Origin of the sequence: Pararoseomonas sp. SCSIO 73927, from assembly GCF_037040815.1 — a bacterium.
GTDB lineage: Bacteria > Pseudomonadota > Alphaproteobacteria > Acetobacterales > Acetobacteraceae > Roseomonas.
Genome location: NZ_CP146232.1, coordinates 5,232,098 through 5,288,656, shown reverse-complemented (window position 1 = coordinate 5,288,656; position 56,559 = coordinate 5,232,098). Strand labels below are relative to the sequence as shown.

Here is a 56,559-nt window from a genome sequence, read left to right as displayed (position 1 = left end):
CCTCGGCCGCTTCAAGCACGAGGGCTGCACCCACGCGATCGCCCCGGACGGCCGCGTGGTGATCTACATGGGCGACGATGAGCGCTTCGACTACGTCTACAAGTTCGTCACCGCCCGCCCCTGGAACCGCGACGACCCGGGCGCCAACCGCGACCTGCTGGATGACGGCACGCTGATGGTCGCCCGCTTCCACGACGACGGCACGCTGGACTGGCTTCCCCTGGTCCACGGCGAGGGCCCGCTGACCGAGGCGAACGGCTTCCGGGGCCAGGGCGACGTCCTGATCGAGGCCCGCCGCGCCGCCGACCTGCTCGGCGCGACGCCCATGGACCGGCCGGAGGACGTGGAGGCCAACCCCGTCAACGGCCGCGTCTACGTGATGCTGACGAACAACGGCACCCGCCGCCCGGATCGCCTGGACGCCACCAACCCGCGCGCGGCCAACGTGCACGGCCACGCGCTGGAGATCATCCCGCCGGGGCGCGACCACGCGGCCCGCACGGCGCGGTGGGAGGTGTTCCTGATGGCCGGCCAGCCCGGGAAGGATCCCGGCACCGCCTATCATCGCGCGGTCGGGCCGGATTCCGGCTGGCTCTCCTGCCCGGACAACTGCGCCTTCGACAGCAAGGGCCGCATCTGGATCGCGACCGACGGCGCCCCCCACTCGGCCAAGGTGTCGGACGGGCTCTACGCCGCCGACACGGAGGGGGAGGGCCGCGCCCTCACCCGCCGCTTCTACGCGGCCCCCCAGGGCGCGGAGGTCTGCGGCCCGCTGATCGGGCCGGAGGACCGCACGGTGTTCCTCGCCATCCAGCACCCCGGCGAGGACCCCGGCAGCACCTTCGAGAACCCCTCCACCCGCTGGCCGGACTTCCGGCCGGACATGCCGCCGCGGCCCTCCGTCATCGCCATCGTGAAGAAGGACGGGGGCGTGGTCGGGAGCTGACCACGCCCCCCGGGCTTAGCCCGCCGCGGGAATGCGGGCGACGACCTTGATCTCGAAGTCGAAGCCCGCGAGCCAGGTCACGCCCACCGACGTCCAGGTCGGGTAGGGCGGCGCCCCGAAGATCTCGTCCTTCACGGCCAGCCAGGTCGCGAACTGCTTCTCCGGGTCCGTGTGGAAGGTGATCACGTCGACCACGTCGTCGAAGCCCGCGCCGGCGGCCCTCAGCACCTCGCTCAGCCGCTCGAAGGCGAGCCGGACCTGCTTCTCGTAGTCCGGCTCCGGGGATCCGTCCTCCCGGCTGCCGACCTGGCCGGAGACGAAGAGGAGGTCGCCGGACCGGACAGCCGCCGAGTAGCGGTACTTCTCGTAGAGCGCCTGCTGGCCGGGCGGGACGATCACGTCGCGCTTGTTCATCGGGTCTCTCCTGCTCTGGGAGGCCGGGGACTCAGCGCCGGCCACCGGGACAATCCATATACGCCCCGTATGCCGGCATCTCGGGACATACGGGGTGTATGTCAACCCGTGCACGCGACGCATGCGAGATGCGGGGGTGATTCTGGACAGTGGTCGGCGCGCGGTGGTGATGGAGGAGACCCGGGCCAAGCTCGTCCCGGCGGCGCGGAAAGCCTGCGCCGAGAAGGGCTACGCGGCCGCCATTCTGAACGAGCTGACCGCGGGGGCGGGCCTGACGCGGGGCGCGCTCTACCACAACCCCGGCGACAGGAAGGGCCTGCTGCGGGAGGGCTGAGGGCCCCTCAGCCCTCCCGCAGCCCGTCCGCCACCAGCATCGCCCCCGCCACCGCCAGGGCGATCGCCAGCCCCGGCCACAGCGCCGCCATCGGCGCGCTGAACACCAGGTCCTGCGCGTTCGCCAGCATGTTCCCCCAGGAGGCCGCCGGCGGCTGGATGCCCAGCCCGAGGAAGGAGAGCGTGCTCTCCGCCAGGATCGCTCCCGCCACCGCCAGCGATCCCGCCACCGCCAGCGGCGCCGCCAGCGCGGGCACCACGTGCCGCCGCAGCAGCCGCCCTTCGCCAACGCCCAGCGCCCGCGCCGCCCGCACATGGTCCCGCGCCAGCACGGAGATGGCGGCCGCGCGCGTCAGCCGCGCCACCCCCACCCAGCCGAACAGCGCGAGGATGGCCACGATCCGCACCACGTCCGCCGAGGCGTCCCCGCGCGGCAGGCCGATGGCGGAGGGGTCCAGCGCCGCCAGCAGCACCAGCAGCGGCAGCGCGGGCAGCGCGAGGAGCCCGTCCGCCACCCGCATCACCACCGCGTCCACCCATCCCCCGCGCCACGCCGCGAGCAGCCCCGCCGCCAGCCCGATCACCGTGGAGGCAACCGCCGCCGCCGCCCCGACGGCAAGCGAAACGCGCGCCCCCAGCAGCAGCCGCACCAGGATGTCCCGCCCCAGCTCGTCCGTGCCCAGCGGGTGCGCGGGCGATGGCGGCGCCTGCCGCGCCAGGATGTCCGGCACCTCCGGGTCCACGCCCAGCCACGCCGCCACCCACGGCGCCGCAACCGCCGCGATCACCAGCAGCAGCAGGATCGCCGCCCCCGCGCGCAGCCGCGTCATGCCGCCAGCCTCGGGTCCAGCGCGCGCTGCGCGAGGTCGGCGGCCAGGGTCGCCAGCATCGTCACCCCCGCCACAAGCAGCAGCGCGAGGAGCGCAAGGTTCTGGTCGCTGCCCATCACCGCATCCGTCAGCAGCTTCCCCATGCCGGGCCGCGCGAAGACCGTCTCCGTGATCAGCGCGCCGGAGACGAGCGCCCCCGCATCCAGAGCCAGCACGGAGAGCAGCGGCACGGCAGCGTTCGGCAGCGCGTGGGTGAAGGCGATTCGCGATTCCGGCGCCCCGCGCGCGCGGGCGGCGGTGATCCAGGGCGCGCGCAACACCTCCGCCATCGCCGCCACCGTGTGGCGCGCATAGGCCGCGAGATGCGCGACCGCGAGGGTCGCGACCGGCAGCACCAGGAAGCGCGCCGCCTCGAGCACGCCGCCGCCGCCGGAATCCGGCACCCCGCCCGCCGGCAACCACCCCAGCGCGACGGCGAAGAGGATGATCAGCAGGATCCCCAGCCAGAAGGCCGGCACGGCCTGGGAGACGAGCGCCAGCGCGTCCACCGCCCCCCGCCAGCGCGGCCGCAGCGCCGCCAGCATCCCGGCCGCCACGCCGATCCCCGCCGCCAGCGCCAGCGCCGTTCCCAGCAGCACGAGGCTGCCCCGCAGCGCCGGCCACAGAACCTCCGCCACCGGGCGTGCGAAAAGGCGGGAATAGCCGAACTCCCCGCGCAGCACGCCCGCGGCCCAGGCCCACCATCGCGCCAGAAGCGGCTGGTCCAGCCCGTGCAGCGCCCGCATCCGCGCCACGTCCTCCGGCCCCAGCCGCGGGTCGGCCATCATGGCGAGCGAGATCGGGTCCCCCGGCATGGCGCCGATGGCGAGGTAGGCGAGGAGCGAGAGGATGACGAGCGTCGCCGCGATCTGCGGCACCCGCCATGCGATCACCCGCAGCACGTCAGCGCACCCGCCACTCCGCCACCCAGAGCGAGGAGGGCGACATGTTCCCCGTCGGCCGCACGCCCTCTAGCCAGGTCGGCAGCACGTGCGGCTCCGCCCGGTGCCACAGGGGAAGGGCGGGCAGGTCGCGGTGCGTCATCGCCTGCAGCCGCGCCCACATCGGCCGGCGCCGCTCCGCGTCCAGCTCCTGCGGCAGCGCCTCCAGCAGCGCGTCCATCTCCGGGTTCGCGTAGCCCGGGAAGTTCTGCCCGGACCAGTTCCGCTCCGCGCGCGGGATCTCGTCGGAGTGCAGGGTGGTGCGCGGGACGTTCTCCGGGCTGCTGATCCAGGCGAACAGCACCGCGCCGTTGAAGCCGCGCTTCGACAGGGTCTCCCCGAACAGCACGCGCGGCGGCTGGTTGGCGATGCGCGCCTCCACCCCCGCCGCGCGCCACATGCCCTGGATCACCTGCAGCACCGTCTCGCGCGAGCGGTTCCCCGCCGTGGTCTGCAGATCGACGGAGAGCCGCACCCCCTCCGCGTTGCGCCGGATGCCGTCCGGCCCCGGTCTCCAGCCAGCCTCCTCCAGCAGCGCCCCCGCGCGGGCAGGGTCGAAGGGCCAGGGCGCCAGGGCCTTGTCGATCATCGGGTCGTCCGGGTGGATCGCGGTGGCGGCCACGGGCTGTCGGCCGTCGAAGAGGCTGCCCGCGATCCGCCCGCGGTCGATGGCCATGATCAGCGCCTGCCGCACCCGCGCGTCGGAGAGCGGCGGCTGGTCCATCCGCAGGTCCAGGTGCTCCCAAACCAGCCCCGGCCGGTACTCGAAGCGGAAGCGTCCGCGCGCCCGCCTCTCCAGCGCGATCGCCTGGTCCAGCGAGAGCCCGAGTTCCCCCGAGATCATGTCCAGCTGCCCCGCGAGAAGCTGCGCCTCGAGCGCCGCCGAATTCTCGACCACCCGCACGTTGATGCGCCGGAAGGCGGGCGCCGGCCCCGCCCAGGCCGCGTTGCGCTCCAGCGTCACCCCCGCGCCCGGCTGCACGGCGGCGATGCGATACGGCCCGTTCCACAGACCGGGATTCGCCGTGTCCGTGTCGTAGGCGGTGCGGGACCGGTAGTTGCGCCGGTCCGCCTCCCAGATGGGGCGATCGATATGGGTGGGCAGGGGCTCGAAGCCGCCCGCGCTGCCCGCCTCGAAGTTCACCCGGTCGAAGCGCAGCGTCACCGTGCGCGGATCCGGCGACTGGAACTCGTAGGCGCTGCGGTAGAACTCGGCGCCGCCGAAGCCCGTCTCGAAGGCCCGCCCCGCCTCCCAGGCGAAGCGCATGTCCTCCGCCGTCACCGGGCGCCCGTCGCCCCAGCGCCCATCCTCCCGCAGCCGCCAGGTCACGCGCATCCCCGGCTTGCCGTCCGGCGTCGTCTCCAGCACCACGCCGCCATTCCCGATCGTCGGCACCGCCTCGCAGGCGAAGCAGACGGGCCTCCAGTCCGGCCCGTGCCCCGTCAGCGGCCGCCGCGCGAAGCCCAGGATATAGGACTTCGCCAGCATGCTCTCGATGTTCGGGTGGAAGGTCCCGGTGGCCTGGGCGATGCCGACCGTCAGCGTGTCGCGCGGCTGTGCCACCCCTTGGGCCTGCCCGGTGAGGGGCAGCAGGGAGAGGGGCAGCAGGGAGAGGAGAAGGGCCGCGCCGAGGCGGCGGGGGAGGGCAGCTTGGGGCGTCCGCATCGGCGGATGATGCAGGGCTTCCCCGCCCCGGACTAGCGCCCGCGCCGGAAGGTCCGGTGCTCCTCCTCCACCATGGCCGCCGCGGCCGCCGCCATCCGCCCGAGCCAGCCCCCGCGCTGCGCCCGCAGGTGCCGCCGGATCGCCTCCCGCGCGCCCTCGCCCCCCAGGTGGATCGCGGCCAGCTCCGCCCCCATGGCGCGCAGCATCGGCGCCCCGACCAGAACCTCCCGCCCCATCCGCCTCGCGCCCGTCCTGGCGGAAGGGAAGACCTCTCCCGCCTCGATCTTGCGGTTGTTCGGGGAGAGGCGCCGCACGGCGATGCCGTTGGCCACCCGGTACCAGGGATCCGGCGCGCGGAAGCGCCCTGTCGCGATCTCCATGCAGCGAAGGGCGTGCCCGCCGCCGTGCGCGCGCGCCCAGGCGGAGGGAACCACCCCTTTCGCCTCCCGGATCACCAGATCCCCCGCCCACTCCGCCTCCGCCACCCAGCGGGGGCGGCCGAGGCTGCCCACTCCGGCGCCGCGGTACCAGAAGCGGGACGGCTCGGCCCCCGGCGGCATCGCCGTCCGCAGCGCCGTCTCGTAGCGGGGCCAGAGCTTCGGGCGCCCCCGCTTCGGGCGCGCCTCGAAGGCCTCCCGCTTCTTCCGCAGCCCGTTCCAGAACTCCGCCCGGTGCCCCTCCGGGACCATCACGGTCTCGCGCAGCCCCCGGCGCTCCCGGTCCAGCACCGCCGCGCCGGGCGCCTCCAGCCCCGCGGCGTAGCCGGCCAGGATGTCCCGCGCGATCGCCGCCGCCCCCCGCTCCCCGCCCGCCAGCAGCCCGCTGACGGCCAGGCGCAGCAGGTCCAGCGGGTAGGGCATCGCCGCCGCCTCGTCGTAGTCGTTCACGCCCCAGACCAGCCGGCCGTCCAGGTCGCGCCAGGTGCCGAAATTCTCCAGGTGGACGTCCCCCACCGCCAGCACGGCCGGGGCGGAGCCGAGGTCCGGCGCCACTTCCAGCACCGTCTCCGCCCAGCGCCAGAAGGTGGCGCGCAGGAAGGGGAAGGGATCCCGGCCCGCCATCTTCCGGTGCTTCTCGTCCAGCCCCTCCTGCAGCACCTCCCGCCCCATCTGCGCGCGCAGGTCGTCCTCGTAGCGCGCCACCGATGCCAGGATGTCCATCCTCCGCCCCCTCAGGCCGGCCCGGGGGTGAAGACGGGGGTGAGGACGGGGGTCAGGACGGGTTGGCCTGAGAAGTGCGCCGTCAGGTTCTCGATCACCAGGTCAATCGTCGCCGCCACCGCCTCCGGCGAGCGCCCGGCGACGTGCGGGGTGAGGGTGACGTTCTCCAGCGCCGCCAACCCCTCGGGCAGCACCGGCTCGCCCTCCACCACGTCCAGCGCGGCGCCCGCGATGCGCCCCGCCCGCAGCGCCGCGATCAGCGCCTCCGTGTCCACCACCGTCCCGCGGGCAATATTGATCAGGAACCCCTCCGGCCCCAGCGCGTCCAGCACGGCCGCATCGACCAGGTGCCGTGTGCCTGCCCCGCCTGGCGTCGCGATCACCAGGAAGTCGCACCACGCCGCCAAGGCAACGGGGGTGGGGAAGAAGGCGTGCTCCACCCCTTCCTGCCTCTGCCGCCCGCAATATCCCACCGCCATCCCGAAGCCGCCCGCGCCGCGCCCCGCGATCGCCGCGCCGATCCGGCCGAGACCAAGAATGCCCAGCCGCTTCCCGAACACCGCCGGCCGCGTCAGCCGAGGCCACGCCCCGCGCCGCACGGCCGCGTCCGCCCGCACGATCCCCCGCGCCGCCGCCAGCAGCAGCGCCATCGCGTGGTCCGCCACGGAGCTGTCGTTCGTGCCGGGCCCGTGGGTGACGACGAGGCCGCGCGCCCGGGCCGCCGCGACGTCGATCCGCTCGAATCCCGCCCCCTGGGCGAGGACGATCTCCAGCGCGGGCATCCGCTCCATCTCCGCGGCGGTGAGCCCCGTGGAGCCGTTGGTCAGCACGGCCCGGAACCTCGGGCCATCCTCAGCCACCGCCCGCTCCCGCTCCGCCGCGGCCAGGCGGAGGTCGAATCCTGCCCCGCTCAGCCGCGCCCTCTGCTCCGGCAGCAGCTCGATCAGGACGAGGACGGGGATGGGCATGGCGCGTCGCCTCCGGGCCCGGGTGGCGGGCTCTGGCGGATGATGCGGGGCGCGCGCCGCATCAGCCACCCCCCCCCCCGCGCTCAATCTCCCAGCAGGAAGTCCGCCAGCAACTTCACGTTCAGCACCACGATCAGCGCCGCCGAGGCCCAGCCCAGCGCCAGCTGCCAGCGCGGCGCCGAGAGCACCCCCAGCCGCTTGCGGTCCCCCGCGAAGAGCATCAGCGGGATCACCGCGAAGGGCAGCTGCAGCGAGAGCACGACCTGCGACAGCACGAGCATCCGCGCCGTCCCGCTCTCCCCGTAGATCGCCGTCACGATCACGGCGGGGATGATGGCGATCAGCCGCGTCACCAGCCGCCTCACCACCGGGTTCAGCCGGATGTGCAGGAAGCCCTCCATCACCACCTGCCCCGCCAGCGTGGCCGTGACGGTGGAGTTCAGCCCGCAGGCCAGCAGCGCGACCGCGAACAGGTAGGGCGCCGCGGTGCCGAGGATCGGCGCCAGCAGCTTGTGCGCGTCCTGGATCTCCGCAACCTCCGTATTGCCGCTGGCGTGGAAGGCGGCGGCGGCGAGGATGAGGATGGAGGAGTTGATGAGCAGCGCGAGGCCGAGCGCCACCGTGCTGTCGATCGTGGCGAAGCGGATCGCCTCCCGCTTCCCCGCCTCGTCCCGCCCGATGTCGCGGGACTGGATGACGGCGGTGTGCAGGTACAGGTTGTGCGGCATCACCGTCGCGCCGAGGATGCCGAGCGCGATGTAGAGCTGCGTCTCGTTCGTCACGATCGAGGCGGAGGGCAGGTAGCCCCGGAGCACCGCGCCCCACTCCGGGTCCGCCAGCGCAACCTGCACCACGAAGCACCCGGCGATGAGGGCGATCATCCCCATGATGAAGGCCTCCAGCCAGCGCATCCCCTTGTTCTGCAGCCAGAGGATGAGGAAGGCGTCCAGCGCCGTCAGCAGCACGCCCGCCATCAGCGGGATGCCGAACAGCAGCTGCAGCGCGATGGCCGTGCCGATGAGCTCCGCCAGGTCCGTCGCGCAGATCGCGACCTCGGCCAGGAACCAAAGGGGAAGGCCAACCCAGCGCGGAAAGCGGTCCCGGCAGAGCTGCGCCAGGTCGTGCCCCGTCGCGATCCCGATCCGCGCGCAGAGCGCCTGCAGCAGGATCGCCATCAGCGAGGAGAGCAGCGCGACGGTGAGCAGCGTGTACCCGAAGGCCGATCCGCCCGCGAGCGCGGTGGCCCAGTTGCCGGGGTCCATGTAGCCCACCGCGACGAGGTAGCCCGGCCCGATGAAGGCCATCAGCCGCCGCAGCCAGGACCCGGCATTCGGGACGGCGACGCTGCGGTTCACCTCCGGCAGGCTGCGGCCATCCTCGCTCCGTCCGGCCAGGGGAAGATCGCCTCGTGCCATCAGACCTCTTCTCTCCTGTCATCGGGCACGAATGAACACCTGTTCAGGTCGAGACCTGTCCAGGCATGTCGTTGAATCCCAAGGGCTTGTGGGAATGTGGATGCTCTGCTGCAGGGCCGCAAGCGCGCGGCCGCGCGCTCCTCGCCGGATCGTGCGGGGATCGCACCTGGGCAGCCACGGCCCGCATACCCCACTAGGGGCGCATGAAGAAGCAACGCTCGCCGCTGCCCGGGCTGGTCGCCCTGCCCACCCTGATCCTGGCTGCCCTGGTTCTGCCCGCCCTGGTTCTGCCCGCCCTGCCGGCCGCGGCCCAGACCGCGCCGCCCGCCACCCTGCCCACGCGGGACGTGGCGGTGACCTACCGCGCCCTCGGCGACGGGGCGCCGTCCGACACCTTCGGCATGGCCTGGTCGGTCACGGAAGGAAAGCAGCGGGTGGATCCGCCCGGCGGCATCGGCTGGATGCTGGTGGACCGCAGGGCCGGCACCGCCGTGATGGTGATGGACGGGCAGCGCGCGGTGATGGCCCTGCCGCCGGAGGCCGTGCGGGCGCTGACCCAGGCCGTGCCGGAGGGCGTGCGTTTCGAGCGCCGGGGCACCGCCACGGTCGCCGGCCAGGCCTGCACGGAGTGGGCCGCCACCGGCCCGCAGGGCCAGGGCGTGGCCTGCCTGACGCAGGATGGCGTGACGCTGCGCGCCACCGGTCAGGCCCCGAACGGCGGGCAGGGCGGGATCGAGGCGACGGAGGTGCGCTACGGAGCGCAGGATCCCGCGCGCTTCCGAGTGCCGGAGGGCTACCAGACGATGCAGGGCATGCCGGGCGGCGCCCCGCCGGCGCGCTAGGCCGCGGCAGGAGCGCCGGGGATGCCCGGCCCTTCTCCCTCGCGGCCGGCGACGCCTCAGCCCGCGGTGATCCCCTTGGCCACCGCCTCCTCCGCGCTGCCGATGCCGCCGCGCGCCTTGGACCAGGCCATCGGGTCCTCCAGGAAGCGCCGCACCTCGCGCAGCGCCTCCTCGGAGAAGTAGGGGCGCTCGCGGCACACCTCCAGCACGTCCCACCAGGTGCAGAGGTGGTGCAGGTTCAGGTTCATCGCCTTCATCGTGTCGAAGGCGCCGGGGAAGACGCCGTAGAAGAACACCACGAAGGTGTCGTCGCAGATGGCGCCGGCGTCGCGCAGCGCCTGGGTGAAGCGGATCTTGGAGCCGCCATCGGTGGTCAGGTCCTCCACCAGCACGGTGCGCTTGCCCTCCGGCACGTCGCCCTCGATCTGCGCGTTGCGGCCGAAGCCTTTGGGCTTCTTCCGCACATAGGCCATCGGCGCCATCAGCCGGTCCGCGATCCAGGCGGCGAAGGGGATGCCCGCCGTCTCGCCGCCCACCACGGCCTCGATCGCCTCGTAGCCGATGTGGCGGCCGATCTTCTCCGCGGCCAGGTCGCAGATCACGCGGCGGGCGCGGGGGAAGAAGATGATGCGGCGGCAGTCGATATAGACCGGGCTCTTCCAGCCCGAGGTGAAGGTGTAGGGCTCCTCCGGCCGGAAGTTGACGGCCTTGATCTCCAGGAGGATGCGGGCGGTGGTGAGCGCCGCGTCGCGGTCCCACTCGGAGGCGTGCTGCATGGCCATGTCGAAATCCCCTCTCCCGGCCTGTGCTCTGATGGGCGGCGGCGCGAATCCGCCGATCCCTAGCGGCCCGGCCCGGCCGCGTCCATGCGAAGGGAGGGCAGGGCAGGGGTGAGCGAGGAGGGAAGGGTCTGGGTCCTCGCCGACCCGCGCGCGGGCACGGCCGCGCAGGCGCTGGGTGTCGCGGAGCGGCTGGGGCGGCCCTTCCGGGTCATCCCGCTGGAATGGGGCCCGCTCGCGCGCCTGCCGCTGCCCTGGCCGAGCCTCCTCGGCCTGACCGGCGCCGCGCGGGACGGGCTGCGCCGGGCGGCGCTGGAGGGGCCCTGGTCCGGCGTGCCGTCCTTCACCATTCCCCGCATCGTCCCGGAATGGCCCGCCCTGGTGATCGGCGCCGGCCGCCGCTCCGCTCCCGTTTCCCGCTGGCTGCGCCGGCGGGGCGCGCGGACGGTGCACCTCATGCGGCCGGGAGCGGGGGCGGAGGACTTCGACCTGCTGGTGATCGGCCGCCACGACCGCCCGGACCGCGCCCCCAACGTTCTGCCGATCCTCGGCGCCACCCACCGCATCTCCCCCGCCGTCCTGGCGGTGGCCGGGGAGTCCCGACCGGACCTTGCCGCGCTGCTCCGCCCGCGCGTGGCCGTGCTGCTCGGCGGCGCCGTGCGGGGGGAGGGGATGGACCCCGCCGAGGCGGTCGCGATCATCGACCGGGTGCTTCCCCATGCCGGAAGCGTCCTCGCCACCACCAGCCGCCGCACCGGCCCCGCCGCGGCGGATGCGGTGGCCGCGCGCCTCTTCGGCGTGCCCGGCCTGCTGCACCGCTGGGGCGGAGAGGGGCCGAACCCCTACGCCGCCTTCCTGGCCCTGGCCGACGCGGTGGTCGTGACGGGCGACTCCGTCTCCATGCTGTCGGAGGCGCTGGCGACATCCGCGCCCGTTTTCGTCGCGGGCGCCCCGCCCGGCGCGCCCCGCCACCTCGCCCTGCGCGAGGGCCTCTTCGCCGCCGGGCAGGCCGCGCCGTTCGAGAACTTCCCCCATGCCCCGCCCCGCGCGCCGCTGGACGAGAGCGGGCGCGTGGCGGCCCTCATCCAGGAGCGATTCCTGGACGGCTGATCCCTTCTAGCGCCGCTGCGGCACCAGCGGCCCGGGCGCCTGCTTGCGCCGATACCCCGCCGGCACCCGGAACCGGGCCGGGTCCTGCGCGCCGTAGCGGACGGAGGTCGCCTCCATCCGGTTCTCGCCCCCGCCCGGCAGGGCGGAGACGGACCGCAGCAGCACCCCGTCCGCCGTCACGCAGACCGTCGTCCGGCGCGGCCCGGCCCATAAAGTGCAGGCCTCCCCCGCCACCCGGTCCTCCCTGCCTTTCGTCAGGGCGGCGCCGTCGGGCGGCTCCAGCCGCATCCCGGCCGCCATCTCGCGCGGCATCTCCATGAAGGCGCGCTCGGAATCCACCACCATGGTCGCGCGGGGCGGGTCCCGCTCCACCAGGATCCAGCCCGGCGCCCCCGGCGGCTCCAGGCGCGAGAGGCCGGACGCCGTCCAGGCCACCCGCATCTCCGCCGTCCCAGGCCCGGCGCCGGAGATCCGGTAGGTCACGGCCACGTCGCGGGTGGGGGTGAAGGACGGGCCTCCCGAGCCCGGTGCAGCCCCCGGCGGCGCCCCTGATGCCATTTCCCGACGGGATTCCTGGGCACCGGCTCCGGTGGCCAGAGCGAGGAGGAGCGCGGGAACCAGGGCAATGGCCGCCATCATGCCGGCGCTCCTCGACGATGCGGCGCCGGTCTGCCCGTTCCGCGGCACGCTTCCAAGCCCCGCCCGCGCCGGTCAGTCCAGCCGCACCGAGGGCCGCGCCAGGGACCGCAGCGCCCCCGCCGCCCAGACCAGCGGCGCCCGCCACCCGTGCACCACCAGCTGGAACTGCCGGTACAGCATCGCGTAGCTCAGCCGGGCCAGCCATCCCTCGATAAAGGCCCCCTTCAGCACCCCCAGCCGCCCGAGGCTGCCGAAGGCGTCGTAATCTCCCAGCGAGACGAGGGAGCCGCGCGGCACGTAGTGGAAAGGCGGGATCGGCGCGCCGGAGAGCCGCCCCGGCAGGTGCCGGGCCAGGTGCCGGGCCTGCTGGTGCGCCACCTGGGCCGTGGCGGGCAGGGGCTTGTCCTGCCCCGCCGGCACCAGCGCGGCGCAGTCGCCCAGCGCGAGGATCGCGGGGTCCGTCACGCTCACCATGTCCTCCCCCACCCGGATCCGCCCGGCCCGGTCCAGCTCCAGCCCGTCCAGCTCGCGGGTTACGCCGGGCGCGCGGACGCCGGCGGCCCAGACGCGGATGGAGGCCTCGATCCGCCGCCCGTCCTTCAGCACCACCCCGTGCTCGTCCACCTCGGCCACCGCCGCCCCGGTCAACACCTCCACGCCGAGGTTCCGCAGCACGGCCGTGGCGGAGTTCGAGACCTTCTCCGGCAGCGCGGCGAGGATGCGCGGCGCCATCTCCACCAGCGTCACCCGCAGACGGCCCCGCAGATCCGGCACGCCGTAGCCGGAGGCGAGGTCCAGCGCCTGGTGCAGCTCCGCCGCCAGTTCCGTCCCCGTGGCCCCGCCGCCGACGATGACGATCGAGACCTCGCGCACCGCCGGGTCGTCCAGCGCCCGCACCACCGCGCGGCGCAGATGCACGCGGAAGCCCTCCGCCTGCTCGCGGCTGTCGATGAACACCGCGTGCTGCCGCACCCCCGGCGTGCCGAAATCATCCGCCGTGCTGCCGAGGGCGAGCACCAGCGTGTCGTAGGGCACCTCCGCCGTCACCTCGTCCCGCCCGGCCTCGTCCTGCACCGTACCTAGGGTGATGCGCCGCGCCGCCCGGTCGATCCCGCGCAGGGTGCCTGGGCGGAAGGCCATGCCCAGGCGCGCCGCGTGGTCCAGGTAGGTGATCTCGTCCTGCGCCGTGTCCAGCGTGCCCGCCGCCACCTGGTGCAGCCGCGGCTTCCACACGTGGGAGGAGGCGCGGTCCACCAGCGTCACCGCCAGCCCCGGCACGCCGCGCCGCGCGAGGCGGGTGGCCAGGTCCAGCCCGCCCGCCCCCGCGCCCATCACCACCAGCCGGTGCAGTTCCGCCATCGCCCCATCCTCCCGCCCTGCGCCGCGGGGGTAAGGGGCTTGCCGCCCGGCCGGTTGCGGGGCACCAACCCCTGTCTTCACGCGAGGGGAACGGACATGGCGCGCAAGCACCGCATCGCGGTGGTCCCGGGGGACGGGATCGGGAAGGAAACCACGCCCGAGGGCCTGCGCGTGCTGGACGCCGCCGCCCACCGCTTCGGCTTCGAGCTGGAGCTGACCCATTACGACTGGTCCTGCGAGACCTACGCCAGGACCGGCAAGATGATGCCGGATGACGGGCTGGAGCAGCTGCGGCAGTCCGATGCCGTCTTCCTCGGCGCCGTCGGCTGGCCGGGCGTGCCGGACAACGTCTCCCTCTGGGGCCTGCTGATCCCCATGCGGCGGGACTTCGACCAGTACATCTCGCTGCGCCCCTGCCGGCTGATGCCAGGCGTGCGGAGCCCGCTGGCCGGCCGCGAGCCGAAGGATATCGACTTCGTCGTGGTGCGGGAGAACACGGAGGGCGAGTACTCCTCCTCCGGCGGCCGCATGTTCCGCGGGACGGAGCGCGAGTTCGTGACGCAGGAGAGCGTCTTCACCCGCACGGGCTGCGACCGCGTGATGAAGTACGCCTTCGAGCTGGCGATGAAGCGCCCGCGCAGGAAGCTGACCTCCGCCACCAAGTCCAACGGCATCACCTTCACCATGCCCTTCTGGGATGAGCGCTTCGCCGAGATGGCGAAAGCCTACCCGGATATCGCCACGGACCAATTCCACATCGACATCCTCTGCGCCCACTTCGTGCAGCACCCCGACTGGTTCGACGTGGTGGTGGCCTCCAACCTCTTCGGCGACATCCTGTCGGACCTCGGCCCGGCGGTCGCGGGCTCCATCGGCATCGCGCCCTCCGCCAACATCAACCCGGAGCGGACCCACCCCTCCATGTTCGAGCCGGTTCACGGCTCGGCCCCGGACATCGCGGGGAAGGGGGTGGCCAACCCCATCGCGCAGATCTGGTCCGGCGCCCTGATGCTGGAGCACCTGGGCGAGCACGAGGCGGCGGCGGCGGTGACGGACGCCATCGAGTCCCTCCTCTCCGAGGGCGGCCCGCGCACCCGCGACCTGGGCGGCAACGCCGGCACGCTGGAGGTCGGAAAGGCCCTGGCCGAGGTGGTCGGGCGGGGCTAGCCAGCCCCTTTCCCGGCCGGGACCGGGCGCCGCCTCGCCGCCCGGTTACCACTGCACACTTGAACGCTTGTTCAGCTGTCGGTATAACACCAGCAGGTGTTGCGAGTTATTCTCAACAACATCGCAACACGGGGAACGGGATCGGATCGGATGGGGCACGACTACAGCTACATCGCCCGCAACTGCGAGCGGGCCGTCGTGACGGCCTACCGCGAGCTGCGCGACGTCGGGACGAACGACTACAGCGCCTTCGGTGCCTGCACCTCGCTGTACCGCATCCACCACCCCGAGGCCTCGGTGGCCGAGGCGCGCCGCCTCGTCGCGGAGTGGATCGACCACCACATCGTCCGCGTCGATCCCGGCCCCACCGCGGGCTGCGAGTGCGACTGACCCTGCCGGGCGCGCCTAGGCGCATCTGATGCCCATCGGGGACGGCCCCGGTGCGTAATTCAACCACGCCGGGACGGCCCGGCCCCACTGGAAGGGGCCCTGCCATGGCTTGGTTCTATCTCATCCTCGCCGGACTTCTCGAGATCCTCTGGGCTTACGGGATGAAAGCGTCCCAAGGCTTCACCCGCCCGGTCTGGAGCGCGGTCACCCTCGCCGCCATGGCCGCGAGCGTGGGCCTGTTGGCGCTGGCGATGCGCAGCCTGCCGCTCGGCACCGCCTACGCCATCTGGACGGGAATCGGCGCCCTCGGCGCCTTCATCCTCGGCATCGTCGCGCTGGGCGAGGCGGCCACGCCGATGCGGATCCTCAGCGCCGCCCTCATCCTCGCCGGCCTGATCGGCCTGAAGCTGGCCACGCCCTCCTGAGGCGCATCGAGGGCTCCGGGGCGGAGCCGGGCGGGAAGCGGCCCCCGAACCCTGGCCCGTCCCGCCCGCCTCAGCGGCACTCCTCCTCCCCGAGGAGGACGGGACGGAACCGGGTGCCGGCGAGGTCGAGGTCCGGAACCGGCGGCGGCACGATGCGGGCCTCCACTTCCAGCCCGGCCAGGTTCCTCCCCGGGCAGGTGTAGGGGGCGTCGTAGATCGCCGCCCGCCGCCACGCCGCCCCTTCCGGCCGCATGACCCAGAAGCGGCCGTCGATCGGCCCGACCAGCCAGGTCCCCTCGCCGAGCGGCGGAAAGGCGCGGGCGAGGCACTCGGCATCCACGCATTCCGGCAGCGCCGCCCGCATGGCCTCGCCCAGCCCCGCGGGAAGGGCCGTGCCGGCCGGCACGGCGCGAAGGCGCAGCGACGTCCCGGCGCCGGCGCTCTCGCGCGCGGGCTCCCGGCCGGGAAGGGCGACGCGCCCGGCGAGGCGGGCGATCTCCGGGTCGGGATGGCGCGCCAGCTCCTCCAGCACCCGCCTCCCGTCGCGCCCCAGCCGCTGGAAGCGGTGGAAGTCGAACTCGCCGGGCGCCGCCGCGCCGCGGAGCAGGCGGTCGCGCTGGCTCCGCGCCTCCAGCCGCGCGGGATCGCCGACCGGCAGGTTCAGCGCGGCGAGGACCGGCAGGGCCAGCACCGCCCCGGCGATGTTGGCCGGCTCCAGAAGCCGCATCCCCGGCCGGGCCGCGGCGATGGGGTAGGCCACGGCGTGGACGGCCAGCAGCGCCAGCAGCGCCGCGTTCACCACCCGCCCCTCCGTCAGCCCCTCCCCGGCGACCTGCCGCGCCAGCAGCCAGGCGGCGAGCGCGACGAGAAGGGGCAGGACGAAGGAGGCGAGACGGGCGGATTCGCGTAACAGGGCGGGCGGCGCTCCCCGGCCATCCCCGTGCACGGCGCTGACAAGGGCGACGAGCCCCCCGGCGGCGGCGATCAGCCAGCCCGGCGCGTCGCCGCTCAGCCCGAGCCCTGCCAGCCCCGTGAAGGGCAGGGCGACCAGGAAGGCGCCGGCCAGCCCCGCCAGGACGGGCGTCAGCCAGCCCAGCAGGCCGAGAAGGAGGTTCCGCAGCCCGAGCGTGAGCCGCCACCCCGCATCGGCAAGGTGGATGCCGCCGGCGCCGAGCACGGTGGTGACGGGCAGCACGAAGCCGGACGAGCCGCCCAGGCGGTTCAGCGCCTCGATGCCGATGGCCCCGAACAGCGCCGACCCGATCCAGTAGATGAGCCAGAAGCCCAGCACGAAGGTCCCGGCGAGGGCGAGCTGCAGCCCGGCGCGCCACGACGCCTCGAAGCAGTCGGCGTAGCGCGGCCACGGGCGGCGCCCGGCATCGGCCGCCGCCACCAGCGCCTGCCCGATGAAGAGGATGGCGATCAGGCTGAGCAGCAGGTGGTTGCTCGCCGGCGTCATCGTCAGGTCGCCGTGCTGCCGCAGATCATGCGTGCCGAGGAGCAGGATCAGCCCCGCCGCCACGCCCGCCCAGGCCGCCAGCACCCGCCCCCGGACATGGCCCAGCCCCAGCAGCACGGGCAGGGGCAGCAGCGTGACCAGCAGGACCAGCAGGCCGAAACCCTTCGGGTTCGCCGCCACCCAGGGGTGCGGGAAGCCGTCAGCCACGAGCCGGGAGAGGAGGTGGAGCGCCAACCCCTGCGCCACCCCGATGCCGAGCCGCGCGGCCAGGACGATGCGGGGCGGGATGGCCGATGCGGGTTCCGTCGCGTCCTGCGCCATGCTGCGTCCTCCGGCCGAATCCGCGGTCCGCCTCAACGGATGAGGTCCGGCGCAGGATGCCGGCGCCGGTCGCGATCGGGCAGGGGGGCGCGCGGCTATCTCTTCTCCATGTTCCAGAAGAACTGCACGGGGGAGAGCACCATCCCCGTCAGGTTCCTCCGGTACGCCATGGGCTGCTCCACCTTCCCCGCCGGGGCGTAGGGCACCACCTCGAAGGCGCGCCGCTCGATCCGGGCGGCGAGCGTCCTCTGCGTGTTGAGGTCGTCGCTGGCGATCCACCCGTCCCGCAGCGACTCCAGCTCCCGGTCCTCCGGCCAGCCGAACCAGGCCGCGGCGCCGTTGGCCCGGATCAGCGGGTGCAGCGCCGGGTTCAGCGTGTCCGCCCCGGACCACAGCGTGTGGAACACGGACCACCCGCCCGCCTCCGGCGCCCCGCGATTCGCCCGCCGCCCGATGAAGCTCGCCCAGTCCGTCGAGACGAGCTCCACGTTCATGCCGAGGTTCTTCAGCAGCTCCTGCGTCACGAGCGACTGGTTGTAGGCGATGGGCTGGTCCGCCGGCGCCAGCAGCACGACCTTCTCGTCCCTGTACCCGGCCTCCCGCAGCATCGCCCGGCCGCGGCCGATGTCGCCGCGGATGGCCTCCGCCCCGCCGGCGCCCGTGGACATGGGCGAGCCCGGGGTGAAGAAGGTCCTCGCCTCGGCGTAGTAGTCGGGGCTGCCGACCACCGCCTGCATGTAGTCCTCCTGCCGCATCGCCATCATCACGGCCTGGCGCACGCGGGCGTTGTTGAAGGGCGGCTGCAGGTGGTTGAACCGCATCAGCAGCGCGAGACCCAGCGGCACGTTCTGGATGGTGATGTTCCGGTCGCGCTTCAGCACGGGCAGCAGGTCCACGGGCGGCTGCTCGTACCAGTCCACCTCGCCCTGGATCAGCGCGCCCACGGCCGCCGATGGCTCGGTCAGTGCCAGCCACTCGATCCGGTCGATCCTGGCTACCTTCCCGCCCGCGGCCCAGGACGGCGCCTCCTCGCGCGGCCTGTAGGCCGCGAAGCGCTCGTAGACCGCGTTCTGCCCGGGAACCCACTGCCCGGCCTGGAACCGCCAGGGGCCGGAGCCGATCGCCTCCGTGATGTTGCGCGCGGGATCCGTCGCCGCCACCCGCTCCGGCATGATGAACGGCACGTTGGAGGAGAGCTTGCCCAGCGCCGCCGTGATCTGCGGGAAGGGGCGGCGCAGCCGCACGGCGAAGGTGCGCGCATCCACGGCGTCGTAGCCATCGACGAAGCCGGCGAAGGTCTGCCCGAAGGCGTCGCGCGCCGACCAGCGGCGGATGGAGGCGATGCAGTCCTGCGCCCGCACCGGCGTGTTGTCGTGGAACACCAGCCCGTCGCGCAGCTGGAAGGTCCAGCGCAGCCCGTCCGGCGCGCCCTCCCAGTGCTGCACCATCTGCGGGCGGATCCCGAAGTTCTCATCCGTCGCGAACAGCGTGTCGTAGATGAGGTAGCCGTGGTTCCGAATCACGTAGCTCGTCGCCACGATGGGATCGAGCGAGGGCAGCGGCGTGGAAGGGATGAAGCGCAGCGGCGCCGCCGCCTGCGCGCGCGCCGGCCCGATCCAGGGCATCCCGGCCACGCCGGTCGCGGCCCCGGCGGCCAGGAGCTTGCGTCGGGTGATGCTCATCGCGGTGTCCTCTGCTTCCGGTTCTGCAAGTATATGTCTGCAAGTCTACGCAAGAACCGGAGCGTATCAGGCCGCTGCCCGCGCCGCCTCCGGCTTCGCCCAGCGGATCGCCGCCCGCGCCAGCGCCTCGATCGTGTCCACCACGGGGAAGGGAAGGGCGGGGCCAGCGGCGACGCCGAGCGGGATCTCCGTGCAGCCCAGCACCACCGCCCGCGCCCCGCGCGCCGCCAGGGCCCGCGCCGCCTCCGCCAGCGGCCCGTGGGATTCCGCCACCCGGTTCGCCTTCACCAGCGCGATCCCCGGCGTCACCAGCCGCGCCATCTCCTCCCCGGTCGGGACCGAGACCTCCCATCCGCCGTCGCGCAGCCCGTCCTGGTAGAGGCCCATCGCCAGCGTGCCCGCCGTTCCCATCACCCCCACCGGCCCGGGTCCGATCCCCTGGCCCCGCAGGGCCTCCGCCGCCGCCTCCACGATGTGGAGGATCGGCAGGCGCGTGGCGGCCCGCATGCCGTCGATCCAGCCATGGGCGGTGTTGCAGGGGATGGCGATGGCCCCGCACCCCGCCGCCTCCAGCCCCCGGATACCGCGGACCAGGGCGGGCAGGGGATCCGGCCCGCTTCCCTGGCGGGCGGCGGTGCGGTCCGGCACGCGCGGATCGGACCAGAGGATCGCGGGGACATGGTCCTGGTCCCGCTCCGCCGGGGTCAGCAGGGTGAGCTGCCGCATGAACTCCGCGCTCGCCAGCGGCCCCATGCCGCCGAGGACCCCGAGAACCCGATCCGTCATCCCATCCCCCCTCGCGCGGGCCGGCTCAGCCGCCCAGCCCGTCCCAGACCAGCTTCGTGCCGCTGGCCGCCAGCAGAACATAGACCACGTTGTAGAAAGCGCGGTCGCTCACCCGCTTCTGCATCCAGATGCCGAGATGCACCCCGATCGGCGCGAAGGGGATCAGGACGAGGCCCGTCAGCAGGTTGCTCCAGTCGATCAGCCCCAGCCCGATGAAGGGCACCAGCTTCACGTAGTTCACCACCCCGAAGAACACGGTCGTGGTGGCCGCCAGAGCCTGCCGGTCCAGCTTCAGCGGATAGAGGTACATGGCCAGCGGCGGCCCGCCCTGGTGCGCCAGGGTGCTGGTGAAGCCCGACGCGGCGCCGAAGAACCAGGCCTTCGGCGTGCTGGGCGGGGCAGGGGGCGGCAGCACCCCGCGCAGCCGCTGCAGGAGGCCCCGCGCCAGGAACCCCAGCGTCAGCACGCCCAGGAACAGGCTGATCCCCCGTGCCGTGAAGAGCCCGATGGCGAGGCTGCCGAGAGCGATGCCCAGCAGCCCGGCCGGCATGATCGCCCGCATCTCCCGCGCGCTCCAGCGCCCCCACCAGGCGCGCAGCCCCGCCACGTCCATCACGCAGAGCACGGGCAGGGCGATCCCCACGGCCTGCGGGGCCGGGATCACGGTCGCCATGATCGGGACCGCGATGTTCCCCGCCCCGGAGGCGAAGCCCCCTTTGCTGATCCCGTTCAGCAGGAAGGCCGGGATCGCCAGGGCGTAGAACAGGGGATCGGTGATGAGCGGCACGGGCGGAACCATGCGCCGCGGGGCGGCCCCGCGCCAGCGCCCGCCCCGAGAGGCCCGAACGGGGCCTGACAGGCCCGGCGTTCCGGCCTACAGCCCCTCCCTCGCCGCCCCTCTCGTACCCGCGCCGCAGGAAACGCCCATGGAACACATGCAGGACCCCGTCTGGATCGCCGCGCTCGCGGCCGTCATGGCGATCACGGGGCTCGTCTCCGGCACGCTGGCGGGGCTGCTCGGGGTCGGCGGGGGCATCGTCATCGTCCCCGTGCTGTTCAACGTCTTCCCCTTCCTCTCCATCCCGGAGGCGGTGCAGATGAAGCTGGCGGTGGGCACCTCGCTCGCCACCATCATCCCCACCTCCATCCAGTCCGCCCGCAAGCACCGCGCAAAGGGCGCGATGGACGTGCCGCTGCTGCGCTCGATGATCCCCTCCCTCATCGGCGGCGTGCTGCTGGGCACCGTCATCGCCATCTTCGTCCGCGGCTACACCCTCACCGCCATCTTCGCCGCGGTGGCCCTGGTGGTGGCCCTGAACATGGGGCTGACGGGCGTGGACGCGCGGATGCGGGAGAGCTTCCCCACCGGCTTCCTCCGCCACCTCCTCGGCGCCTTCATCGGCGCGATCTCCGCCATGATGGGGATTGGCGGCGGCACGGTGGGGGTGCCCCTGATGAACCTCTTCGGCACGCCGATCCGGTCGGCGGTGGCCACGGCCTCCGCCTTCGGCATCGTCATCTCCATCCCCGCGACGATCGGCTTCATCTACGCCGGCTGGGGCAACCCGCTGCTGCCGCCCTTCAGCCTCGGCTACGTCAACCTCGTCGGCTGCCTGCTGATCGTGCCCGCCTCCATGCTCGCGACGCCCTGGGGCGTGCACCTCGCCCACACCATCCCGCCGCTGGCGCTGAAGCGCGCCTTCGCCGTCTTCCTCGGCATTACCGCGATCCGGATGATCTACTCCCTCGTGACCTGATGCTGCCGCCAGGGGAGTGACCTGAACACGTCACGGGCAGGGGGCTTGCCAGCGCGTCCCGGGCAGGGTTGAACCCGCCCCCTTTTCGCGGGGTCCCGGCGCATGCAGCCCGTCATCGGCATCGATTTCGGCACCACCAACAGCGTCATCACCGCGCTCCGCCCGGACGGCACGGCGGAAACCCTGGCCCGCGACACGGGGGAGGTCTTCCGCTCCGTCCTCTGCTTCTGGTCGGACCCGCGCGGCGGCGCCATGCGCCACGCCGCCGGGCCCGCGGGGATCGAGGCCTATCTGGAGGAGCCGCTCGCCTCCCGCCTCGTCATGTCCATGAAGAGCTACCTGGCGCAGCGCAGCTTCACCGAGACCCGGATCTTCGGCCGCCGCTTCACGCTGGAATCCCTCGTCGCCCTCTTCCTGCGGGAACTCCTGGCCCCCTTCGGCGAGGCGCTGCAGGGCGCGCGGGTGGTGGTGGGCCGCCCCGTCCGCTTCGTCGGCGCCAACCCCGCTTCCGGCGGCGCGGACGACGCCTTCGGCGAGACCCGCCTGCGCGCCGCCTTTGCCGCCGCCGGCCTGCCCGAGGTGGCGGTGGCGCTGGAGCCCGCCGCCGCCGGCCAGCGATTCGCCGCCGGGATTGACCGTCCCTCCACCGTGCTGGTGGGCGATTTCGGCGGTGGCACCAGCGACTTCTCGGTGATGCGCTTTGATCCCGGACCGCCAGCGACCGTGACGGCGCTCGGCCACGCCGGCGTCGGCCTCGCGGGGGACGCCTTCGACACCCGGATCATCGACCGCGTCGTCTCCCCGCGGCTCGGCAAGGGCGACGAGTACCGGGTGATGGGCAAGCCGCTGCCGGTGCCCCCGGCCTGGTACGCCAGCTTCGCCCGCTGGCACCAGCTGCCCCTGATGCGCGGCCCGAAGACCCTGCGCGACATCGCTGACGTCGCCCGCACCGCCGACCACCCGGAGCGCCTGCACCGGCTGATCCGGCTCATCGAGGACGAGGCGGGCTACGCCCTCTACCGCGCCGTCTCCTCCGCCAAGGCCGCGCTTTCTTCCGCCGAGAGCACCGTGCTGACCTTCCAGCACGAGGACTTCACCATCGAGGCCCCGATCGCCCGCGCCGACTTCGAATCCTGGATCGCCCCCGACCTCGCCCGGATGGAAGCCGCCGTGGACGCCGCCCTCGCCGATGCCGGCATCCGCCCGGAGGGGGTGGACCGGGTCTTCCTCACCGGCGGCACCTCCCTCGTGCCCGCCGTCCGCGCCCTCTTCGCCCGGCGCTTCGGGGAGGAGCGGATCTTCGGCGGCGGCGAGTTCGTCTCCGTGGCCGAAGGGCTGGCGCTGATGGGGCGGGACGCTGCCTAACTCATCCCCCGGCTGCCGCGCATGTAGCGCCGCTCCGGCCGGTACGCGGTGCGGAGGAAGAGGCGGCGCAGGGCGCGGCCCAGGCGCGGAATGGTAAAGCGCTGAATCATGGGGCAGCTCCCTTGGCAGGGCCATGTTGCAGTGCGATCGGTGAACGGAACGTCACCAGCCCGACATGGTTCGTCCTCTCCGCACCCTCCACGCGGTTGACCCGGCGCCCTGCGGCCCATATACCGCGCCCCTTCCCCGGGGGACGGCTCACGTCGCCCCGCCCCTCGACGTGTGGCCAGGCTGACCGATGAAGATCCGTAACTCCCTCAAGACCGCGAAGACCCGGGACAAGAACTGCGTGCTGGTGCGCCGCCGCGGCCGCCTCTACGTCCTGAACAAGAAGAACCCGCGCCTGAAGGCCCGCCAGGGCTGATTTCCGGGCACTGATCTCTGGGCGCTGACATCCGGGGTCTGACCGCCGGTCGGGGCGTCCCCGTCCGGCCCCTCCCGCCCTGATGCGCCGCGAAGCCGCCCGGGATCCCCCCCGGGCGGTTTCGCGCGTTGTGGGCCCGGCACCCGGGGCGGGCCCTGGCGGATTTTCCGGCCGTAATGCATGGTCCCGCAATTCTGCGCGCCGCATAGGGGGCGGCGGATTCCGGGAGTCGACGTCATGGATTCGGTCGCCTCCTTCTCGGCCGCGCCCGCCAACGCGCCGGCGGCGCGGGTGCAGCGCCTCGCGGCCGGCTGGCTCTGCCTGATCGCCGTCGCCGCCACGGTCCTGCTCATGCCCTTCGCTGGGAATGCCGGGCCGGTGATCCCGGGCTTCGTCCTGATCAACCAGACCTCCCTCGTCGCCGCCTACGCGCTCAGCGCCTGGGTTCTCTTCTCCCAGTTCCGCCGCTCCAGGAGCCTGCCGCTGCTGCTTTTCGCGGCGGGCACGCTCTACACGGCCGCCATCGTCCTCCTGCAATTGCTGAGCTTCCCCGGCGTGGTCGCGGGCGGCCGCCTGGTCGGCTCCGGGCCGGAGACCACCACCTGGCTCTGGACCTTCTGGCACCTGGGCCCGCCCGCCTGCACCCTGGCCTATGCCCTCGCCATGCGCGGCGAGGGGCCCCGGCCCGTGCCGGCGAAAGCGAAGGGCTGGGCAGCGGGGTTGGCCGCCCTTGCCGCCCTGGCCGCGGCCGGGCTCTCCGCCTTGGTCGCCACCGCCGGCCTGCCCTGGCTGCCGCACCAGGTGACGGGGGACGACTACACGGCCCTCACCACCTCCGGCGTCGGCCCGGCGGTGCAGCTTCTCACCATCGGCGCGCTGATCCTCGTCTGGCGCGTCACGAAGGGCCGGCGCACGGTGTTCGACCTCTGGGTCGCGGCCTCCATGCTGCTGCTCGTTCTCGACAACTTCCTCACCATGGCCGGGGGCGCCCGCGCCTCCGTGGGCTGGTATGTTGGCCGGATCGAGGCGCTGGTCTCCGCCTTCGTCATCCTCGGCGCCTACCTGCACGAGGTGGATGCGCTGCGCGCCCGGGCCGAGGCGGCCGCCGAGGAGGCCGCGCGGGCCGGGGCGGCAATGCGGCAGGCACAGAAGATGGAGGCGGTGGGCCGTCTGACCGGTGGAATCGCGCACGACTTCAACAATCTTCTGATGGTCGTCACCTCGGGCTTCGACATGATCCGCCGGCGGCCGGAGGACAGGGCCCGGGTGCTGAAGCTGGCCGATGCGGGGCTGGAGGCGGCGCAGCGCGGCGCCCGCCTCACCCGCCAGCTCCTCACCTTCGCACGGCGGCAGAACCTGCGGCCGGAGACGATGAACCTCAACGCCTCGCTGATGGACTTCGAGCCGCTGGCGCAGCGGGCGCTGGGCGAGGCAACCGAGCTGCGGATGGAACTGGACCCGGCCCTGCACCCCGCCCGCGTCGATCCCGGCGAGTTCGAGGCGGCCGTGCTGAACCTCGTGGTGAACGCGCGGGACGCGTTGCCGGCCGGGGGAGGCCGCGTGACGGTCGCCACCCGAAGCCGGTCGCGCGCGCCGGGCACGGCACCCGCGCTGACTGAGCCGCTGCCGGCGGGCGACTACGTCGTCGTCTCTGTGGCTGATACCGGCCGGGGGATGGACGAGGCGACGCGCCTGCAGGCCTTCGAGCCCTTCTTCACCACGAAGGAGTTCGGCAAGGGCTCCGGCCTCGGCTTGAGCCAGGTCTACGGCTTCGCCCGCGCGGCCGGCGGGGCGGTGGAGATCGCCTCCACCCCCGGCCAGGGCACGCTGGTGGAGATCTGGCTGCCCCGGGCGGAGCACGCGCAGCAGCCGGCGGTGCCCGCCGGACCCGCCGGCACCGGCGCCGCCTCCTCGCTCCGCCGCGCGGAGGAGGGGGAGGTGGTGCTGGCCGTGGAGGACGAGCCGGCCGTGCTGGAGGCGGTGGTGGAGAACCTGCGCGACCTCGGCTACCGCGTGATCCCGGCGCGGGACGCGGCCGAGGCGCTGGAGCACCTGCGCGGCAGCGCCCGGGTGGACATCCTCTTCTCCGACGTGGTGATGCCCGGCGGCATGAACGGCGTGCAACTGGCGGTGGAGGCCGGGCGCCTGCGGGCGGGCCTGCACGTGCTGCTCACCTCCGGCTACACGGATGAGGCGCTGAGCGGCCAGCACGGCGTTCCCACCGACGTGCCGATCCTCACCAAGCCCTACCGGCGGGAGGAACTGGCCGATCGGCTGCGGGTGGCGCGGCAGGCCGACGCACGCCCGACAGGAGATTGAGGCGGCGCTTGCCCCGGCGGCCCTCCGATCCCATCCTTGGCGGCAAGAAATCAAGGACGCCCGCATGATCGCCCTGCCCCTGCCCAAGCCGGAGGTGCTGGGCCGCCGCAACGAAATCCTGGCCGGGCTGCGCGCCCTGGTGCCGGGCGATGGCGTGATCACGGAGCCCTTGCGGCTGCGCCCCTACGAGACAGACGGCCTCTCCGCCTATCGGCAGATGCCGCTGGCCGTTGTCCTGCCCACCTCCACGGAACAGGTGGCCGCCGTGCTGCGCTTCTGCCGGGACAACGGCGTGCGCGTGGTGCCCCGCGGCGCCGGCACCAGCCTCTCCGGCGGGGCGCTGCCGCTGGCGGATGCCGTGGTGGTCGGCATGATGCGGATGAACCGCATCCTGGAGGTCTCCTTCGAGGACCGGCTGGCGGTGGTGGAGGCCGGCGTCACCAATCTCGGCATCACCAAGGCCGTGGAGGGCCAGGGCTTCTTCTACGCGCCCGATCCCTCCTCCCAGCTCGCCTGCATGATCGGCGGCAACGTGATGATGAACTCGGGCGGCGCGCACTGCCTGAAGTACGGCGTCACCGCCAACAACCTGCTCGGCGTGAAGATTGTCACGGTCGACGGCGAGGTGCTGGAGATCGGCGGCGCCCACCTGGACGCCGCCGGCTACGACTGGCTGGGCATCATCACCGGCAGCGAGGGCCAGCTCGGCATCGTGACGGAGGTCACCGTCCGCATCCTCCGCGCGGCGGAGGGCCAGCGCGCCATGCTCGCCGCCTTCCGCTCCACGGAGGTCGCGGGCGCCGCGGTGGACGCCATCATGGCCAGCGGCGTCATCCCCGTGGCGCTGGAATTCATGGACCGCCCCTGCATCCACGCCTGCGAGGCCTTCGCCCATGCCGGCTATCCGCTGGACGCGGAGGCGATGCTCATCATCGAGGTGGAGGGCAGCGCGGAGGAGCAGGACGCGCTGCTGGAAAGCATCCGCGGCATCTGCGCGCGCTTCGATCCCATCTCCATGCGCGTGGCCACCAGCGCGGAGGAATCCACCGCCATCTGGAAGGGCCGCAAGGGCGCCTTCGGGGCCGTGGGCCGCATCTCGCCGGACTACCTCTGCATGGACGGCACCATCCCTACCGGGGAGCTACCCCACGTGCTGCGCCGGATCGGGGAGATGAGCGAGGAGTACGGCCTCGGCGTCGCCAACGTCTTCCACGCGGGCGACGGGAACCTGCACCCCCTCATCATGTTCGACGCCAACGACCCCGAGAGCTTCCGCCGCGCCGAAGCCTTCGGCGCCGACATCCTGCGCCTCTGCGTGGAGGTGGGCGGCTGCCTCACGGGGGAGCACGGCGTGGGCGTGGAGAAGCGCGACCTGATGCCCGTGCAGTTCACCGCCCCCGAGCTGGCCCAGCAGCGCCGCGTGAAGTCCGCCTTCGATCCGGACTGGCTGCTGAACCCCGCGAAGGTCTTTCCGCTGGAGGGCAACGGCGCCCTGACCGTCGCCGCTGAATGAGCGCCGTCCTTGACCTTGCGCCGAGCACGGAGGAGGGCGTCGCGACCGCCCTCCGCAATGCCGCCGCGCCCCTGGCCGTGGAGGGCAGCGGGACCACGCTGGGCATGCTTCGTCCCGTCCAGGCCTCCCGCACCCTTTCCACCCGCAACCTGACGGGCATCACCCTCTACCGCCCGCAGGAGATGGTCCTCTCCGCCCGCGCCGGCACCACCCTGCCGGAGATCGAGGCCGCCCTGGGGGAGCACAACCAGATCCTCGTGCCGGAGCCGCCCGACCTGCGCGCCCTGCTGGGCACGGAGGGCGCGCCGCCCCCCACCATCGGCGGGCTGGTGGCCGCCAACCTCTCCGGCCCCCGCCGCATCACCGGCTTCGCCCTGCGGGACACCGTGCTCGGCATCCGCTTCGTCAACGGGGCGGGGGAGGTGCTGCGCTCCGGCGGCCGGGTCCACAAGAACGTCACGGGGCTGGACCTCTGCAAGCTGCTGGCGGGCAGCCACGGCACGCTCGGCGTCATCACGGAGGTGACGCTGAAGCTCGGCCCCGCCGCCCCGCGCACCGCCACCCTGGCGGTCCCGGTGGAGGACGAGGCGGCGGGCATCGCCGCCCTCTCGGCCGGCCTCACCAGCCCCTACGGCGTGACGGGCGCGGCGATGCTGCCGGCCGGCACCGCGGCCGCAGGCCTGTCCGGCCCCGTCGCCCTGCTACGGCTCGAGGACCTGGAGGCCTCCGTGAACTACCGCATGGCCCGCCTGCAGGGGGCGCTGCCCGGCGGCCGCGTGCTGGAGGGCGACGAATCCCGTGCCCTCTGGCGCGCCATCCGCGACGCCGCGCCCCTCTCGCCAGGAGAGGCGGAAGCGGTGTGGCGCCTCTCCCTCCGCCCCTCCGCAGCGCCCGCCGCCGTGCGGGCGCTGCGCGGCGCGATCGGTGCCCGCCTCCTCCTGGACTGGGGCGGCGGCCTCATCTGGGCCGTGGGCCCGGCCACCGAGGCGGCGCATGAGGCGGTGGTGGGCGCGGCCCGCGCCGCGGGCGGAACCTTCACCCTGTTCCGCGCACCGGACCCGCTGCGCGCCGCCGTGGCGGTGATCCCGCCGGAACCGCCCGCCCTGGCCGCCATCGCCGCCCGCGTGAAGGCCGCGCTGGACCCCACCGGCCGGCTCAACCCGGGGCGGATGCGCCCCGGGGCCTGACGAGGGGGCCTGACGAGGGGGCCTGCTCACGCATTGCTGTCTGTTGCAGATGCGTCGGCGCGGCCAATCTCCGCCCGCGAATCCCGCGGAGGAACAGACGTGATGCGGTTGCAGACTACCCGCCAGGGCGCCCTCGCCCTTGCCTTTCTCGCCGGCCTGGCCGGGCCCGCCCTCGCGCAGGGCCAGGGCAACCCGAGCTTCAACCTGGTGAACCGGTCCGGCCAGACGATCGAGCAGCTCTACGCTTCCTCCGCCCAGCAGAGCACCTGGGGCCGCGACCTGCTGGGGAACGACGTGCTGCCGAACGGCGGCAGCTTCGCCGTGCGCCTGCCCGCCGGCCAGTGCAACAACGACATCCGCGTGGTGTACCAGGGCGGCCGGTCCGAGGAGCGCCGCGGCGTGGACACCTGCCGCACGAACGAGGTCGTCTTCGGCCAGCAGGGCCAGGGGCAGGGACAGGGCCAGCGCGGGGCCGACGGCAAGCGCGGCGGCGCGGGCCAGGCCGGCCGTTCCGGCAACCCCTCCTTCAACCTGGTGAACCGCACCAACAAGACGATCCAGGTCCTGCGCGCCTCCCCCTCCTCCGAGAGCAACTGGGGCGAGGACCGGCTGGGCAACGCGACCGTCCCGCCCGGCGGCCGCTTCGCCATCCGCCTGCCGGCCGGCGAGTGCAGCTACGACGTGCGCGTGGAGTACGAGAACCGCTCCGCCGAGGAGGTGCACGGCGTGGACCTCTGCAGCGTGAGCGACGTGAGCTTCCCCGACCGGGGCTGAGCCCAGGGGCTGCTCCCAGGGCCGACCACGAGGGCCGGCGCGGCCCGCTTCTTGCGATCCCATCATGACCGGGCGGGACCCGCCCATCATGATGGGGAACAGAGGCATGACGGGACCGATTGGCCGCCGGGCGCTCGGCGCGGGATTGGCGGGGCTCGGCGGCGGGCTTCTCGCCGCGCCCCGCCTCTCCCTCGCGCAGGCGCCGCACCGGCTGAAGTTCACGCTCGATTGGACGATCCACGGCGGCTACTCCTTCGCCGTGGCGGCCGAGCGGAACGGCATCTTCCGCCGCCACAACCTGGAGATGCCGATCAACCGCGGCTACGGCTCCGGCCGCGTGCCCATCGACATCGCCGCCGGCACCTACGAGCTCGGCTTCGGCGACCTGACGCCGCAGCTCCGTTTCATGGCGGAGAACCCGGGCCGCGAGCTCGTCTGCGTCGCCATCCTCTATGACCGCTCGCCCCTCTCGGCCACCGTGCGCGCGGACGGGCCGATCCGCGAGCCGAAGCAGCTCGCCGGCAAGACCCTCGCCGCGCCGGAACTCGACGGCGGGCGGCAGATCTTCCCGGTCTTCGCCCAGGCCATCGGGCTCGACCTCGGCTCCATCAACTGGATGAGCGTCTCGCCGGAGCTGCGCGAGCCGATGCTCATGCAGAGGCGGGCCGACGGCGTCACCGGCTTCGTCACCTCCACCGCCCTCTCGCTGAAGGCGCTGGGGATGGATCTGCCGCAGCAGCGGATCTTCTACTACCGGGATGCGGGCCTCGACTTCTACGGCTCCGGCCTCGTCACCACCCGCGCCGTGCTGCGGGAGAAGCCGGAGGCCCTCCGCGCCGCCGTCGCCGCCCTCACCGAGGGTATGGTCTGGGCCTACAGGAACCCCGCCGAGGCGGTGGCCACCCTGAAGACGCGGGAGCCCCTGATCGACCTGCCCATCGAGGCGGAGCGCCAGAAGCTGGCCTTCGACCAGATGCTGATCTCCGACCCCGTGATGCGGAACGGCCTTTCCTTCGTGGAGCCGGCCCGGCTGAAGCGGCAGATCGACGCCACGGTGGACACGTTCAGGCTGCCGAACCGTCCGACGCCGGAGCAGGCCTTCACCGACGAGTTCCTGCCGGCAAGGAACCTGCGGATGCTCGCCTGACGGGAAGGGGGCGGGCCTTCAGCCCGCCTCCGCCGCCGCCAACTCGTCCACCGTCCGCACGTAGGCGTCCGCGTCGAACTTCTTCAGCGTGGCGGCGCCGAGCGAGCGCACGTTGCCGTAGACCGGCCGCGGCCCCCAGGGCCGGTCGTGCAGGCCGAAGAGCCAGGTGACGTTGGTGAAGGAGTTCGCGTCCCGCCCGTCGATGAAGTAGCGGTTGTTCAGCCGCAGCGTCGTGTCGAAGGCCTCCTCGGGGGTAGGGGACCACTCCAGGATCTTCTTCCCCCAGTACATGCGCATGTGGTTGTGCATGTAGCCCGTCTCCCGCATCTCCTTCATCGCCGCGTTCCAGTAGCGGTCGTGCGTCTCCCCGGCCTCGAACTGCGCGGCGGTGTAGAGGAAGGGGCGCGCGTCGCCCCGGTGCAGGTCCAGCGTCTTGCGCGCCCAGGCCGGGGCCGCCTCGTAGCTGTCGTAGTGCGGCTCGTAGCGCAGGTGGTTCATCGCCAGCTCCCGCCGGACGATCAGCTCCTCCAGGTAGGACTGCCGGTCCTCCGGCCCGCCCGCCGGGGAAGCGCGCACCGCCAGCGCGATCGCCACGGGCGAGATCTGGCCGAAATGCAGGTAGGGACTCATGTGGGACGCCGCGCCGGCCTCCGGCCGCCCGCGATTCGTCCCGTAATCCCCGAACGGCCCGGACAGGTACGCCTTCAGCCGCCGCTCCGCCTCCGCCGTGCCGCCCCGGAAGCGCCTTACCGGCCGCACGGATTGGTCCGTCCTCAGCCCCGCGACGAGGCGGGGAACATCGGAGAGGTCCAGCGTGCTCTCCGGCACCGCCTCCATTCTCCGCCGCACCCGCCTCTCCTTCAGCGGCACCAGGTACTCGTCCAGCAGCCGCCCGATCCTCGGCCGCAGCGTGCGCGCGCCGATCTCGTGCTTCGGCGAGGCGGTGCCTACCGGCACCACCGCGTCCCCCTCCACCCGCACCACGCGCCAGGGCGCGCGCGCCACGAAGGCCGCCTGGATGGCGAGGACCGGGCGTATCTCGCTGCGGTCGCAGACCACCAGCGCGGCATCCCCCGCCATCTCCAGCGCGGTCTCCACCGGCGGCCTGCGCCGGGCCACGAAGCCAATTCCCCGCTTCTCCAGCGCGGGGCCGACTTCCGCGAGCCCTTCCAGCAGGAAGGCCCAGTGACGGGCGGTCGTCTCGGGGATGTCCTCGGCGATACCGTAGCAGACGAGCACGGGCAGCCCGCGCTCGTTCGCCAGGTCCACCGCGTGCTCCAGCGCGGGGTTGAAGCGCGCGCGCTGCGACAGCCCCATCCAGTAGAGGACGTAGCGGCCGTCCGGGTTCTCCGGCGCGTCCTTGATCGTTTCGAGGCGGCTTGGCTGGATCATCGCCCGGCGATGTGGGGGCGGGGGCGGGTTTGTCAGCCCGCCGCCAGCAGCCCCGGCAGGTCCAGCCGCCGCGTGAACATCGCCAGCGATCCGTCCGGGCGCCGCGGCCATTCCGCTTCCGGCCGGTCGACATAAAGCTCCACCCCGTTCCCGTCCGGGTCGCGCAGGTAGATCGCCTCCGATACGCCGTGGTCGGACGCCCCGTCCAGCCGGATCCCCGCCGCCAGCACCGCGCGCACCGCCCGCGCCAGCGAGGCCCGGTCCGGGTAGAGCAGCGCGACGTGGAACAGCCCCGTGGTGCCGGGCGCCGGCGGCGGCCCGCCCTCGCTCTCCCAGGTGTTGAGCGCGATGTGGTGGTGGTAGCCGCCCGCCGAGAGGAAGGCCGCGCCGGGGAAGCGCCCCGTCTCCTCCAGCCCGATCACGTCGCGCCAGAAGCCAAGAGCGCGGTCGAGGTTGGAGACCTTCAGGTGCGTGTGCCCGATCCGCAGCCCGGCGGGCGCGTTTGGGGCTCTCTCGGCCGGGGTTCTCTCGGCCGGGGCTCTCTCGGATGGGGCGGTGCTGGTGTCGGGCATGGCCGGGATTCCTCTTCCCCGCCAATCTCGTGCCGCCGGCGCCGCGCGCCCAATCGTCATCGGAAATGGGCGGCATGGACGCCGCCAATGGGCAACGGGGGCGCACCGGCCGGCGTTCCCCCGGGCGCAACCCCCGACAGAGCCCCCGACAGAGCCGGAGAACCACATGGCCCAGGACCTCACAGGCGCGAGCCGCCGCGGCCTGCTCCGCGCGGGCGGGCTGACCGCCGCCGGCCTGGCGCTCGGCGCCGCCGGCGCGCCCGGCTACCCGGCCCCCGCCGAGACCGACATCGGCGGCGTGCAGGACGGCCGCGTGCGGTACCCCAACTGGCGCGGCGAGGCCGAGCCGCCCCCGCCGCCAGCCCCCAACCCGCTGCCGCCCGGGGAGCGCGTGGGCTACGCCATCATCGGCCTCGGCCGCATCAGCGTGGAGGAGGTGCTGCCCGCCTTCGGCGAGGCAAGGATGTCCCGCCCCGTGGCGCTGGTGACGGGCAGCCCGGAGAAGGGCCGCGCCGTGGCCCGTCGCTACGGCATCCCGGAGAGCGCCGTCCACTCGTACCAGGAGCTGGAGAAGCTCAAGGAAAACCCGGCGGTGGGGGCCGTCTACATCGGCCTGCCCAACGCCATGCACCGGGAGTACACGGAGCGCAGCGCGGCGATCGGCAAGCACGTGCTCTGCGAGAAGCCGATGGCGAACACGCCGGAGGAGGCGGCCGCGATGGTGGCGGCCTGTGCCCGCGCGCGGGTGCGGCTGATGATCGCCTATCGCTGCCAGTACGAGCCCTTCAACCGCGAGGCCATCCGCATCGTCCGCAGCGGGGAACTCGGCAGGCTGCGCTCTATCGAGGCGACGAACGTGCAGTCCTCCGGCACCGCGGACCAGTGGCGCTTCGACCGCGCCCTGGCCGGCGGCGGCGCGCTGCCCGACATCGGCCTCTACTGCCTCAACGCGACCCGCTACCTCACCGGCGAGGAGCCGGAGGACGTCTTCGCCCGCCTCTACTCCCCCTCCGGCGACGCCCGCTGGAAGGAGGTGGAGGAGAGCGTCTCCTTCATGCTGCGCTTCCCCTCCGGCGTGATCGCGAACTGCCTCACCTCCTACGACAGCTTCAACGACAAGAGCATGCGACTGCACTTCGAGAAGGGGACGGTGGAGATGCCGGACGCCTTCGCCTACCGCGGCCAGCAGATGTACGTGGCGCAGCGGCGGGGCGGGGTGGCCGTGCGGGAGCAGAAGCGGATCGAGCCGAAGAACCAGTTCGCGCAGGAGCTGGACCACTTCGCGGAGTGCGTGCGGGAGAACCGCCAGCCCCACACCCCCGGCGAGGAGGGCGCGCAGGACCAGGCGCTGATCGCCGCCATCTACCGCTCCGCCGCCGAGGGGCGCCCGGTGCAGACGCCCAAGCCCCCCGGTCCCACGCGCGGGCCGGAGCCGGCCCAGGGCGGCTGACCGCGCCCGCCCGGAGATCGCGGGGTCTGACGGCCGGCGGGCCTGCGGCTTGACGGCGCGCGCGGCGGGGGAGCAGAAACCCCCGCCCGGGGCCGCGCGCGCCGGCCGCAAGCGTTAGCGTCATCCAACGCGCCCCCGGGCCGGCCACGGCCCCGACCGAGGCGCATCGCGCATGAATTCCGAACCCGTCTCCGCGTGGCGGCTCCTGCCCTTCGTGGCGATCGTGCTGACCGGCTTCCTGGCCATCGCCCTGCCGCTTCCCGTCTTCTCGCTCCGCGTCCACAACGAGCTCGGCTTCAGCCTCGTCACCGCCGGCTGGGTGACGGGGATCCAGTCCCTCGCCACCATCCTCACCCGGCAATGGGCGGGCGCGCTGATCGACCGGCGCGGCCCGCGCTGGGGGGCCTTGATGGGGCTGCCGCTCGCCGTCCTCTCCGGCCTTACCTACCTCGCCTCCACCTGGATCCCGGACCCCCAGCTCTCGCTCGCCGTGCTCGTGGCGGGGCGGCTGATCATGGGGCCGGCCGAGAGCCTTTTCCTCATCGGCGCCATGACCTGGGGGATCCTCACCCTCGGCGCGCGGCGCACGGGGCTGGTGATGACTTGGCAGGGCATCGCCATGTTCACCGCGCTCGGCCTCGGCGCGCCGATCGGGCTCCTTCTCATGGACCGGGGCGGCTTCGCGGCCGTGGCGCTGGCCACCGCCGCCCTGCCACTGGTCGGGTTCGCGATCGCCCTCTCTCGGCCAGCCATCGCGCCGATCGCGCGCGCGGCCCGCGCCTCCTTCCTTGGGATGATCGGGCTGGTGTGGCGGGAAGGGCTCGCCCTCTGCCTCGGCATCGTGCCCCAGGCGGTGCTGAGCGGCTTCGTCGCGCTCTACTTCGCCAGCCGCGGCTGGGAAGGGGCGGGGCTCTCCCTCACCGGTTTCGGGATCGGCTTCATCCTTGTCCGCGCCCTCCTCTCCCACCTGCCGGACCGGATCGGCGGGACACGGGTGGCCGCCCTCTCGCTGCTGGTTGAGGCTGTGGGCCAGCTGCTGCTGTGGACGGCGCCGAACGTGACGGTGGCGCTGCTCGGCGCCACCCTCACCGGCGCCGGCTTCTCCCTTATCTACCCCGCCCTGGGCGTGGAGGTGGTGCGGCGCGTGCCGGAGGCCAGCCGGGGCCTCGCCATCGCCAGCTTCAGCGCCTTCCTCGACATCGCCGTGGGCCTCGCTGGGCCCCTGGCCGGGCTGATCGTGGGGATCGGTGGCTACCCCGCGATCTTCCTGGCCGGGGCGGTCGGCTGTCTCATCGGGCCGCTCCTGCTCATCCGCCGGAAGCCCGGCGACGCCTGAATAAACGGAAGGGGCGGCGGATCACTCCGCCGCCCCTTCGTTACCCCGGCCGGAAAGCCGGCGATCAGTCCACCGCGAGCCTGCGCTCGACGATCTGCCGCTTCATGTTCTTCTGCAGCTTCTCGAAGGCGCGCACCTCGATCTGGCGCACCCGCTCGCGGGAGATGTTGTACTGCTGGGAGAGCTCCTCCAGCGTCGTGGGCTCCTCCTTCAGTCGCCGCTCGATCAGGATGTGGCGCTCCCGGTCGTTCAGCGTCTGCAGGGCGGAATTGAGCAAATCGCGCCGGTTGGTCATGTCCTCCCGGTCGGCGAGCTCCTCCTCCTGGCTCTCGCTGTCGTCCACCAACCAGTCCTGCCACTCACCCTCGCTGTCGGAGCGGATGGGCGCGTTCAGGCTGTTGTCCGGGCTCGCCAGGCGGCGGTTCATGGACACCACGTCCTGCTCCGGCACCTGCAGCACGCGGGCGATCTTCTCCACCTGCTCCGGCTTCAGGTCGCCCTCCTCGAGGGCGGCCATCTGACCCTTCAGGCGGCGCAGGTTGAAGAACAGCTTCTTTTGCGCGGCGGTGGTGCCCATCTTCACCAGCGACCAGGAGTGCAGGATGTACTCCTGGATCGCGGCGCGGATCCACCACATGGCATATGTGGCCAGGCGGAAGCCGCGATCCGGGTCGAACCGCTTCACCGCCTGCATCATGCCGACATTGCCCTCGGAGATCAGCTCGCCCACCGGCAGGCCGTAGCCGCGGTAGCCCATAGCGATCTTCGCGACGAGGCGGAGGTGGGAGGTGACAAGCTTGTGCGCCGCGCCCTCGTCCTGGCTGTCACGCCAGCGCTTGGCGAGGTTCAGCTCCTCCTCGGGCGCCAGCATGGGGAATTTCCGGATCTCCTGCAGGTAGCGGGAGAGGTTGCCCTCGGGGGCAATCGGTATCATCGCAGTGGAAGCCATAGAAGCGTCTGCCTCCTTAACCGGCCGGGCAGCCCCCGGGTTTGGCGGGCGCGCGGACGGAAAAGCCGTTGGCACGGAACATCCGTACCTCCTTCCGCGCACCGGGCCCTGAGCCCTGAAGAACGCCGGCCATCCCCAATGTTTTCCGCCCGTTTTCGCGGACGCGAAGGTGAGGATGGACCGACTTCCTTACGGCGCCCTGTCGTGGCACCCAGCCGCTGAAGCTGAAGAGCTTGTAATCTATTCGCGCGATGTTCGCAAGCAAAACCAGACCGCGCAAGTCGGGTTAGGCGAGGTGTCACGCAGCTGTGTCCAAGGCCTCCACCAGCGCGGCCATGTCCGGCGGCAGGGGGGAGGAGAAGGACAGGGGCGCCCCCGTGACGGGATGCCGGAACCCCAGTGACTGCGCGTGCAGCGCCTGCCGGGGAAAGGCCAGCAGCGCCTCCCGAGATGCGTCCGGCAGGCCGCGCGAGACCGCCGGGACGCGCCGGCAGTAGACGGGGTCCCCCACCAGCGGGTGTCCGATATGCGCCATGTGCACGCGGATCTGGTGGGTGCGCCCCGTCGCCAGCCGGCAGCGGACCAGCGCGCAGGCGGTACCCCAGGCCCGCTCCGTCGCGAAATGGGTCAGCGCGTGCTTTCCCCCGCGGGTGACCACGGCCATCCGCTTGCGGTCCGCCGGATGGCGCCCGATCGCCGCCTCCACGCTGCCCGCGGCGGGGGAGGGGACGCCCCAGGCCAGCGCCAGGTAGCTCCGCTCCAGGTCCCGCTCCGCGAAGGCGGTGGAGAGGGCGTGGTGGGCGGCCTCGGATTTGGCCACCACCATCACCCCGCTCGTCTCCTTGTCCAGCCGGTGGACGATGCCCGGCCGCTTCTCCCCCCCGATGCCCGAGAGCTCCTCCCCCGCATGGGCGAGGATGGCGTTCACCAGGGTGCCGTCCGGATTGCCGGGTGCGGGGTGCACCACCAGCCCCGCCGGCTTGTCCAGCACGATCAGGTCCCGGTCCTCGAAGAGGATCGTCAGGTCCATGGCCTGGGGCAGGGGGGTCGCGGCCTCCGGCGGGGGCACGCCGAGGGTATAGACGGCCCCGGGCCGCAGCGCCTCCGAGGAGTCGCGCGTCACCGCCCCGTCCCGCGCCGCGTGCCCGCCCTCCACCAGCGCCTTGACGCGGGAGCGGGAGAGACCGCCCATGCCGGCGAAGGCCCGGTCCAGCCGGTCCCCCGCCTGCCCGGCGGTGGCGGTGAAGGAGAGGACCACTGGCCCGTCAGCGGAGGTGTCGTTGCGCGCGCTCAAGATTCTCGTTGCCGTCATGGGGGTGCTGATCGTCGCCGGCACCGTGACGCTGGTTGTGATGATCATCCAGCGCGCCGGCAAGGCCGTGCCCGCTGCGCCCTCCGTCCCGGCCGCCGAGCTCTCCCTCCGGCAGCCGCCGGGCACCCGCATCGCCGGCATCGCCCCCGGCGCCGAGGGGCGGCTGGCGGTCTGGGTCCAGCGGCCAGACGGCGAGCGCCTGGTGATCCTGGACACGCGCGGCGGCGCCGTGCTGGGCGAGATCCGCGTGGGGGAGTGAGGCGGTGCACCGCAAGCCGCACCTGCCCGAGAAGACCTGCGCCACATGCGGGCGGCCCTTCGCGTGGCGCAAGAAGTGGGCGAGGGACTGGGAGGCGGTCCGCCACTGCTCCGACGCCTGCCGCAGCGGGCGGCGCGCGGCCGCGAAAAAGAATGAAGAATCCGCCCGAACCCCGCTTGCACCCCCCGGACAGGGCGGATAGAAGGCGCCTCCCGACGGCCACGTCCCCATCGTCTAGAGGCCTAGGACACCGCCCTCTCACGGCGGTAACAGGGGTTCGAATCCCCTTGGGGACGCCAATCGGCGTTGATTTTTATTGCGGTTTCCGGTCAGTTCGGACCAGAGCCCAACGATCACCCTCCCCGCGCACATCACCGAGCACGTTCCTCCCTCGCGGTTCCCAGCACTGTTCTGTGCTGACTGGCGCCGAAGGTGACTTGGTCTGCCCTGCGCTCCTCAAGCTCTCGCCCCGGGGTCGTTGCGACGGTCCTCATGACCTATCCTCCTGACGACCGGCGGGGTGCACCGGGCATTGACCTGGACCGAGTGAGACCAGCACAAGTTGGTCAGGATCGAAGATCGCGGCTCGGCTCGTAACGTCGGCGGAGAGCGCGTTAGGTGAAAGGAAGCAGGATTGAGAAAGCCCAATTACAACCAGGATCGCCTGCAGCGCGAGCGGGACAAGGCCGCGAAGGCCCAGGCCAAGGAGCAAAAGAAGCTGGATCAGCGGGAAGCGAAGAACGCGGCCCGGCCGGACGCCGAGCCTGCCGAGGATAGCACCGACGAGCGCTGATGATGCGCGGCGCCGAGTCCATCGCGCCAGCAGGGGCGGGGCAGGGGTGCGCATGCGGCAGGCTCGGAAGGGCGTCGCGCGGTGATCGTCTGAGTGTCTTCGGCGGTGCGGCCGGCTCGTCCCGTTCTTTGTCATGGTGCCCGTTGCCGGCCTCGAGACCGCCGGTCCATGGCCTTTCTCGGCCGGGTTCGTGCTCGTCGAAGCACTGACACTGCCGCTCGGCCTGTGGCTTAACCGGAGATCCGCCCGTGCGATCCCCCGTGAGACGGCTGGGCCGGCCCGTGCACAACCCGCTTACGGCCCTGCTCCGCGCCGCTTCTACGGCCTTGCGATGCAGTGGTGGTCAGTCCTGATGATTGGCTCCGGCGTACCGCTGCTCACTAAGCAGGAGCCGGAGAGAGAGGCGCGTCGCACAAGCACGTCACCGATAGAAGTGCTGCTCGAAGGTTAGCCCGTGGGAGTCGGCGAGGTAGCGCCGCGCCGCCAGCCACTCGCCCGGCTGCACCATCAACCTGCTCCCCCGCGCCGCGTTATGGCGGGACCTTCAGGGAGATCTCGCATGGCAAAGGCCGGCTATTTTGCGCGCCCGGTTGGGGCGGACGGAAAGCACCATCCACACGTTACCAGCAAGGAAGAGCAGGAGCCGGGCAAGTGGTCCGACACCGTCCACAAGGTGGCGGACACCGTCCGCGGCTGGCTCGGCGCTCCCGCCAGCACCAAGGAGAGCTGACGGCTTAGGTTTGAAGGCGCCGGCTGCCTGCTCTCGAGGCTGCCGGCGCCGAGGTCATTGCCGGGGCAGGAGCGAAGTTGGAGGATCTCTAGCCGCTGTACCGTTCTGCCGGCGCCAATCCAACGACTGCAAAGCGCCGAGCATAGATTTTCGGCCCCTGCTGGATGATGTTTCAAGCTGCACTGGGCGCCGCCCCGGTCGTGCCGATAGCAGTTTGAGGGGCGTCACTCGAACTGCCACGAGCCTTGTCCCCACACCTCGCTCCCCGCGTCGCGCACGAGTCGCGCAACCCCGGTCGCTGACGTGCCCTGCGACCGGTGTGCCGCGGCCTTTCCGCCCCGCCGCCGCCCAACTCGCAAGTGCATGCTGTTTGTGTATCGGGGTCGGAAGGAATTTCGCAGTTGCGGCATGGCGGGGATGGTCGCGGGCGTGGTGGTGGGATAGGGAGGCGGGGTGCGGGCCTGGGCGGCCCTGACCTCGCAGGGGAAATCGATGCGCGTCGCGATGATCGGTGCCGGGTATGTCGGGCTCGTGTCCGGTGCCTGCTTTGCCGAGTTCGGGGTGGATGTCTGCGTGGTGGACACGGAGGCCTCCAAGGTGGAGGCGCTGCGGGACGGGCGCATTCCGATCTACGAGCCCGGGCTGGACAAGCTGGTGGAGGAGAACGTCCGGGACGGGCGGCTGAGCTTCACCACCGCGCTCGAGGAGGCGATGGAGGGGGCGGACGCGGTGTTCCTGGCGGTGGGCACGCCGTCGCGGCGCGGCGACGGGCACGCGGACCTCTCCTACGTGTTCGCGGCGGCCGAGCAGGTGGCCCGCGCGGCCCGCGGCCCGCTGGTGCTGGTGACGAAGTCGACCGTGCCGGTGGGCACGGGGCGGCGGATCAAGGCGGTGCTGGACGAGGTGCGGCCGGGGCACGAGATCGTGGTGGCGTCGAACCCCGAGTTCCTGCGCGAGGGCAGCGCGATCGCCGACTTCATGCGCCCGGACCGCGTGGTGATCGGGGCCGAGGACGACCGGGCGTTCCAGGTGCTGCGGCGGCTGTACCGTCCGCTCTACCTCATCGAGACGCCGATCGTGCAGACGGGGATCGAGACGGCGGAGCTGATCAAGTACGCGGCGAACGCGTTCCTGGCGGTCAAGATCACCTTCATCAACCAGATGGCCGACCTCTGCGAGCGCGCCGGGGCGAACGTGCACGACGTGGCGCGCGGGATGGGGCTGGACGGGCGGATCGGGCGCAAGTTCCTGCACGCGGGCCCGGGCTACGGCGGCTCGTGCTTCCCCAAGGACACGCTGGCGCTGGCCCGCACGGCCCAGGAGCTCGGGGCGCCGGTGACGATCGTCGAGCAGACGATCGCGGCCAACGACGCGCGCAAGGAGCAGATGGCCGAGCGCGTGGTCGCGGCCCTGGGCGGGTCGGTGGCGGGCAAGACGGTGGCCGTGCTCGGGCTGACCTTCAAGCCGGAGACGGACGACATGCGCGACGCGCCGTCGCTCGTCGTCGTGCCGCGCCTGGCCGCGGCAGGCGCCACGATCCGGGCCTTCGACCCCCAGCCCGCCCACGCCAAGCAGCTGCTGCCGGCCAACACCGTCTTCGCCGAGGGCGCGCTGGAGGCGGCAGAAGGCGCGGACGCGGTGGTGCTGCTGACGGAGTGGAACGAGTTCCGCGCCCTCTCGCCCAAGCGCCTGCAAGCGGCCATGAAGGGCGACGTGGTGCTGGACCTCCGCAACGCATGGGACCCCGAAGCCTTCCGCGAGTGCGGCCTCAACTACTCCTCCATCGGACGCCCGTAGAGGACGAGGCGGCAGGACAGGAACGGCGACCGGAGCCGGGCCCCGCCCGGACCCAGTCGCAGCTGACCTTCGCCGCCGAGGGTGTGGCCGCGCGCGGGCGTCGCTGATTCAGCGGGGCCGGCCGTCTTTCCGATCTCTCGGCCGCAACGCCGTGCCGCCGCTCGGGCGCCGTGCACGCAGATGGCCGGCCGCTCCGACGGCGGCCGGCTTGCAGAAGCGTGGACGGTAGCGGAACCCGCACGGGCGGACGCTGCCTCTGTTGCGCGTGCAGGGCGCGATGCCCGCAGGCGCCGCCGATGAGGGAGACGTTGCCCAGTACCGCGGGGATGGAAATGCACTCGTACATCTTCCATCAATCCGCGCCGTCGCGATCTTGCGCGTTGCGCCCCGGACAACTTCCGCCATGCCCGGCAATCTCCTCCGGCGCGGAACGGCGATGCGCGCCGGATCGCTTTGACAGGAACATGTCATGCTTCGGGGGCAGAGTCTTGATTGGCACCGATGTGGAACAGCAAGGCCGACGAGGTATATACCGGAACCGGAACACTCGGTGAGTTGCCGATTTCACTGCTGGGTTGATCTGCATGACCGAAAGCCTCGATCCGAAGTTGCCCAAGGCGGAGGAGACCAGCGCGACCGACGATGCGTCGCCCGACGAGGCAGAGGTCTCCGGTTCTGATGACGGCGCCTCCGGTCTTCGCAACAGCATCGGCATCATCAAGGCGGATTTCCTGGAAGCCTTGCGACTTCTCGGGCGCGCCGCTGCGGACATCGGAATCGACCTTGAATTGAGGCCAGACCTGCGCGACGCCGAATCAGTTCCGGGCAGTTGGACTTCCAAGGGACTCTTCGCGGAACTGGAAGCGCAGAACAAAACTCTTCGCGCGCTGCGCGAGGAGAATATCGCCCTCACGCGCGAGGTGGAGCGGCGCTTCCAGGAACTGGCCTACCTCACCTCGCTGCTCGAGTCTGCGCGCAGAGGGGAGCTGCCGTCACCGCCGAGGTCCGCAAGGAGGGGACCCGAGGACCGGGCGAAAGGCTCCGACGTTGCCAGGCGCAGCGGGGAGGCGCGGCTCCGGCCATCCACCCTCCACATCGCGGACCTGACCGTCAATTCCTGGGCGACGACGGCTCTGCTGAACCACGTCACGATCGAGGACGCGGCCGGGATGCACGCGAAGGTCTGGAATTTCCAGGATACCGACCAGAGCCGCTTCTCGTGGCAGGTCCGGCGTCTGCAGGGCCTGAAGGCGGGCCTGATCGAGAGAGGTGCGCCGCCCTCCGGCGCGATGACCTTCGTTTACGGGGTCGAGACCTACCGTGCCCTGCTGGCGCGCGGCGACAGGCCGGCCTCGCCAACGGCGGTCCTGGTCTCGACGCGCACGGAGATGGCGGACGCGACGGCCCTGCTGAAGGACCAGCCGCCCTTCACCAGGCTCCTCCGCACCACCACCCTCCTCTTCCCCGGCCTTCAGGATCCGGCGACGGAAAGCTGGCCCGTGGCGCTGCGGGTGGGGCTGCACGACCAGCGGAAGATGCCGGCCAGGACGATCCCCGAGGCGGATATCGGCATCAACCTGCACGGCAAGGAGATCACGAAGGGTGTCACCAGGCTCATCGAGGATCTTCAGAAGAGGCTCGAGAAGCCGCTCCTCGTGCTCGCCGACGAGAACAACAAGTCGGCTGCCAGGAAGCACGCGAAGAATGTCGTGACGGCCGACAAGAGCCGGGGCTTCTGGAACGAGTTCTTCGCATCTCTCAAGGTCTTCGTCGATATCGGCAGCACGCCGGAGAAGATCCAGGTCACCGCGGCCGTCAGCCAGGCCATCCAGCGCAGGCGGCTCGTCGTGCTCTTCTGCGAGCGCGAAGCGGCCTGTCCCGGCACCCTGACGATCGCCGACAAGGACCGGCTCATCGAGTTCCTCGCCGAGACCACCTCGTCCCCAAGTCTGCTGGAGGAACGGATGCAGGCGGCGGCGGACGCCTTCGACCTGTACCGGGGCGACCAGTTCCACGCCGGGCGGGTGCTGCGGGCGTGGAGCGAGGGGCTAGGCCCTGCCGTGTGACGCACCGCGCGCGGGAGCAATCGGCCGGGAGCCGGCTTCCATATAGGACCGAACGCCGGCCTGTGATAATCCGTTGCCCGGTTCAGCGCCCTCCAGCCAGCGTCCGGTTATCTCGAAGGGGAGTTCCTTATGAGTGGCGGCCCGTTCTTCTTCGGCATTCCTCTGCTCTCGCAGAAGGTCAGCCCCGACTGGGCGACGACCTGCGCGCTGCTGAACAGGACGATCGAGAGCTGCTTCACGAACCGGGATCATGACGTCCGGGTGCTGGTGGCCTGCCATGAGCTGCCGGAACTGTCCCCGGCGGTGAAAGCCTTCAAGGACAGGATCACTTTCCTCGTCGCCGATCACGCGGCGCCGGCCATCGACTCCTCCAAGGGGGATCGTCGGCAGGACAAGCACCGCAAGATGGGAAAGCTGGTGGAGCACGCGTCCGCGGCGAATAACTGTCACCTCTTCATTCTCGACGCGGACGACGTGGTCAGCACCTCCATCGTGTCGCACGTGTTCTCGAAAGGCAGCGTCTCCGTCGTGTTCCGCGTCGGTTATGTCTTCAACGAGAAGTCGGGCGAGATCTACCGGCGGGAGCGCTTCGACCAGTTCTGCGGAAGCGCCTGCGCGCTCTTCTTCGGCCGGGAGGAATCGACGGGGAAGGAACTGGACGGCGCCCAGCTCGCCACCGTCCCGATGAGCCACAAGAACTGGCAGACCCTGGTGGAGCGGTACGGCGGGCGCATCATCAAGTCCCGGGAGCCGCACGTGGTCTACATCAAGAACCATGGCGTGAACCTGAGTTTCCTCGACGACAACGGCGTCTTCAATCCGAGCCGCCCCGCGCGGTTCGAGGCCCAGTTCTCCGAGGAGCGGCTGGAGGAGGGGGTGTCGGTGACCGACACCGAGGGCTTCTCGAAGCTCTTCCCGCTCCTGCAGATGAAACAGCCCCAGTAGCCGGAGGGGGCAGGCGATGGCCAAGCGCGTGCAGGTCGACCCCCGCGAGATGTCTCTCGGGGATCAGGTAAAACTCGTTCGCCAGTCCAAGCAGATGCACCCGAAATGGTACACTGCCACCTACCCGGACGTCGAACTCGCGGGCATGGACCCGTACGAGCACTACCTGCTCTACGGGGCGGGGATGGGGCGCCGCCCGCGCAACGGCTTCGACCCGAAGTTCTACACGGACCGGTACGAGGACGTGAGCGCCTCGGGGCTGAACCCGCTGGTCCACTTCATCCTCCACGGCAAGGCCGAAGGGCGGCTGCAGTGCGACGACGACCTCAAGCGCCGCCGTGAGCGGGCGCGCCGGAAAGTCTCGGACATCCTGCTGAGGATGTTCCCCTGCGGCTTCGTGGACGAGCCGCTCGCGGCGCTCAGGGCGATGGCGGAGAGCCCCCAGCCGGTCGAGCGCTTCGCCGCGGCGAAGGCGCTCTTCCTCTGGCACTTCCGCATGCGCAGCGAGGCCGGCTACGAGGAGGCCTCGCGCCACGCCGCCATCTGCCGCGCGGCCGCGCAGGACGATGCCGAGGGGGTGCAGTCGCTCACCCTGCTGAGCCTCGCCCTCTTCGGCCTCGGGAACGCTGAGCAGGGCCGGGCCCTGATGGATCAGGCGCCGTCGGCCGCGGACAGGACGGATTTCTACCTCGCGCAGGCCAACTTCGAGCCCGACATCGGCGCGCGGATCGGCCTGCTCAACCGCGCGCTGGCGCAGACCGGCATCCCGCCCGTCTCACTCGCCGACGCGCCCTCCCGGACCTTCTACGACCGCCTGGTCGGCCATGCCGGGGAGGACGGCCACGTCGCGGACGGGCCGAAGGTGTCCGTCATCGTCGCGGCCTACAACTGCGAGGACACGATCGAGACCACGCTGGCCTCCCTCGCCAGTCAGACGTGGCGCAACCTCGAGGTCATCGTCGTCGACGACTGCAGCACCGACAACACCGCCTCCGTGGTGCGCGCGGTGAGCGAGCGCGATCCCCGGGTGCGCCTGCTGACCATGCCCGTGAACGGTGGCGCCTACGTCGCGCGCAACCGCGGCCTGGACGAGGCGCGGGGCGCCATCGTGACCATCCACGACGCCGACGACTGGTCCCACCCGACGAAGCTGCGGACGCAGGCCGAGTTCCTGCTCAGGAACGAGGGGATGATCGCCTGCACCTCCAAGCAGGCCCGGGCGACGAACGACCTGATCTTCCAGCGGCCGAACCAGAACGGCGACCTCACGACGCTCAACACCTCCTCCATCATGTTCCGGACGGAGCTGCTGCGGACGCGGCTCGGCTACTGGGACACCGTCCGCTTCGGCGCCGACACGGAGATGCTGAAGCGGGTGCAGCTGGCGGCGCCGAAGACCGGCCTCGGCATGCTGAAGACCGGCCCGCTCTCCTTCCAGCGGATCTCACCGACGAGCATCGTCGCCGACGAGCATTTCGGCATCGAGGGAGCGCATTTCGGCGCGCGCTACGCCTACCTCGATTCCTACACCGCCTTCCACTCGGACGAGCCGTCGCTGCGGTACGATGCCGACACCAGCACGCGCCGCTTCCCCGCGCCCTATCCCATGCTGCCCGGCCGGCGCCGCGGGGAGAAGCCGCCGCATTTCGACGTCATCATCGCCTCTGATTTCCGGATGACGGGCGGCAGCACCCGCTCCAGCATCGAGGAGCTCCTCTGCCACGAGAAGTACGGCCTCTCCACGGCCGTCGTGCAGATGTTCAGGTACGACATCGATCCCCGGCGGAACTTCCTCGCGGTTTTCGGCGAGAAGATGGACCTATGCGATTTGCGGGTGCTGGTCTACGGCGAGACGGCCACCTGCGACCTGCTGATCCTGCGCTACCCGCCGGTGCTGCAGCACTTCCAGCGCTTCCTTCCCACCATCAAGGCTTCGAAGGTGAAGGTGATCGTCAACCAGACGCCGCTGAGCGACTACTCCGGCTCCGGCGACCTCCGGTTCGACCTGAAATCCGCTTCCGAGAACTGCCGGCGCTTCTTCGGCCAGGACGCCGAGTGGCACCCGATTGGGCCGCTCGTCCGCGACGCCCTGCACACGCACCACGCGGAGGAGCTCCCGTACGTGGAGCTCTCCCCGCTCGACTGGTACAACGTGATCGACTTCGCCGGCTGGTACAGGGGCCCGCGGAAGCGCGGCTCCGGCGACCGGCTGAGGATCGGCCGGCACTCGCGGGACAATCCCGTGAAGTGGCCGGACACCCGGGAAGCGACCCTCACCGTCTATCCCGACGCGCCCGACGTCGAGGTCTGGGTTCTCGGGGGCGCCAACACGCCGGCCGGCCTGATCGGCGAGGTCCCGCCGAACTGGACCGTCTTCGACTTCGGCACCCGCTCGCCAAAGGACTTCCTCGCCGACATCGACGTGTTCGCCTACTACACCAACCCCGACTGGATCGAATCATTCGGCCGATCCATCATCGAGGCCATGGCCGTCGGCGTCCCGGTGATCCTTCCGCACGTCTACAAGCCGCTCTTCGAGGAGGCGGCTATCTACGCGGAGCCCGAGGAGGTCGTGGACATCGCCAAGCGCCTCCACGCGGACGAGGCGGCCTACGCCCGGCAGGTCGAGACGGCCCTCACCTACGTCAAGGAGCGCTTCAGCTACGAGCTCCACATGTCCAGGCTGGCAGCGGCGGGGGTGCAGGCCGCGGTGAAGAAGATGCCGGACATCCAGGCCATGCTGTGAGGCGGCCGGCCCCCGCTCAGCCCGGCCCCGGCAGGATGGCCTGGACGCTCGTCTCGACGATGATGAACCTCGGCCCGGGATCGGCGATCAGCGCGGGAACCCCTTCCAGCTCCGCCACGCTCCGGATCCGCGTCACCGGGAAGCCGTAGGCCTGCCCCATCAGCGCCAGGTCCGGGTTGCGGAAGGAGGTGCCGGAGACGCGGCCGGGGTACTGCCGCTCCTGGTGGATGCGGATGGAGCCGTAGATCCCGTTCTCCGACAGCACAACCTTCAGAGGCAGCCCGCGCTCCAGCGCGACCGCCAGCTCGCTTCCCGTCATCAGGAACCCGCCATCGCCCACGAGGCAGATGGTCGTCCGCCCCGGCTCCCGCAGCCCCGCCGCGACCGCCGCCGGCACGCCGAACCCCATGGCGCCCGAGATCGGCGCCAGCAGCCTCTGCGGCGGCGCGAAGGGCACCACGCGATAGACCGGCGCCCCGAAGGTGCCGGCGTCCACCGTGACGATGGCGTCCGCCGGCAGGCATCGCCCGATCGCGTCCACCGCCAGCTCGAAGGGCACGCCGTCCGTCACCTCGAAGCGGCGCGGCGCGGCGATGCGCCGCCGCTCCTCCCCCAGCCGCCCGATCCAGCCCTCGCGCGCCGACGGCGCCGCGTCGGGCGTGCCGATCGTCTCCAGCAGGGCAGGGACAGGGCAGGCGATGGCTAGGTCGCAGCCGAAATGCGTGCCGATCACCGCCGGGTCGGCGTGGACATGCACCAGGGTCTGCTCCGGCCGGACCAGGCGCGGGAAGCTGTAGCCTTGGGTGGTGATGTCCGACAGCCGCGCCCCCAGCACGAGGAGCAGGTCCGCCTCCCGCAGCACCGCCATCTGCCGATCCGGGTTGGAGAGGCCGAGGTCGCCCGCATAGAGCCGGTGCGCGTTCGGCAGCAGGTCCTGCCGACGGAAGGAGACGAGGGAGGGAAGGTTCCACGCCTCCAGAAAGCCGAGCAGCGCCGCGCGCCCGTCCTCTCCCGTGACGCCGCTGCCCGCGATCACCAGCGGCCGCTCCGCCTTTCGGAGCATGCCCCGAAGCGCGCCGAGCGAAGCGGCGTCCGGCGCGGCGCCCACACGGGCCTGCGGCGCGACGGAGACCGGATCGCACGCCGCCGTCAGCACGTCCTCCGGCACCGCGATCACCACCGGGCCGGGCAGGCCCGTGTTGGCCACCTGCAAGGCGCGCAGCATCGTCTCGCCCACGCGCTCGGGGTCGGTCAGCTCCGCCACCCACTTGGCGATGCCGCCGAACATCCGGCCGTAGTCGATCTCCTGGAAGGAGTCCCGGCGCACGTCCCGCTTCGCCACCTGCCCGACGAGCAGGATCAGCGGCACGCCGTCCTGCTGCGCCGTGTGCACGGCGATTGCGGCGTTGCTCGCCCCCGGCCCGCGGCTGACCATCACCACGCCGGGTCGCCCGGTCAGCCGCGCATCCGCCAGGGCCATGAAGCCGGCCCCGGCCTCGTGCCGGCAGACCACCGTGTCGATCGTGCCGTGCCCGTGCAGCGCGTCCAGCAGGCCGAGATAGCTCTCCCCCGGCACGCAGAAGACCCGGTCGATCCCGTGCGCCTCCAGCGCCGCGACGATCCTCTCCCCGACGGTCGTCACCCCCACGGTGGTCACCCCGGCGGTCGTCACTCGGACCGCGTCCCGGTCACGCGCACGATCTCGCCCCAGCTCTCGTAGTCGCGGCGCAGGATCTGCCCAAACCTCTCCGGCCCTGCCGGATCCACCACGGCGCCAAGATCGGTGATGGTCTTCCCGAACCCCGGATCCGCCAGCAGGCCGGAAACCTCCCGGTCCAGTCGCGCCACGATGGTGGGCGGCAGCCCCGCGGGGCCGAGCAGGCCGAGCCAGGCACCGCCCTTCACCGCGGGGAAGCCCGCCTCCGCCGTGGTGGGCACCTCAGGCACCACCCCCACGCGCTCCGCCGTGCCGACGGCGATCGGCCGCACCTTGCCGTCCCGCGCGAAGGGCATGGTGCCGATCAGCGTGTCGAAGGTCAGGTCCACGCGGCCGGCCACGATGTCCGTCAGCGACTGCGCGGTGCCGCGGTACTGCACCTGCGTCATCCGCACGCCCGTGGAATGCGCCAGCATGGCCATGAGGAGCTGCGAGGTGGAGCCGTTGCCCGTGGTAGCGTAGGTCACCGAATCCGGCTCCCGCCGCGCCTTGTCCACCACGTCCCGCAGGCTCGTGAAGCCGGTGTGCTTCCCCGCGACGAGCAGGTACGGCAACTGCACGAGCTGCCCGATGGTGGTGAAGTCCACCCGCGGATCGTAGCCGATATTGGGATAGATGTGCGGGTTGATCGCCTGCGGCGCGGAGGCCCCGACGGTGATGGTGTAGCCATCCGGCGCCGACCGGGCGACGTAGGCGGCCCCGATCGATCCGCTCTGCCCCACGCGGTTGTCCACCACGAAGCGCTGGCCGAGCGCGCGGGAGAAGCGCTCCGCCACCAGCCGCGCGACGGAATCGGTCGCGGTGCCCGGCGGGAAGCCGACGATGATGCTCACCGGCCTGCTCGGCCACTCGTCGGCGCGGGCAAGCCGGGGCGCGGCAAGGGCCAGCGGGGCCGCGAGCAGGACGCGCCGGGTCGGCGTGAAGGGCATGGACACTCTCCTCCTGGCGCCGCCCGCCGGTTGATCCGGCGGTGCGGCCTGGTTCACGGGATCAGTTCACCCGTCCGAGCAGCCCCCGCGCGATCACCTGCGCCTGGATCTCCGCCGCGCCCTCGAAGATGGAGAGGATGCGCGCGTCGCAGAGCACGCGGCTGATGGGGTACTCGATGGCGTAGCCGTTGCCGCCATGGATCTGCAGCGCGGCGTCCGCGTTGCTCCACGCCACGCGCGCGGCCAGCAGCTTCGCCATCCCCGCCTCCATGTCGCAGCGCTGGCCGGAGTCCTTCGTGCGCGCGGCGAAGTAGGAGAGCTGGCGCGCCATCATCGTCTCCGTCGCCATCCAGGCCAGCTTCGCGTGCACGCGCGGGAACTTCAGGATGGGCCGCCCGAACTGCTCGCGCGTGGTGGCGTAGGCGGCGCCCAGCTCCATCGCGTTCTGCGCCACGCCCAGGGCCCGCGCCGCGGTCTGGATGCGCGCGCTCTCGAAGGTCTCCATCAGCTGCTTGAAGCCCTGGCCCTCCACCCCGCCCAGCAGGGAGGAGGCGGGCACCTCGAAGCCGTCGAAGCCGATCTCGTACTCCTTCATGCCGCGGTAGCCGAGCACGGGGATCTCCGCCCCGCTCATGCCCGGGGCAGGGAAGGGATCGCCCTCCGTGCCGCGCGGCTTCTCCGCCAGCAGCATGGACAGGCCCTTGTAGCCCGATCCCGGCGCGCCCGTTCGCACCAGCAGCGTCATGAGGTCGGAGCGCGAGCCGTGGGTGATCCAGGTCTTGGCGCCGTAGATCTTGTAGACCGCACCCTCCCGCACCGCGCGGGTGCGAAGGTTGCCGAGGTCCGACCCCGTGTTGGGCTCCGTGAACACCGCCGTCGGCAGCGTCTCGCCGGAGGCGATGCGGGGCAGCCAGCGCGCCTTCTGCTCCTCGGTCCCGCCGAGCCGGATCAGCTCTGCCGCGATCTCGGACCGCGTGCCGAGCGAGCCGACGCCGATATACCCGCCGCTCAGCGCCTCGGAGACGAGGCACATCGCCACCTTGCCGAGCCCGAGCCCTCCGTACTCCTCGGGGACCGTCAGCCCGAACACGCCCATCTCCGCCAGCTTGCCCACCAGCTCCGCGGGGATCAGCTCGTCCCGCTGGTGCCAGCCCTGGGCGTGCGGCGTCACCTCGGCGGCGGTGAAGCGCAGGAACTCCGCCCGCGTCGCCTCCAGCGCCTCGTCATCGAGCCCGAGCGCGCCGTACTCGCCCTCCGCCACCCGGTCCCCCAGGGCCAGCCGCGCGGCCTCCAGCCCGGCGGGGCCGGAGAGGCGGGCGAGCACGGGCTCGGCCAGGAAGCGCGCCACCGCCTCGGGCGGGACCCCCATGTCGGCGGGGCGCACCACCTCCGCCTGGCTCATCGGGATGCCGCCCGCGAGCTGGGAGAGGTACTCGGCGAAGCCCAGCCGCAGGATCGCCGCCTCCGCAGCGCCAAGGTCCCCTGCGCCCGCCAGCCCCTCCGCCCAGCGCAGGGTTTGGCGCAGCGCCTCCACATAGGCCGCCTGCCAGGCCAGCCCGTGCAGGGCGAACTGGTGCCGGTCCATCAGCGCAGGGTCCGGTTTGCCGGTGGGCGCCACGGTCGCGGCCACCGCGCGACGCCCCTCCTCGAACAGGCGCTCGGCCGCTGCCAGGGCCGCACCGTACTCGGCCAGCGCGATGTCGTTGCTCACGGCGTTCATGGCCTCAGCGCTCCTCAGGGCCGGCGACGATGCCGGCATCGTGCAGCTTTCCGATCGCGGCGGCGGAGAGGCCGAGCACCTCGGCCAGCACCGCGTCGCTATGCTCGCCCAGCCTTGGCGCAGGGGTCGGTTCCGGCCGCGGCGTGCCGGAGAAGGCGAGGGGCACGGCAGGTGCCAGGATGCGCCCCACGCCGGGCTGGTCGATCTCCGCGAACATCGGGTTGGCCGTGGAGACCCGCGGATCCTCCCGCACGAGCTGGCCGAAATCCTGGTACGGCCCCCACAGGATGCCGCTGCCCTCGAACAGCCGCGCGATCTCGGCCAGGGGATGCCGCGCGAACCAGGGCGCGAGCACGGCCGCGATGGCGTGCCGCGCCTCGTACCGCCCGCCCTCCTCGTCCAGGTTCACGTCCAGCATCGGGCCGATCATCGCCAGCTTCTCCGCCAGTCCCGTGACCTTGCCGATCGCCCGCCACTGCCGGTTGGAGATGGCGACGATCATCACCCGGCGCCCGTCTGCCGTCGGGAAGTCCCGCCCGAAGGCGCCGTAGAGCTCGTTCCCCATGGGCGGCCGCACCGCCCCGTTCACCTGCACGTCCGCCACGTAGCCGAGGTTGGCGACCGAGGCGAAGGCCACGTCCGCGAGGGACAGCACCACTTCCTGCCCCCGCCCGTCCCGCCGCCGCGTCCGCTCCGCCGAGAGGAGGCCGGTGGCGAGGTAGAGCCCCGCCGCGATGTCCCAGGCCGGCAGCACGTGGTTCACCGGCTCCTCGCCGCGCCCCGTGGCCGTGGGGAAGCCCGCCGCGCTGTTCACCGTGTAGTCCACGGCGCCGGACCCATCGGGGTTGCCGATCAGCCGGAGCATGATGAGGTCAGGCCGATGGGCGGAGAGCGCGGCGTGGCTCATCCAGCCGCTGGCCGGCAGGTTCGTCAGCAGGATTCCCGCATCCTCGCCGCCTTTCTCATCGGGGGCGCAGATCAGGGCGCGCGCGATCTCCTGCCCCTCCGGCCTGTTCAGCGCCAGCGCCACGGAGCGCTTGGCCTTGTTCAGCCCGGTCCAGTACAGGCTCGTCCCCTCCGGGGAGAGCGGCCAGCGGCGGTAGTCGATGTTGCCGCCGATGGGGTCGATCCGGATCACATCCGCGCCCAGCTGCGCCAGCGTCATCCCCCCGATCGGTGCTGCGATGAAGGCCGAGACCTCGACGACCCGCAGCCCGGAGAGCGGGGCCGCCATCAGGCCGCCCTCGTCGAGCCGGAGACAGGAGCTTGGGCCACCGGCGCGGCCGCGAAGGCGCGCTCCACGATCGCCGCCTGGTCCGCGTCGTGGTCCCCGTGGAAGCTGCCGGCGGGGGAGGGGGATTCGGGCCGGGCGACGAGCCCCGGCCGGGATTCGGCCAGCCCCGCCGCGGCGGCCACCGCTTCCAGCCGACGGTCCATCCAGCTCCATGCGCCCATGTTCTCAGGCTCCTCCTGCACCCAGGTGATGCGGGCTTCCGGCCAGCGGCGCAACAGCGCCGCCAGCTCCTCCGCCGGCAGGGGGTAAAGACGCTCGAGCCTCAGGACCGCCACGCCCTCAACCCCACGCGCGCGCTCCTCCAGCTCGTAGGCGATCTTGCCGGAACACAGCAGCACGCTGTGCACCGGCCCGGCCGGGACGGAGGCCACCACGGGCCGGAAGCCGCTGCCCGGCAGAAAGTCGGCGAGCGGCGAGACGGCGGCCGGCAGCCGCAGCAGCCGCTTCGGCGCGATCACCACCAGCGGCCGGTCGTGCAGCCCCAGCGCCTGCTCCCGCAGAAGGTGGAAATAGTTGGCGGGGGTGGAAGGGTTCGCGATCCGCATGTTGTCCCGCGCCGCGAGCTGCAGGAAGCGCTCGATCCGCGCTGAGGAGTGCTCCGGCCCCTGGCCCTCCAGCCCGTGCGGCAGCAGCACAACGAGGCGGGACGGGTCGCACCACTTCTCCTCGGCGGCCGCGAGGAACTGGTCGATCACGATCTGCGCGCCGTTGGCGAAGTCGCCGAACTGCGCCTCCCAGATCACCAGCGAATCCGGCCGCTCCAGGCTGTAGCCGTACTCGAAGCCCAGCACCGCGTACTCGGAGAGCGGGCTGTTATGGACCTGGAACCGCGCCTGTTGGGGAAACTGACCGGGCGAGAGCCGGTCCAGCCCGATGTGCCGCTCCCCCGTCGCGGAATCCACCAGCGCGAAGTGCCGGTGGGAGAAGGCGCCGCGCGCCACGTCCTGCCCGCTCAGCCGCACCGGCACACCCTCCAGCAACAGGCTGCCGAAGGCCAGCGCCTCCGCCGTGGGCCAGGCGATCCCGCCTTCTTCGATCGCCCGCTGCCGGAGGATGCGCCCCATGCGCGGGTGCAGCGCCGCGCCGCCCGGCGGTTCCGCGATGGCGGCGGCGATGCGGGACAGCACCTCCCCCGCCACCCCCGTCTCCGCCCCGCGCGGGGCGGGGCGGGGTGGATAGCCGCTCTCGTTCAGGCGGAAGCCGGCCGCGTCCTCATAGGCCGCCTGCAGCCGCGCGCGGCAGGCCTCCGCCATGGCCGCGACCGTCGCCTCGTCCGTCACGCCCGCCCGCACCAGCGCCTCCGCGTAGCGGCGCGCAACGGGCACCTGCTCCGCGATGCGGGCGTAGAGCCGCGGCTGGGTGAAGGCCGGCTCGTCGATCTCGTTGTGCCCGTTGCGCCGGTAGCAGACGAGGTCCACCACCGCGTCGCACCCCTGCGCCTGCCGCCAGGCCACCGCGATGTCCGCCGCCCGGCACACCGCCGCCGGGTCGTCCCCGTTCACGTGCAGGATGGCGCTGTCCACCGCCTTCCAGGCCCCGGTGCAGTGGCGGGAGGTGCGGGCCTCATGCGTCTCCGTCGTGAAGCCGATCCCGTTGTTGACGACGAGGTGCACCGTGCCCCCGGTGGAGTAGCCCGCCGGCCCCGCGAGCTGGATGCACTCCGCCACCACGCCCTGGCCGATCACCGCGGCGTCGGTGTGGATCACGATCGGCAGCACGCGCGCGCGGCCACCCTCGCCCTCCGCGTCCTGCGCGCCGCGGGCGCGGCCGAGCACCAGCGGGTCCACCGCCTCCAGGTGCGAGGGGTTGGAGAGCAGCGTCACCCGGATGTTGCGTCCGCCGAAGGCCAGCACCGCGTCGTGGCCGAGGTGGTAGGGGACGTCTCCCGCGCGCGGCGCGTCCGCGGGGAAAGGATGGGCGTTCTTGATCTCCGCCATCATCCGCGTGAGCGAGCGTCCCAGCACGTTCGCCATGACGGACAGACGGCCGCGATGCATGGTGCCGATCACCGCCCGCGTCACGCCGCTCTCCGCCGCACGCTCCAGCACGCGGGTCAGCAGCGGGATCAGCGCCTCCGCCCCTTCCGCGCCGAAGCGCTTCTTCGTGGGGAAGCGGCGGCCCAGGAAACCCTCGAACTCCTCCGCCGCGACCAGTCCGCGCAGGATCTCCATCGGCGCGGCGGGCCCGGGCAGCCCTTCGCTCCGCTCCACCGCCGCGCGCAGCCATTCGCGGCGGGCGTCGTCGTCGATATGGGCGCTCTCCGCCGCCAGCGTCCCGGCATAGGCGGCCCGCAGCGGCTCCTGCGCGGAGTCGATCGCATCGGCAGGGGAAGCCAGGGGATCGAGCGTCGCGAGGAGGTGCCCGCGATCCCGCCACGCCGCCTCCCGCAGCGCCGCCCCCCTTCCGGCCGCGCCGTCCGCCGCCTCGACCCCCACCTCCGCCAGAACCTGAAACAGCACCCGCCAGCCCGGCTCCACCGAGGCCGGGTCGCGCTCGAAGGCGGCCTGCATCGCCGAAAGGTACTCGTAGCTGATGCCGGACAGCGGTGAGGAGGACATGGCAGGGGTTTCCACCGGGCTAATCTCTCCTGCCACCCCGCCCCGGGCCGGGGCGGCGGGTCATCGGGACGCCTCCGCTTGAGAATACCAGCGATGGCCGTGGCAGGCATGGCGCGAGCGTAATAAGAGCTATAACCTTCGAGGCATGGCTGGCACGGCCGGGAGGGAATGGGAGGAGTGGAACTCCAGGAGATCCGAAGCTTCCTCGAGGTCGCGGCCGCCGGCAGCTTCTCCCGCGCCGCCGTGCGCCTCGGGGTGACTCAGCCCGCCCTCAGCCGGCAGATCGCGCGGCTCGAGGCGGGGTTGGGCCGGGAACTGCTCTACCGCCACGGGCGCGGTGTGATGCTGACCGATGCCGGCCGCCGCTTCCTCGAGGTCTCGCAGGGCGTCACGCAGCAGCTCGCCGCCGTGCGGGCGGAGCTGGCGACGGGCGCCCTGGACCTGGTCGGCAGCGTCACCCTGGGCATGCCGCCCTCCCTCTCCGCCAGCATGGGGGCGGACCTGGCGCTGCGCTTCGGCTCCCGCCACCCCGGCGCCGCGCTGCGCATCCGGGAGGCTTTCAGCGCCATCCTGCTGGAGTGGACGGAATCCGCGCGGCTCGACCTCGCCGTCCTCTACGATGCCCGGAACAGCCCGCACCTGATTGCCACGCCGCTGCTGCTGGAGGAGTTCTTCCTCATCGAGCCCCCCGCCGCTGGCGCGCCTGAACCCGTCCCGCTCCTCTTCCTCGAGGAACAGGAGCTCGTCGTCCCCGGCCCGGAGAACGGCCTCCGCCGTGTGCTGGACGCGGCCTGCGCCGCGGAGGGCGTGCGCCTGCGCGTGCGGATGGAGGTGGACTGCGTGCCCGCCCTGAAGCAGCTGGTGGAGCGCGGCGTCGGCTCCACCGTGCTCCCCTTCGGTGCCGTCCACCGCGAGGTGCGCGAGGGCCGGCTGCGTGCCCGGCCCTTCCGCTCCTCCGCCATGCGGGCGCTGCTGGTGATCGCCACGCCCGCCAACCGGCCGGTCACGCCCCTGGTACGCGCCGCGATCAGGGCCGTTCAGGAGGAAGTGGAACGGCTCATCCCGCTGAACGTGCTGCGCGGCGCCACGCGCGGGCCGGACGGGGCCACCCTCGTGCCCTGAGAGGAGAGCCTCGCCGCTAAGAGCCGGCCAGCGGCAGCGCCGAGGCCAGGAGTCGCTGCCCCGCCCGCTCCAGCGAGGCGGCAGCCTCCTCCGCCCCGAGATAGGCGGCGGAGGAGAAGGCGCCCTCCGTCAGCATCATCAGGGAATCGCCCAGCATCTCCGGATCGGCCGCCCCCGCCTCGGCACAGACCCGGCGCAGCCTCTCCAGCATCTCGCGCTTGTAGGTGTCCGCGACCTTCCGGGCGGGGTGCTCGGGATCCGGGAACTCGGCGATGGCAAGGCCCAGCGAGCAGCCCCGGAAACCGGGCTGCCGCAGCTCCGCCGCCGCCGCCGTCACGAAGGCCGCCGGGCGCTCCCGCGGCGGAAGCCCGGGGCCGAGCGCCTCGTGGTACCACGCCGCTTCCTGCTCGCAGTCATCGCGCAGGATGCAGGCCACCAGTTCGTCCTTCGACGGAAAGGCCCGGTAGAGGCTGATCTTCGTCGTGCCCGCCACGCGGCACAGCTCCTCGACCCCCGTGGCGCGGATGCCCTGCCGGTAGAACAGCTCCCGGGCCACCTCCCTCAGGCGCTGCGCCGCCGATCGGCGCGGCGGGGTCGCGGACACTTCGCTCACGGTCACCTCTCCATTCCGCCAATTTCATTCCATCGGGCGCAAGGCGTCCCGACACCGTCTCCCACCAGGGGGTTGTAATGATACCGACCGGTTCGTATCAAT

General features: G+C 72.3%; 50 protein-coding genes and 1 tRNA gene (1 of these 51 running past the window's edge). 27 read left to right on the top strand and 24 right to left on the bottom strand.

All coding sequences use genetic code 11. The features are described from left to right. Window positions 1-946, top strand: partial view of a PhoX family phosphatase gene (locus VQH23_RS24975; RefSeq protein WP_338663373.1) — the final stretch only. 1,004 nt of this gene lie to the left of the window's left edge; only the last 946 of its 1,950 coding nucleotides appear in the window; its start codon lies beyond the left edge, outside the window; its stop codon occupies window positions 944-946. 15 nt (window positions 947-961) lie between these two features. On the opposite strand, the gene VQH23_RS24970 is transcribed toward VQH23_RS24975, so the two are convergent. Next, window positions 962-1,360, bottom strand: coding sequence for a RidA family protein (locus VQH23_RS24970; RefSeq protein ID WP_338663372.1), 399 nt, complete (start codon window positions 1,358-1,360; stop codon window positions 962-964). Window positions 1,361-1,481: 121 nt separating this feature from the next. Here VQH23_RS24970 and VQH23_RS24965 point away from each other — a divergent pair, with 121 nt between their 5' ends. Continuing rightward, a complete protein-coding gene (locus tag VQH23_RS24965; RefSeq protein WP_338663371.1) occupies window positions 1,482-1,694 on the top strand; it encodes a TetR family transcriptional regulator in 213 nt (70 codons plus the stop codon). 7 nt (window positions 1,695-1,701) lie between these two features. Here the strand turns inward: VQH23_RS24965 and VQH23_RS24960 are convergent, their stop codons facing one another. From VQH23_RS24960 to VQH23_RS24935, 6 genes are all read right to left on the bottom strand, one after another. Beyond that, window positions 1,702-2,523, bottom strand: a complete 822-nt coding sequence (locus VQH23_RS24960) for an ABC transporter permease (RefSeq protein ID WP_338663370.1) — start codon at window positions 2,521-2,523, stop codon at window positions 1,702-1,704. Further along, on the bottom strand, window positions 2,520-3,464 hold the full coding sequence (locus VQH23_RS24955; protein WP_338663369.1) for an ABC transporter permease: 945 nt from the start codon (window positions 3,462-3,464) through the stop codon (window positions 2,520-2,522). The genes VQH23_RS24960 and VQH23_RS24955 overlap by 4 nt, the downstream gene beginning before the upstream one ends. 1 nt (window position 3,465) lies before the next feature. Continuing rightward, on the bottom strand, window positions 3,466-5,169 hold the full coding sequence (locus tag VQH23_RS24950; protein WP_338663368.1) for a peptide ABC transporter substrate-binding protein: 1,704 nt from the start codon (window positions 5,167-5,169) through the stop codon (window positions 3,466-3,468). Window positions 5,170-5,201: 32 nt separating this feature from the next. Further along, a complete protein-coding gene (locus VQH23_RS24945; RefSeq protein ID WP_338663367.1) occupies window positions 5,202-6,329 on the bottom strand; it encodes a DUF2252 family protein in 1,128 nt (375 codons plus the stop codon). Between the two features lie 11 nt (window positions 6,330-6,340). Beyond that, window positions 6,341-7,297, bottom strand: a complete 957-nt coding sequence (locus VQH23_RS24940; RefSeq protein ID WP_338663366.1) for an NAD(P)-dependent oxidoreductase — start codon at window positions 7,295-7,297, stop codon at window positions 6,341-6,343. An 83-nt stretch (window positions 7,298-7,380) separates the two neighbouring features. Further along, window positions 7,381-8,712, bottom strand: coding sequence for an Nramp family divalent metal transporter (locus VQH23_RS24935; protein ID WP_338663365.1), 1,332 nt, complete (start codon window positions 8,710-8,712; stop codon window positions 7,381-7,383). Between the two features lie 203 nt (window positions 8,713-8,915). Between VQH23_RS24935 and VQH23_RS24930 the strand changes: the two genes are divergently transcribed. After that, window positions 8,916-9,554 (top strand): hypothetical protein, encoded by a 639-nt coding sequence (locus VQH23_RS24930; protein WP_338663364.1) that lies wholly within the window; start codon window positions 8,916-8,918, stop codon window positions 9,552-9,554. 56 nt (window positions 9,555-9,610) lie between these two features. Here the strand turns inward: VQH23_RS24930 and VQH23_RS24925 are convergent, their stop codons facing one another. Beyond that, entirely contained in the window at window positions 9,611-10,336 is a 726-nt protein-coding gene (locus tag VQH23_RS24925; protein WP_338663363.1) for an orotate phosphoribosyltransferase, read from the bottom strand. A gap of 108 nt (window positions 10,337-10,444) precedes the next feature. Here VQH23_RS24925 and VQH23_RS24920 point away from each other — a divergent pair, with 108 nt between their 5' ends. Continuing rightward, window positions 10,445-11,443: a mitochondrial fission ELM1 family protein gene (locus VQH23_RS24920; RefSeq protein ID WP_338663362.1), complete on the top strand. Its 999-nt coding sequence runs from the start codon at window positions 10,445-10,447 to the stop codon at window positions 11,441-11,443. A 6-nt stretch (window positions 11,444-11,449) separates the two neighbouring features. Here the strand turns inward: VQH23_RS24920 and VQH23_RS24915 are convergent, their stop codons facing one another. Both VQH23_RS24915 and VQH23_RS24910 read right to left on the bottom strand, forming a co-directional pair. After that, entirely contained in the window at window positions 11,450-12,082 is a 633-nt protein-coding gene (locus VQH23_RS24915) for a hypothetical protein (protein ID WP_338663361.1), read from the bottom strand. A 72-nt stretch (window positions 12,083-12,154) separates the two neighbouring features. Then, window positions 12,155-13,441, bottom strand: coding sequence for an NAD(P)/FAD-dependent oxidoreductase (locus VQH23_RS24910; protein ID WP_338663360.1), 1,287 nt, complete (start codon window positions 13,439-13,441; stop codon window positions 12,155-12,157). A 96-nt stretch (window positions 13,442-13,537) separates the two neighbouring features. On the opposite strand from VQH23_RS24910, the gene VQH23_RS24905 reads away from it, so the two are divergent. From VQH23_RS24905 to sugE, 3 genes are all read left to right on the top strand, one after another. Beyond that, window positions 13,538-14,608 (top strand): tartrate dehydrogenase, encoded by a 1,071-nt coding sequence (locus VQH23_RS24905; RefSeq protein ID WP_338663359.1) that lies wholly within the window; start codon window positions 13,538-13,540, stop codon window positions 14,606-14,608. 150 nt (window positions 14,609-14,758) lie between these two features. Further along, window positions 14,759-14,998 carry a hypothetical protein gene (locus tag VQH23_RS24900; RefSeq protein ID WP_338663358.1) on the top strand — a complete coding sequence of 80 codons (240 nt, stop codon included), beginning with the start codon at window positions 14,759-14,761 and terminating at the stop codon, window positions 14,996-14,998. Between the two features lie 104 nt (window positions 14,999-15,102). Then, window positions 15,103-15,423: a quaternary ammonium compound efflux SMR transporter SugE gene (gene sugE / locus VQH23_RS24895; protein ID WP_338663357.1), complete on the top strand. Its 321-nt coding sequence runs from the start codon at window positions 15,103-15,105 to the stop codon at window positions 15,421-15,423. A 70-nt stretch (window positions 15,424-15,493) separates the two neighbouring features. On the opposite strand, the gene VQH23_RS24890 is transcribed toward sugE, so the two are convergent. The 4 genes from VQH23_RS24890 to VQH23_RS24875 all read right to left on the bottom strand — a co-directional run bounded on the left by VQH23_RS24890 (window position 15,494) and on the right by VQH23_RS24875 (window position 20,458). After that, the gene (locus tag VQH23_RS24890; protein ID WP_338663356.1) at window positions 15,494-17,203 is read right to left on the bottom strand and encodes a hypothetical protein; all 1,710 of its coding nucleotides are present in this window, start codon (window positions 17,201-17,203) and stop codon (window positions 15,494-15,496) included. Between the two features lie 95 nt (window positions 17,204-17,298). Further along, a complete protein-coding gene (locus VQH23_RS24885; protein WP_338663355.1) occupies window positions 17,299-18,885 on the bottom strand; it encodes an ABC transporter substrate-binding protein in 1,587 nt (528 codons plus the stop codon). A 66-nt stretch (window positions 18,886-18,951) separates the two neighbouring features. Further along, complete coding sequence (locus VQH23_RS24880; protein WP_338663354.1) at window positions 18,952-19,671, bottom strand: amino acid racemase; 720 nt, start codon at window positions 19,669-19,671, stop codon at window positions 18,952-18,954. 25 nt (window positions 19,672-19,696) lie between these two features. Next, entirely contained in the window at window positions 19,697-20,458 is a 762-nt protein-coding gene (locus VQH23_RS24875) for a sulfite exporter TauE/SafE family protein (protein WP_338663353.1), read from the bottom strand. Between the two features lie 139 nt (window positions 20,459-20,597). On the opposite strand from VQH23_RS24875, the gene VQH23_RS24870 reads away from it, so the two are divergent. From VQH23_RS24870 to VQH23_RS24835, 8 genes are all read left to right on the top strand, one after another. Next, complete coding sequence (locus VQH23_RS24870) at window positions 20,598-21,428, top strand: sulfite exporter TauE/SafE family protein (RefSeq protein ID WP_338663352.1); 831 nt, start codon at window positions 20,598-20,600, stop codon at window positions 21,426-21,428. Between the two features lie 102 nt (window positions 21,429-21,530). Then, on the top strand, window positions 21,531-22,793 hold the full coding sequence (locus VQH23_RS24865) for an Hsp70 family protein (RefSeq protein ID WP_338663351.1): 1,263 nt from the start codon (window positions 21,531-21,533) through the stop codon (window positions 22,791-22,793). A gap of 298 nt (window positions 22,794-23,091) precedes the next feature. After that, complete coding sequence (gene ykgO / locus VQH23_RS24860; RefSeq protein ID WP_209376756.1) at window positions 23,092-23,217, top strand: type B 50S ribosomal protein L36; 126 nt, start codon at window positions 23,092-23,094, stop codon at window positions 23,215-23,217. 237 nt (window positions 23,218-23,454) lie between these two features. Further along, entirely contained in the window at window positions 23,455-25,536 is a 2,082-nt protein-coding gene (locus VQH23_RS24855; protein WP_338663350.1) for an MASE4 domain-containing protein, read from the top strand. 64 nt (window positions 25,537-25,600) lie between these two features. Further along, window positions 25,601-27,049: an FAD-linked oxidase C-terminal domain-containing protein gene (locus VQH23_RS24850; protein ID WP_338663349.1), complete on the top strand. Its 1,449-nt coding sequence runs from the start codon at window positions 25,601-25,603 to the stop codon at window positions 27,047-27,049. Then, window positions 27,046-28,236: an FAD-binding protein gene (locus VQH23_RS24845; protein WP_338663348.1), complete on the top strand. Its 1,191-nt coding sequence runs from the start codon at window positions 27,046-27,048 to the stop codon at window positions 28,234-28,236. Before VQH23_RS24850 ends, VQH23_RS24845 begins: the two co-directional genes overlap by 4 nt. A 102-nt stretch (window positions 28,237-28,338) precedes the next feature. Further along, window positions 28,339-29,010, top strand: coding sequence for a hypothetical protein (locus VQH23_RS24840; RefSeq protein WP_338663347.1), 672 nt, complete (start codon window positions 28,339-28,341; stop codon window positions 29,008-29,010). Between the two features lie 106 nt (window positions 29,011-29,116). Then, the gene (locus VQH23_RS24835) at window positions 29,117-30,157 is read left to right on the top strand and encodes an ABC transporter substrate-binding protein (protein ID WP_338663346.1); all 1,041 of its coding nucleotides are present in this window, start codon (window positions 29,117-29,119) and stop codon (window positions 30,155-30,157) included. A gap of 18 nt (window positions 30,158-30,175) precedes the next feature. On the opposite strand, the gene VQH23_RS24830 is transcribed toward VQH23_RS24835, so the two are convergent. Both VQH23_RS24830 and VQH23_RS24825 read right to left on the bottom strand, forming a co-directional pair. Beyond that, the gene (locus VQH23_RS24830; protein WP_338663345.1) at window positions 30,176-31,549 is read right to left on the bottom strand and encodes a deoxyribodipyrimidine photo-lyase; all 1,374 of its coding nucleotides are present in this window, start codon (window positions 31,547-31,549) and stop codon (window positions 30,176-30,178) included. A gap of 32 nt (window positions 31,550-31,581) precedes the next feature. Next, the gene (locus tag VQH23_RS24825) at window positions 31,582-32,121 is read right to left on the bottom strand and encodes a VOC family protein (RefSeq protein WP_338663344.1); all 540 of its coding nucleotides are present in this window, start codon (window positions 32,119-32,121) and stop codon (window positions 31,582-31,584) included. A gap of 166 nt (window positions 32,122-32,287) precedes the next feature. Between VQH23_RS24825 and VQH23_RS24820 the strand changes: the two genes are divergently transcribed. Further along, on the top strand, window positions 32,288-33,571 hold the full coding sequence (locus tag VQH23_RS24820; protein ID WP_338663343.1) for a Gfo/Idh/MocA family oxidoreductase: 1,284 nt from the start codon (window positions 32,288-32,290) through the stop codon (window positions 33,569-33,571). A 172-nt stretch (window positions 33,572-33,743) separates the two neighbouring features. Next, the gene (locus tag VQH23_RS24815; protein ID WP_338663342.1) at window positions 33,744-34,907 is read left to right on the top strand and encodes an MFS transporter; all 1,164 of its coding nucleotides are present in this window, start codon (window positions 33,744-33,746) and stop codon (window positions 34,905-34,907) included. Window positions 34,908-34,971: 64 nt separating this feature from the next. Here VQH23_RS24815 and rpoH read toward each other — a convergent pair whose 3' ends face one another. Beyond that, on the bottom strand, window positions 34,972-35,856 hold the full coding sequence (rpoH, locus tag VQH23_RS24810; protein ID WP_338663341.1) for an RNA polymerase sigma factor RpoH: 885 nt from the start codon (window positions 35,854-35,856) through the stop codon (window positions 34,972-34,974). Between the two features lie 298 nt (window positions 35,857-36,154). Then, on the bottom strand, window positions 36,155-37,168 hold the full coding sequence (locus VQH23_RS24805; RefSeq protein WP_338663340.1) for an RluA family pseudouridine synthase: 1,014 nt from the start codon (window positions 37,166-37,168) through the stop codon (window positions 36,155-36,157). Between VQH23_RS24805 and VQH23_RS24800 the strand changes: the two genes are divergently transcribed. From VQH23_RS24800 to VQH23_RS24760, 9 genes are all read left to right on the top strand, one after another. Continuing rightward, a complete protein-coding gene (locus VQH23_RS24800) occupies window positions 37,137-37,427 on the top strand; it encodes a DUF6476 family protein (RefSeq protein WP_338663339.1) in 291 nt (96 codons plus the stop codon). The two genes, VQH23_RS24805 and VQH23_RS24800, sit on opposite strands and share 32 nt — an antisense overlap. A 4-nt stretch (window positions 37,428-37,431) precedes the next feature. Next, window positions 37,432-37,629: a DUF2256 domain-containing protein gene (locus VQH23_RS24795; protein WP_338663338.1), complete on the top strand. Its 198-nt coding sequence runs from the start codon at window positions 37,432-37,434 to the stop codon at window positions 37,627-37,629. A gap of 21 nt (window positions 37,630-37,650) precedes the next feature. Beyond that, window positions 37,651-37,726, top strand: a tRNA-Glu gene (locus VQH23_RS24790). A 335-nt stretch (window positions 37,727-38,061) separates the two neighbouring features. Next, on the top strand, window positions 38,062-38,220 hold the full coding sequence (locus VQH23_RS24785) for a hypothetical protein (protein ID WP_338663336.1): 159 nt from the start codon (window positions 38,062-38,064) through the stop codon (window positions 38,218-38,220). A gap of 559 nt (window positions 38,221-38,779) precedes the next feature. Beyond that, window positions 38,780-38,950, top strand: a complete 171-nt coding sequence (locus VQH23_RS24780; protein ID WP_338663335.1) for a hypothetical protein — start codon at window positions 38,780-38,782, stop codon at window positions 38,948-38,950. A 492-nt stretch (window positions 38,951-39,442) separates the two neighbouring features. Continuing rightward, the gene (locus VQH23_RS24775) at window positions 39,443-40,747 is read left to right on the top strand and encodes a UDP-glucose/GDP-mannose dehydrogenase family protein (protein WP_338663334.1); all 1,305 of its coding nucleotides are present in this window, start codon (window positions 39,443-39,445) and stop codon (window positions 40,745-40,747) included. Between the two features lie 584 nt (window positions 40,748-41,331). Continuing rightward, window positions 41,332-42,813, top strand: a complete 1,482-nt coding sequence (locus tag VQH23_RS24770) for a hypothetical protein (protein ID WP_338663333.1) — start codon at window positions 41,332-41,334, stop codon at window positions 42,811-42,813. Window positions 42,814-42,942: 129 nt separating this feature from the next. Next, entirely contained in the window at window positions 42,943-43,758 is an 816-nt protein-coding gene (locus VQH23_RS24765; RefSeq protein ID WP_338663332.1) for a hypothetical protein, read from the top strand. A 16-nt stretch (window positions 43,759-43,774) separates the two neighbouring features. Next, window positions 43,775-46,504, top strand: a complete 2,730-nt coding sequence (locus tag VQH23_RS24760; protein WP_338663331.1) for a glycosyltransferase — start codon at window positions 43,775-43,777, stop codon at window positions 46,502-46,504. Window positions 46,505-46,520: 16 nt separating this feature from the next. On the opposite strand, the gene VQH23_RS24755 is transcribed toward VQH23_RS24760, so the two are convergent. The 5 genes from VQH23_RS24755 to VQH23_RS24735 form a co-directional block, all read right to left on the bottom strand. Next, window positions 46,521-48,176 (bottom strand): thiamine pyrophosphate-binding protein, encoded by a 1,656-nt coding sequence (locus tag VQH23_RS24755; protein ID WP_338663330.1) that lies wholly within the window; start codon window positions 48,174-48,176, stop codon window positions 46,521-46,523. Further along, entirely contained in the window at window positions 48,173-49,150 is a 978-nt protein-coding gene (locus VQH23_RS24750) for a tripartite tricarboxylate transporter substrate binding protein (RefSeq protein WP_338663329.1), read from the bottom strand. The genes VQH23_RS24755 and VQH23_RS24750 overlap by 4 nt, the downstream gene beginning before the upstream one ends. Before the next feature lie 61 nt (window positions 49,151-49,211). After that, window positions 49,212-50,870, bottom strand: coding sequence for an acyl-CoA dehydrogenase family protein (locus VQH23_RS24745; RefSeq protein ID WP_338663328.1), 1,659 nt, complete (start codon window positions 50,868-50,870; stop codon window positions 49,212-49,214). Window positions 50,871-50,874: 4 nt separating this feature from the next. Next, window positions 50,875-52,104 (bottom strand): CoA transferase, encoded by a 1,230-nt coding sequence (locus VQH23_RS24740; protein ID WP_338663327.1) that lies wholly within the window; start codon window positions 52,102-52,104, stop codon window positions 50,875-50,877. Beyond that, window positions 52,104-54,722: a 2-oxoglutarate dehydrogenase E1 component gene (locus tag VQH23_RS24735; RefSeq protein WP_338663326.1), complete on the bottom strand. Its 2,619-nt coding sequence runs from the start codon at window positions 54,720-54,722 to the stop codon at window positions 52,104-52,106. Before VQH23_RS24735 ends, VQH23_RS24740 begins: the two co-directional genes overlap by 1 nt. A gap of 177 nt (window positions 54,723-54,899) precedes the next feature. Between VQH23_RS24735 and VQH23_RS24730 the strand changes: the two genes are divergently transcribed. Beyond that, a complete protein-coding gene (locus VQH23_RS24730; RefSeq protein WP_338663325.1) occupies window positions 54,900-55,844 on the top strand; it encodes a LysR substrate-binding domain-containing protein in 945 nt (314 codons plus the stop codon). Window positions 55,845-55,860: 16 nt separating this feature from the next. On the opposite strand, the gene VQH23_RS24725 is transcribed toward VQH23_RS24730, so the two are convergent. Beyond that, a complete protein-coding gene (locus VQH23_RS24725; RefSeq protein WP_338663324.1) occupies window positions 55,861-56,457 on the bottom strand; it encodes a TetR/AcrR family transcriptional regulator in 597 nt (198 codons plus the stop codon). Window positions 56,458-56,559 lie beyond the last annotated feature (102 nt).

Coding starts and splice junctions, on each gene's coding strand:
- VQH23_RS24910 (WP_338663360.1), bottom strand. CDS start 13,441: ATGGCGGAACTGCACCGGCTGGTGGTGATGGGCGCGGGGGCGGGCGGG.
- VQH23_RS24840 (WP_338663347.1), top strand. CDS start 28,339: ATGCGGTTGCAGACTACCCGCCAGGGCGCCCTCGCCCTTGCCTTTCTC.
- VQH23_RS24740 (WP_338663327.1), bottom strand. CDS start 52,104: ATGGCGGCCCCGCTCTCCGGGCTGCGGGTCGTCGAGGTCTCGGCCTTC.
- VQH23_RS24870 (WP_338663352.1), top strand. CDS start 20,598: ATGGAACACATGCAGGACCCCGTCTGGATCGCCGCGCTCGCGGCCGTC.
- VQH23_RS24780 (WP_338663335.1), top strand. CDS start 38,780: ATGGCAAAGGCCGGCTATTTTGCGCGCCCGGTTGGGGCGGACGGAAAG.
- VQH23_RS24825 (WP_338663344.1), bottom strand. CDS start 32,121: ATGCCCGACACCAGCACCGCCCCATCCGAGAGAGCCCCGGCCGAGAGA.
- VQH23_RS24830 (WP_338663345.1), bottom strand. CDS start 31,549: ATGATCCAGCCAAGCCGCCTCGAAACGATCAAGGACGCGCCGGAGAAC.
- ykgO (WP_209376756.1), top strand. CDS start 23,092: ATGAAGATCCGTAACTCCCTCAAGACCGCGAAGACCCGGGACAAGAAC.
- VQH23_RS24965 (WP_338663371.1), top strand. CDS start 1,482: ATGCGAGATGCGGGGGTGATTCTGGACAGTGGTCGGCGCGCGGTGGTG.
- VQH23_RS24820 (WP_338663343.1), top strand. CDS start 32,288: ATGGCCCAGGACCTCACAGGCGCGAGCCGCCGCGGCCTGCTCCGCGCG.
- VQH23_RS24765 (WP_338663332.1), top strand. CDS start 42,943: ATGAGTGGCGGCCCGTTCTTCTTCGGCATTCCTCTGCTCTCGCAGAAG.
- VQH23_RS24935 (WP_338663365.1), bottom strand. CDS start 8,712: ATGGCACGAGGCGATCTTCCCCTGGCCGGACGGAGCGAGGATGGCCGC.
- VQH23_RS24750 (WP_338663329.1), bottom strand. CDS start 49,150: ATGCCCTTCACGCCGACCCGGCGCGTCCTGCTCGCGGCCCCGCTGGCC.
- VQH23_RS24940 (WP_338663366.1), bottom strand. CDS start 7,297: ATGCCCATCCCCGTCCTCGTCCTGATCGAGCTGCTGCCGGAGCAGAGG.
- VQH23_RS24815 (WP_338663342.1), top strand. CDS start 33,744: ATGAATTCCGAACCCGTCTCCGCGTGGCGGCTCCTGCCCTTCGTGGCG.
- VQH23_RS24930 (WP_338663364.1), top strand. CDS start 8,916: ATGAAGAAGCAACGCTCGCCGCTGCCCGGGCTGGTCGCCCTGCCCACC.
- rpoH (WP_338663341.1), bottom strand. CDS start 35,856: ATGGCTTCCACTGCGATGATACCGATTGCCCCCGAGGGCAACCTCTCC.
- VQH23_RS24900 (WP_338663358.1), top strand. CDS start 14,759: ATGGGGCACGACTACAGCTACATCGCCCGCAACTGCGAGCGGGCCGTC.
- VQH23_RS24770 (WP_338663333.1), top strand. CDS start 41,332: ATGACCGAAAGCCTCGATCCGAAGTTGCCCAAGGCGGAGGAGACCAGC.
- VQH23_RS24805 (WP_338663340.1), bottom strand. CDS start 37,168: ATGACGGCAACGAGAATCTTGAGCGCGCGCAACGACACCTCCGCTGAC.
- VQH23_RS24950 (WP_338663368.1), bottom strand. CDS start 5,169: ATGCGGACGCCCCAAGCTGCCCTCCCCCGCCGCCTCGGCGCGGCCCTT.
- VQH23_RS24865 (WP_338663351.1), top strand. CDS start 21,531: ATGCAGCCCGTCATCGGCATCGATTTCGGCACCACCAACAGCGTCATC.
- VQH23_RS24945 (WP_338663367.1), bottom strand. CDS start 6,329: ATGGACATCCTGGCATCGGTGGCGCGCTACGAGGACGACCTGCGCGCG.
- VQH23_RS24880 (WP_338663354.1), bottom strand. CDS start 19,671: ATGACGGATCGGGTTCTCGGGGTCCTCGGCGGCATGGGGCCGCTGGCG.
- VQH23_RS24960 (WP_338663370.1), bottom strand. CDS start 2,523: ATGACGCGGCTGCGCGCGGGGGCGGCGATCCTGCTGCTGCTGGTGATC.
- VQH23_RS24735 (WP_338663326.1), bottom strand. CDS start 54,722: ATGTCCTCCTCACCGCTGTCCGGCATCAGCTACGAGTACCTTTCGGCG.
- VQH23_RS24835 (WP_338663346.1), top strand. CDS start 29,117: ATGACGGGACCGATTGGCCGCCGGGCGCTCGGCGCGGGATTGGCGGGG.
- VQH23_RS24775 (WP_338663334.1), top strand. CDS start 39,443: ATGCGCGTCGCGATGATCGGTGCCGGGTATGTCGGGCTCGTGTCCGGT.
- VQH23_RS24925 (WP_338663363.1), bottom strand. CDS start 10,336: ATGGCCATGCAGCACGCCTCCGAGTGGGACCGCGACGCGGCGCTCACC.
- VQH23_RS24850 (WP_338663349.1), top strand. CDS start 25,601: ATGATCGCCCTGCCCCTGCCCAAGCCGGAGGTGCTGGGCCGCCGCAAC.
- VQH23_RS24845 (WP_338663348.1), top strand. CDS start 27,046: ATGAGCGCCGTCCTTGACCTTGCGCCGAGCACGGAGGAGGGCGTCGCG.
- VQH23_RS24890 (WP_338663356.1), bottom strand. CDS start 17,203: ATGGCGCAGGACGCGACGGAACCCGCATCGGCCATCCCGCCCCGCATC.
- VQH23_RS24905 (WP_338663359.1), top strand. CDS start 13,538: ATGGCGCGCAAGCACCGCATCGCGGTGGTCCCGGGGGACGGGATCGGG.
- VQH23_RS24915 (WP_338663361.1), bottom strand. CDS start 12,082: ATGATGGCGGCCATTGCCCTGGTTCCCGCGCTCCTCCTCGCTCTGGCC.
- sugE (WP_338663357.1), top strand. CDS start 15,103: ATGGCTTGGTTCTATCTCATCCTCGCCGGACTTCTCGAGATCCTCTGG.
- VQH23_RS24745 (WP_338663328.1), bottom strand. CDS start 50,870: ATGAACGCCGTGAGCAACGACATCGCGCTGGCCGAGTACGGTGCGGCC.
- VQH23_RS24855 (WP_338663350.1), top strand. CDS start 23,455: ATGGATTCGGTCGCCTCCTTCTCGGCCGCGCCCGCCAACGCGCCGGCG.
- VQH23_RS24885 (WP_338663355.1), bottom strand. CDS start 18,885: ATGAGCATCACCCGACGCAAGCTCCTGGCCGCCGGGGCCGCGACCGGC.
- VQH23_RS24970 (WP_338663372.1), bottom strand. CDS start 1,360: ATGAACAAGCGCGACGTGATCGTCCCGCCCGGCCAGCAGGCGCTCTAC.
- VQH23_RS24760 (WP_338663331.1), top strand. CDS start 43,775: ATGGCCAAGCGCGTGCAGGTCGACCCCCGCGAGATGTCTCTCGGGGAT.